The organism is Bartonella raoultii, assembly GCF_019659805.1.
Classification (GTDB): Bacteria; Pseudomonadota; Alphaproteobacteria; order Rhizobiales; family Rhizobiaceae; genus Bartonella; species Bartonella raoultii.
Genome location: NZ_JAIFRO010000008.1, coordinates 1 through 49,033, shown reverse-complemented (window position 1 = coordinate 49,033; position 49,033 = coordinate 1). Strand labels below are relative to the sequence as shown.

The 49,033-nt window shown below is 40.3% G+C and carries 71 protein-coding genes and 2 pseudogenes; 48 read left to right on the top strand and 25 right to left on the bottom strand.

Features of this window, described 5'->3' with window-relative positions:
• Positions 1 to 38: 38 nt before the first annotated feature.
• From K3248_RS07630 to K3248_RS07590, 9 genes are all read right to left on the bottom strand, one after another.
• The gene (locus K3248_RS07630) at positions 39 to 662 is read right to left on the bottom strand and encodes a lambda exonuclease family protein (protein WP_220717777.1); all 624 of its coding nucleotides are present in this window, start codon (positions 660 to 662) and stop codon (positions 39 to 41) included.
• A gap of 1 nt (position 663) precedes the next feature.
• Positions 664 to 1,440, bottom strand: a complete 777-nt coding sequence (locus K3248_RS07625; RefSeq protein ID WP_220717776.1) for an ERF family protein — start codon at positions 1,438 to 1,440, stop codon at positions 664 to 666.
• Positions 1,441 to 1,877: 437 nt separating this feature from the next.
• The gene (locus K3248_RS07620; RefSeq protein WP_220717775.1) at positions 1,878 to 2,543 is read right to left on the bottom strand and encodes a hypothetical protein; all 666 of its coding nucleotides are present in this window, start codon (positions 2,541 to 2,543) and stop codon (positions 1,878 to 1,880) included.
• A gap of 10 nt (positions 2,544 to 2,553) precedes the next feature.
• Positions 2,554 to 2,871, bottom strand: a complete 318-nt coding sequence (locus K3248_RS07615; protein ID WP_220717774.1) for a hypothetical protein — start codon at positions 2,869 to 2,871, stop codon at positions 2,554 to 2,556.
• A 12-nt stretch (positions 2,872 to 2,883) separates the two neighbouring features.
• A complete protein-coding gene (locus tag K3248_RS07610; RefSeq protein ID WP_220717773.1) occupies positions 2,884 to 3,627 on the bottom strand; it encodes a Rha family transcriptional regulator in 744 nt (247 codons plus the stop codon).
• Positions 3,620 to 4,048 (bottom strand): antA/AntB antirepressor family protein, encoded by a 429-nt coding sequence (locus K3248_RS07605; protein WP_220717772.1) that lies wholly within the window; start codon positions 4,046 to 4,048, stop codon positions 3,620 to 3,622. Before K3248_RS07605 ends, K3248_RS07610 begins: the two co-directional genes overlap by 8 nt.
• Positions 4,049 to 4,116: 68 nt before the next feature.
• The gene (locus K3248_RS07600) at positions 4,117 to 4,491 is read right to left on the bottom strand and encodes a hypothetical protein (RefSeq protein ID WP_220717771.1); all 375 of its coding nucleotides are present in this window, start codon (positions 4,489 to 4,491) and stop codon (positions 4,117 to 4,119) included.
• A gap of 408 nt (positions 4,492 to 4,899) precedes the next feature.
• Complete coding sequence (locus K3248_RS07595) at positions 4,900 to 5,955, bottom strand: type I restriction endonuclease (RefSeq protein ID WP_220717770.1); 1,056 nt, start codon at positions 5,953 to 5,955, stop codon at positions 4,900 to 4,902.
• Between the two features lie 19 nt (positions 5,956 to 5,974).
• The gene (locus K3248_RS07590) at positions 5,975 to 6,628 is read right to left on the bottom strand and encodes a LexA family protein (RefSeq protein WP_144755024.1); all 654 of its coding nucleotides are present in this window, start codon (positions 6,626 to 6,628) and stop codon (positions 5,975 to 5,977) included.
• A gap of 93 nt (positions 6,629 to 6,721) precedes the next feature.
• Between K3248_RS07590 and K3248_RS07585 the strand changes: the two genes are divergently transcribed.
• From K3248_RS07585 to K3248_RS07555, 7 genes are all read left to right on the top strand, one after another.
• Positions 6,722 to 6,997, top strand: coding sequence for a helix-turn-helix domain-containing protein (locus tag K3248_RS07585; protein WP_220717769.1), 276 nt, complete (start codon positions 6,722 to 6,724; stop codon positions 6,995 to 6,997).
• Positions 6,998 to 7,013: 16 nt separating this feature from the next.
• A complete protein-coding gene (locus K3248_RS07580; RefSeq protein ID WP_220717768.1) occupies positions 7,014 to 7,451 on the top strand; it encodes a hypothetical protein in 438 nt (145 codons plus the stop codon).
• 81 nt (positions 7,452 to 7,532) lie between these two features.
• Positions 7,533 to 8,009: a crossover junction endodeoxyribonuclease RuvC gene (locus K3248_RS07575; protein WP_220717767.1), complete on the top strand. Its 477-nt coding sequence runs from the start codon at positions 7,533 to 7,535 to the stop codon at positions 8,007 to 8,009.
• A complete protein-coding gene (locus K3248_RS07570) occupies positions 8,002 to 8,322 on the top strand; it encodes a YdaU family protein (RefSeq protein ID WP_220717766.1) in 321 nt (106 codons plus the stop codon). Before K3248_RS07575 ends, K3248_RS07570 begins: the two co-directional genes overlap by 8 nt.
• The gene (locus tag K3248_RS07565) at positions 8,312 to 9,382 is read left to right on the top strand and encodes a DUF1376 domain-containing protein (RefSeq protein WP_220717765.1); all 1,071 of its coding nucleotides are present in this window, start codon (positions 8,312 to 8,314) and stop codon (positions 9,380 to 9,382) included. The genes K3248_RS07570 and K3248_RS07565 overlap by 11 nt, the downstream gene beginning before the upstream one ends.
• Positions 9,324 to 9,818 carry a hypothetical protein gene (locus K3248_RS07560; protein WP_220717764.1) on the top strand — a complete coding sequence of 165 codons (495 nt, stop codon included), beginning with the start codon at positions 9,324 to 9,326 and terminating at the stop codon, positions 9,816 to 9,818. The genes K3248_RS07565 and K3248_RS07560 overlap by 59 nt, the downstream gene beginning before the upstream one ends.
• A 186-nt stretch (positions 9,819 to 10,004) precedes the next feature.
• Positions 10,005 to 10,331, top strand: coding sequence for a hypothetical protein (locus K3248_RS07555; protein ID WP_220717763.1), 327 nt, complete (start codon positions 10,005 to 10,007; stop codon positions 10,329 to 10,331).
• 22 nt (positions 10,332 to 10,353) lie between these two features.
• Here K3248_RS07555 and K3248_RS07550 read toward each other — a convergent pair whose 3' ends face one another.
• A complete protein-coding gene (locus tag K3248_RS07550) occupies positions 10,354 to 10,782 on the bottom strand; it encodes a type II toxin-antitoxin system HicB family antitoxin (protein ID WP_220717762.1) in 429 nt (142 codons plus the stop codon).
• Between the two features lie 65 nt (positions 10,783 to 10,847).
• Positions 10,848 to 11,039 carry a hypothetical protein gene (locus K3248_RS07545; RefSeq protein WP_004859817.1) on the bottom strand — a complete coding sequence of 64 codons (192 nt, stop codon included), beginning with the start codon at positions 11,037 to 11,039 and terminating at the stop codon, positions 10,848 to 10,850.
• 307 nt (positions 11,040 to 11,346) lie between these two features.
• On the opposite strand from K3248_RS07545, the gene ssb reads away from it, so the two are divergent.
• Positions 11,347 to 11,790, top strand: a complete 444-nt coding sequence (ssb, locus tag K3248_RS07540; protein ID WP_220717761.1) for a single-stranded DNA-binding protein — start codon at positions 11,347 to 11,349, stop codon at positions 11,788 to 11,790.
• Between the two features lie 10 nt (positions 11,791 to 11,800).
• Positions 11,801 to 12,343, top strand: coding sequence for a hypothetical protein (locus K3248_RS07535; protein ID WP_220717760.1), 543 nt, complete (start codon positions 11,801 to 11,803; stop codon positions 12,341 to 12,343).
• 3 nt (positions 12,344 to 12,346) lie between these two features.
• On the opposite strand, the gene K3248_RS07530 is transcribed toward K3248_RS07535, so the two are convergent.
• Positions 12,347 to 12,769: a type II toxin-antitoxin system HicB family antitoxin gene (locus K3248_RS07530; protein ID WP_220717759.1), complete on the bottom strand. Its 423-nt coding sequence runs from the start codon at positions 12,767 to 12,769 to the stop codon at positions 12,347 to 12,349.
• Between the two features lie 20 nt (positions 12,770 to 12,789).
• Positions 12,790 to 12,972 carry a type II toxin-antitoxin system HicA family toxin gene (locus tag K3248_RS07525; protein WP_019220217.1) on the bottom strand — a complete coding sequence of 61 codons (183 nt, stop codon included), beginning with the start codon at positions 12,970 to 12,972 and terminating at the stop codon, positions 12,790 to 12,792.
• Positions 12,973 to 13,333: 361 nt separating this feature from the next.
• On the opposite strand from K3248_RS07525, the gene K3248_RS07520 reads away from it, so the two are divergent.
• The 4 genes from K3248_RS07520 (at position 13,334) to K3248_RS07505 (ending at position 15,837) form a co-directional block, all read left to right on the top strand.
• Complete coding sequence (locus tag K3248_RS07520; protein WP_220717758.1) at positions 13,334 to 13,648, top strand: hypothetical protein; 315 nt, start codon at positions 13,334 to 13,336, stop codon at positions 13,646 to 13,648.
• 3 nt (positions 13,649 to 13,651) lie between these two features.
• Positions 13,652 to 14,233, top strand: a complete 582-nt coding sequence (locus K3248_RS07515; RefSeq protein ID WP_220717757.1) for a hypothetical protein — start codon at positions 13,652 to 13,654, stop codon at positions 14,231 to 14,233.
• A 594-nt stretch (positions 14,234 to 14,827) separates the two neighbouring features.
• Positions 14,828 to 15,562, top strand: coding sequence for an antA/AntB antirepressor family protein (locus tag K3248_RS07510; RefSeq protein WP_220717756.1), 735 nt, complete (start codon positions 14,828 to 14,830; stop codon positions 15,560 to 15,562).
• Complete coding sequence (locus K3248_RS07505) at positions 15,559 to 15,837, top strand: hypothetical protein (protein WP_220717755.1); 279 nt, start codon at positions 15,559 to 15,561, stop codon at positions 15,835 to 15,837. The genes K3248_RS07510 and K3248_RS07505 overlap by 4 nt, the downstream gene beginning before the upstream one ends.
• A 45-nt stretch (positions 15,838 to 15,882) precedes the next feature.
• Here K3248_RS07505 and K3248_RS07500 read toward each other — a convergent pair whose 3' ends face one another.
• Positions 15,883 to 16,188, bottom strand: coding sequence for a BrnA antitoxin family protein (locus K3248_RS07500; RefSeq protein ID WP_220717754.1), 306 nt, complete (start codon positions 16,186 to 16,188; stop codon positions 15,883 to 15,885).
• Positions 16,166 to 16,432 (bottom strand): BrnT family toxin, encoded by a 267-nt coding sequence (locus tag K3248_RS07495; RefSeq protein ID WP_220717753.1) that lies wholly within the window; start codon positions 16,430 to 16,432, stop codon positions 16,166 to 16,168. Before K3248_RS07495 ends, K3248_RS07500 begins: the two co-directional genes overlap by 23 nt.
• Positions 16,433 to 16,521: 89 nt before the next feature.
• On the opposite strand from K3248_RS07495, the gene K3248_RS07490 reads away from it, so the two are divergent.
• The 12 genes from K3248_RS07490 (at position 16,522) to K3248_RS07435 (ending at position 26,323) form a co-directional block, all read left to right on the top strand.
• The gene (locus K3248_RS07490; protein ID WP_220717752.1) at positions 16,522 to 17,073 is read left to right on the top strand and encodes a hypothetical protein; all 552 of its coding nucleotides are present in this window, start codon (positions 16,522 to 16,524) and stop codon (positions 17,071 to 17,073) included.
• Between the two features lie 29 nt (positions 17,074 to 17,102).
• Entirely contained in the window at positions 17,103 to 19,031 is a 1,929-nt protein-coding gene (locus tag K3248_RS07485; RefSeq protein ID WP_220717751.1) for a phage terminase large subunit family protein, read from the top strand.
• 3 nt (positions 19,032 to 19,034) lie between these two features.
• Positions 19,035 to 19,283, top strand: a complete 249-nt coding sequence (locus K3248_RS07480; protein ID WP_220717750.1) for a phage head-tail joining protein — start codon at positions 19,035 to 19,037, stop codon at positions 19,281 to 19,283.
• Complete coding sequence (locus K3248_RS07475) at positions 19,283 to 20,827, top strand: phage portal protein (RefSeq protein ID WP_220717749.1); 1,545 nt, start codon at positions 19,283 to 19,285, stop codon at positions 20,825 to 20,827. The genes K3248_RS07480 and K3248_RS07475 overlap by 1 nt, the downstream gene beginning before the upstream one ends.
• Positions 20,817 to 21,881, top strand: a complete 1,065-nt coding sequence (locus tag K3248_RS07470; protein WP_220717748.1) for a S49 family peptidase — start codon at positions 20,817 to 20,819, stop codon at positions 21,879 to 21,881. The genes K3248_RS07475 and K3248_RS07470 overlap by 11 nt, the downstream gene beginning before the upstream one ends.
• Positions 21,767 to 22,144, top strand: a complete 378-nt coding sequence (locus K3248_RS09210; RefSeq protein WP_371875523.1) for a hypothetical protein — start codon at positions 21,767 to 21,769, stop codon at positions 22,142 to 22,144. Before K3248_RS07470 ends, K3248_RS09210 begins: the two co-directional genes overlap by 115 nt.
• A complete protein-coding gene (locus K3248_RS07460; RefSeq protein ID WP_220717747.1) occupies positions 22,141 to 22,512 on the top strand; it encodes a head decoration protein in 372 nt (123 codons plus the stop codon). Before K3248_RS09210 ends, K3248_RS07460 begins: the two co-directional genes overlap by 4 nt.
• Before the next feature lie 12 nt (positions 22,513 to 22,524).
• Positions 22,525 to 23,601: a major capsid protein gene (locus K3248_RS07455; RefSeq protein ID WP_220717746.1), complete on the top strand. Its 1,077-nt coding sequence runs from the start codon at positions 22,525 to 22,527 to the stop codon at positions 23,599 to 23,601.
• 1 nt (position 23,602) lies between these two features.
• A complete protein-coding gene (locus K3248_RS07450) occupies positions 23,603 to 23,953 on the top strand; it encodes a head-tail joining protein (RefSeq protein ID WP_220717745.1) in 351 nt (116 codons plus the stop codon).
• Positions 23,954 to 23,983: 30 nt separating this feature from the next.
• Positions 23,984 to 24,880 (top strand): LbetaH domain-containing protein, encoded by an 897-nt coding sequence (locus K3248_RS07445; RefSeq protein WP_220717744.1) that lies wholly within the window; start codon positions 23,984 to 23,986, stop codon positions 24,878 to 24,880.
• A 421-nt stretch (positions 24,881 to 25,301) separates the two neighbouring features.
• Positions 25,302 to 26,048: an antA/AntB antirepressor family protein gene (locus tag K3248_RS07440; RefSeq protein ID WP_220717743.1), complete on the top strand. Its 747-nt coding sequence runs from the start codon at positions 25,302 to 25,304 to the stop codon at positions 26,046 to 26,048.
• Complete coding sequence (locus tag K3248_RS07435) at positions 26,045 to 26,323, top strand: hypothetical protein (protein WP_220717742.1); 279 nt, start codon at positions 26,045 to 26,047, stop codon at positions 26,321 to 26,323. Before K3248_RS07440 ends, K3248_RS07435 begins: the two co-directional genes overlap by 4 nt.
• A 42-nt stretch (positions 26,324 to 26,365) precedes the next feature.
• On the opposite strand, the gene K3248_RS07430 is transcribed toward K3248_RS07435, so the two are convergent.
• The 4 genes and pseudogenes from K3248_RS07430 to K3248_RS07415 all read right to left on the bottom strand — a co-directional run bounded on the left by K3248_RS07430 (position 26,366) and on the right by K3248_RS07415 (position 27,515).
• Positions 26,366 to 26,662 (bottom strand): HigA family addiction module antitoxin, encoded by a 297-nt coding sequence (locus K3248_RS07430; protein ID WP_220717741.1) that lies wholly within the window; start codon positions 26,660 to 26,662, stop codon positions 26,366 to 26,368.
• A gap of 45 nt (positions 26,663 to 26,707) precedes the next feature.
• Positions 26,708 to 26,914: pseudogene (locus K3248_RS07425) on the bottom strand (toxin-antitoxin system HicB family antitoxin); the annotation flags it as partial.
• A gap of 42 nt (positions 26,915 to 26,956) precedes the next feature.
• Positions 26,957 to 27,229 carry a CopG family antitoxin gene (locus tag K3248_RS07420; protein WP_220717740.1) on the bottom strand — a complete coding sequence of 91 codons (273 nt, stop codon included), beginning with the start codon at positions 27,227 to 27,229 and terminating at the stop codon, positions 26,957 to 26,959.
• Positions 27,216 to 27,515 (bottom strand): BrnT family toxin, encoded by a 300-nt coding sequence (locus tag K3248_RS07415; protein WP_220717739.1) that lies wholly within the window; start codon positions 27,513 to 27,515, stop codon positions 27,216 to 27,218. Before K3248_RS07415 ends, K3248_RS07420 begins: the two co-directional genes overlap by 14 nt.
• A 76-nt stretch (positions 27,516 to 27,591) precedes the next feature.
• Between K3248_RS07415 and K3248_RS07410 the strand changes: the two genes are divergently transcribed.
• Genes K3248_RS07410 through K3248_RS07375 form a run of 8 tightly spaced genes read left to right on the top strand, consistent with a single transcriptional unit; the run spans position 27,592 to position 35,571 of the window.
• Complete coding sequence (locus K3248_RS07410) at positions 27,592 to 28,125, top strand: hypothetical protein (RefSeq protein ID WP_220717738.1); 534 nt, start codon at positions 27,592 to 27,594, stop codon at positions 28,123 to 28,125.
• Positions 28,106 to 28,771, top strand: coding sequence for a phage baseplate assembly protein V (locus tag K3248_RS07405; RefSeq protein WP_220717737.1), 666 nt, complete (start codon positions 28,106 to 28,108; stop codon positions 28,769 to 28,771). The genes K3248_RS07410 and K3248_RS07405 overlap by 20 nt, the downstream gene beginning before the upstream one ends.
• Positions 28,768 to 29,109, top strand: coding sequence for a GPW/gp25 family protein (locus K3248_RS07400; RefSeq protein ID WP_220717736.1), 342 nt, complete (start codon positions 28,768 to 28,770; stop codon positions 29,107 to 29,109). Before K3248_RS07405 ends, K3248_RS07400 begins: the two co-directional genes overlap by 4 nt.
• Complete coding sequence (locus K3248_RS07395) at positions 29,106 to 29,930, top strand: baseplate J/gp47 family protein (protein WP_220717735.1); 825 nt, start codon at positions 29,106 to 29,108, stop codon at positions 29,928 to 29,930. The genes K3248_RS07400 and K3248_RS07395 overlap by 4 nt, the downstream gene beginning before the upstream one ends.
• Complete coding sequence (locus K3248_RS07390; protein WP_220717734.1) at positions 29,930 to 31,036, top strand: phage tail protein; 1,107 nt, start codon at positions 29,930 to 29,932, stop codon at positions 31,034 to 31,036. Before K3248_RS07395 ends, K3248_RS07390 begins: the two co-directional genes overlap by 1 nt.
• 1 nt (position 31,037) lies before the next feature.
• Positions 31,038 to 34,181: a DUF4815 domain-containing protein gene (locus K3248_RS07385; RefSeq protein ID WP_220717733.1), complete on the top strand. Its 3,144-nt coding sequence runs from the start codon at positions 31,038 to 31,040 to the stop codon at positions 34,179 to 34,181.
• Between the two features lie 13 nt (positions 34,182 to 34,194).
• Positions 34,195 to 35,325 carry a Bgr_08870 family protein gene (locus tag K3248_RS07380; RefSeq protein ID WP_220717732.1) on the top strand — a complete coding sequence of 377 codons (1,131 nt, stop codon included), beginning with the start codon at positions 34,195 to 34,197 and terminating at the stop codon, positions 35,323 to 35,325.
• A 9-nt stretch (positions 35,326 to 35,334) separates the two neighbouring features.
• Positions 35,335 to 35,571, top strand: coding sequence for a hypothetical protein (locus K3248_RS07375; RefSeq protein WP_220717731.1), 237 nt, complete (start codon positions 35,335 to 35,337; stop codon positions 35,569 to 35,571).
• 40 nt (positions 35,572 to 35,611) lie between these two features.
• Here the strand turns inward: K3248_RS07375 and K3248_RS07370 are convergent, their stop codons facing one another.
• Positions 35,612 to 35,968 carry a helix-turn-helix domain-containing protein gene (locus K3248_RS07370; RefSeq protein WP_220717730.1) on the bottom strand — a complete coding sequence of 119 codons (357 nt, stop codon included), beginning with the start codon at positions 35,966 to 35,968 and terminating at the stop codon, positions 35,612 to 35,614.
• Between the two features lie 82 nt (positions 35,969 to 36,050).
• Between K3248_RS07370 and K3248_RS07365 the strand changes: the two genes are divergently transcribed.
• Positions 36,051 to 36,380: a HigA family addiction module antitoxin gene (locus tag K3248_RS07365; RefSeq protein ID WP_220717729.1), complete on the top strand. Its 330-nt coding sequence runs from the start codon at positions 36,051 to 36,053 to the stop codon at positions 36,378 to 36,380.
• Positions 36,381 to 36,426: 46 nt separating this feature from the next.
• Here the strand turns inward: K3248_RS07365 and K3248_RS07360 are convergent, their stop codons facing one another.
• Positions 36,427 to 36,945: a Rha family transcriptional regulator gene (locus tag K3248_RS07360; protein WP_220717728.1), complete on the bottom strand. Its 519-nt coding sequence runs from the start codon at positions 36,943 to 36,945 to the stop codon at positions 36,427 to 36,429.
• A 356-nt stretch (positions 36,946 to 37,301) separates the two neighbouring features.
• Here K3248_RS07360 and K3248_RS07355 point away from each other — a divergent pair, with 356 nt between their 5' ends.
• The 10 genes from K3248_RS07355 to K3248_RS07310 all read left to right on the top strand — a co-directional run bounded on the left by K3248_RS07355 (position 37,302) and on the right by K3248_RS07310 (position 44,946).
• Positions 37,302 to 38,537: a phage tail sheath subtilisin-like domain-containing protein gene (locus K3248_RS07355; protein ID WP_220717727.1), complete on the top strand. Its 1,236-nt coding sequence runs from the start codon at positions 37,302 to 37,304 to the stop codon at positions 38,535 to 38,537.
• Positions 38,537 to 39,043, top strand: coding sequence for a phage major tail tube protein (locus K3248_RS07350; RefSeq protein ID WP_220717726.1), 507 nt, complete (start codon positions 38,537 to 38,539; stop codon positions 39,041 to 39,043). Before K3248_RS07355 ends, K3248_RS07350 begins: the two co-directional genes overlap by 1 nt.
• Before the next feature lies 1 nt (position 39,044).
• Entirely contained in the window at positions 39,045 to 39,329 is a 285-nt protein-coding gene (locus K3248_RS07345) for a phage tail assembly protein (protein WP_220717725.1), read from the top strand.
• Positions 39,278 to 39,442 carry a GpE family phage tail protein gene (locus tag K3248_RS09005; protein ID WP_371875522.1) on the top strand — a complete coding sequence of 55 codons (165 nt, stop codon included), beginning with the start codon at positions 39,278 to 39,280 and terminating at the stop codon, positions 39,440 to 39,442. Before K3248_RS07345 ends, K3248_RS09005 begins: the two co-directional genes overlap by 52 nt.
• Positions 39,439 to 41,733 (top strand): phage tail tape measure protein, encoded by a 2,295-nt coding sequence (locus tag K3248_RS07335; RefSeq protein WP_220717724.1) that lies wholly within the window; start codon positions 39,439 to 39,441, stop codon positions 41,731 to 41,733. Before K3248_RS09005 ends, K3248_RS07335 begins: the two co-directional genes overlap by 4 nt.
• 5 nt (positions 41,734 to 41,738) lie before the next feature.
• Positions 41,739 to 42,119, top strand: a complete 381-nt coding sequence (locus K3248_RS07330; protein ID WP_220717723.1) for a phage tail protein — start codon at positions 41,739 to 41,741, stop codon at positions 42,117 to 42,119.
• A complete protein-coding gene (locus K3248_RS07325) occupies positions 42,116 to 42,340 on the top strand; it encodes a tail protein X (RefSeq protein ID WP_220717722.1) in 225 nt (74 codons plus the stop codon). Before K3248_RS07330 ends, K3248_RS07325 begins: the two co-directional genes overlap by 4 nt.
• Complete coding sequence (locus tag K3248_RS07320; protein ID WP_220717721.1) at positions 42,337 to 43,647, top strand: phage late control D family protein; 1,311 nt, start codon at positions 42,337 to 42,339, stop codon at positions 43,645 to 43,647. The genes K3248_RS07325 and K3248_RS07320 overlap by 4 nt, the downstream gene beginning before the upstream one ends.
• Before the next feature lie 304 nt (positions 43,648 to 43,951).
• Entirely contained in the window at positions 43,952 to 44,671 is a 720-nt protein-coding gene (locus tag K3248_RS07315; RefSeq protein ID WP_220717720.1) for a Rha family transcriptional regulator, read from the top strand.
• The gene (locus tag K3248_RS07310; RefSeq protein ID WP_220717719.1) at positions 44,668 to 44,946 is read left to right on the top strand and encodes a hypothetical protein; all 279 of its coding nucleotides are present in this window, start codon (positions 44,668 to 44,670) and stop codon (positions 44,944 to 44,946) included. Before K3248_RS07315 ends, K3248_RS07310 begins: the two co-directional genes overlap by 4 nt.
• Positions 44,947 to 44,999: 53 nt before the next feature.
• On the opposite strand, the gene K3248_RS07305 is transcribed toward K3248_RS07310, so the two are convergent.
• Both K3248_RS07305 and K3248_RS07300 read right to left on the bottom strand, forming a co-directional pair.
• The gene (locus K3248_RS07305) at positions 45,000 to 45,311 is read right to left on the bottom strand and encodes a helix-turn-helix domain-containing transcriptional regulator (RefSeq protein WP_220717718.1); all 312 of its coding nucleotides are present in this window, start codon (positions 45,309 to 45,311) and stop codon (positions 45,000 to 45,002) included.
• 12 nt (positions 45,312 to 45,323) lie between these two features.
• Complete coding sequence (locus K3248_RS07300; protein WP_220717717.1) at positions 45,324 to 45,647, bottom strand: type II toxin-antitoxin system RelE/ParE family toxin; 324 nt, start codon at positions 45,645 to 45,647, stop codon at positions 45,324 to 45,326.
• Positions 45,648 to 45,753: 106 nt separating this feature from the next.
• Between K3248_RS07300 and bgtA the strand changes: the two genes are divergently transcribed.
• From bgtA to K3248_RS07285, 4 genes are read left to right on the top strand one after another with little or no spacing between them, the layout of a single operon-like run.
• Positions 45,754 to 46,416, top strand: a complete 663-nt coding sequence (bgtA, locus tag K3248_RS07295) for a gene transfer agent endolysin BgtA (protein ID WP_220717716.1) — start codon at positions 45,754 to 45,756, stop codon at positions 46,414 to 46,416.
• A complete protein-coding gene (locus K3248_RS07290) occupies positions 46,413 to 46,640 on the top strand; it encodes a hypothetical protein (protein WP_220717715.1) in 228 nt (75 codons plus the stop codon). The genes bgtA and K3248_RS07290 overlap by 4 nt, the downstream gene beginning before the upstream one ends.
• Complete coding sequence (locus tag K3248_RS08815) at positions 46,573 to 46,776, top strand: hypothetical protein (protein ID WP_246588384.1); 204 nt, start codon at positions 46,573 to 46,575, stop codon at positions 46,774 to 46,776. The genes K3248_RS07290 and K3248_RS08815 overlap by 68 nt, the downstream gene beginning before the upstream one ends.
• Positions 46,769 to 46,981: a hypothetical protein gene (locus tag K3248_RS07285; RefSeq protein ID WP_220717714.1), complete on the top strand. Its 213-nt coding sequence runs from the start codon at positions 46,769 to 46,771 to the stop codon at positions 46,979 to 46,981. The genes K3248_RS08815 and K3248_RS07285 overlap by 8 nt, the downstream gene beginning before the upstream one ends.
• A gap of 273 nt (positions 46,982 to 47,254) precedes the next feature.
• Here K3248_RS07285 and K3248_RS07280 read toward each other — a convergent pair whose 3' ends face one another.
• Together K3248_RS07280 and K3248_RS08810 are read right to left on the bottom strand one after the other, a co-directional pair.
• Positions 47,255 to 48,406, bottom strand: a complete 1,152-nt coding sequence (locus tag K3248_RS07280; protein ID WP_220717713.1) for a tyrosine-type recombinase/integrase — start codon at positions 48,404 to 48,406, stop codon at positions 47,255 to 47,257.
• Between the two features lie 340 nt (positions 48,407 to 48,746).
• Positions 48,747 to 48,927 (bottom strand): annotated as a pseudogene (locus tag K3248_RS08810) (helix-turn-helix transcriptional regulator).
• Positions 48,928 to 49,033 lie beyond the last annotated feature (106 nt).

Below are 49,033 nucleotides of genomic sequence, written 5' to 3'. Positions count from 1 at the left end.
GGGTGGGGACGCTGGGAGGAGAAAGCGCCCCCATAACATCAAGCAGCTTGTGTCAAGATTTGTTTCATATCTTGCTCTATTTCCTCCAAGAACATCTGAACCGCTTGATTGATCTGTTTAATTTTTTCTTCATCACGATTGACGCGTTTGATTTTCATGCGCAAGTGAGATGATCTGCCTACAAAATGCGGATCAAAGCTAATGAAATGACACCACTTGCGTCCCGTACAAGCCATCTGGAATTGCATTTGTGCGATATATTCAGACTTAATATTACCATCCATAAAAAAGCGCAGATGGTGAACTGATTGTGGGCATTTTACCTCAACTAAACCGTCTTCACCAACAAAGCCATCAGGGCTAGCACCAGCCATTCCTATTGTCGGATGTTGTATGAAACCACATCTTGTGACATTTGTGTCATAAATGAATTCATATTCTTTTAGTGCATTTTCTTCATGTGCAATCCCCCATTGCATAGCTGGTGTTATATAAGATTGGCTTATTTCTCCTGTTAATCGTTCTGTCATGAGTTTGATTTTATATTCCTCATATTTGCTTGTGGGCAATCCTTTTGCTGTCTTGCTGAGTACGCTGTAAACATTAGATGCAGTAACTTTCCCTAAGCGTGCTTGAAACCATTCGGCTGTTCTTTGTTCCATCTCACACCACCGTTTGCTGTTCTTGTGGCGGTAAAGATTGTTCTGCTTTTGCCATTTGTTTGTTTTGTTTATTTTTCAAAAGATGCAACACTATTTGTGCTTGCCCATCAGACATATTATCAAGTTGTTTGACTTTGACATAATCAAGTATTTTCACTTCTTCTGCATGGGTTTGTTCTATGAGTTTTCTGATTTCATTGATCTGCTGCGGACAAGCACTTTTGACTGGCGGATTTCCATCTGTATCATCATCTTCACTTACAACATTAAGAAGCATTCCTAAGAGATATCTGCGCGCATAGGTAAGTGTGGAACCAACCGCTTGTATGTTTGATTTGCATCCTTTCGTATCATGAGGAAACTTTCCTTCTGTTGAGATTTTATTTCCTGAAGGATGCGTCAAAGTCATTTCTACAATTATGCTCTCTGAACTCTGTTCTTTGATACGAGAAAACAAAGCAAAACGGTGTTTTGCAAGAGTATCCTTTACAGCATCAATATACTGATCAAGCGTAGCATATTGGCTATTTGTATGGGTGTTTGTAGCGTTTTTTTGTATTTTTTGATATTCTATTTGCATATTGGAAAGATCATGGACAAAGTTTTGGTAATTTTGTCGTTCTATTTCTTTTTCCCGCAATGCGATAAGACGCTCTAAACGGTCCATATCGACGTCATTTTCTAAGGCTCTGTTTAAAATGCGTTCCATAGCAGTTTGTTTAACCGCTAAGTGATGTGTTTCTTCAATTTCTGTTAGGTTAGTGTTTTGTTCACTCATCTTGATTTCCTCCATTGGAGCGTAATTCACCCGTGGCGTGAATCACGCATGTGTTAAAAGTTGGTTAGTTTGCTAGAAAGACGGATTTACAGGTTGTATAATCTGATCAATTGGAATGCGTTTTATAAAACAACAATAATCTGAATATAGCGTCAAAATAAAAAAATCATTTGAATTTAGTGGTTGCATTTCAAATCCAGTGCACGTAAACGGTCTAAATTCGTATGAGTATGCAAAACATTGGGATTGTTTTAGCTCCATTTTCTCAACACTATTTTCATTTAAAAAGATATTCATTTTGTCTTTAGGAATTATGGTACTTACATAAGGTTCACCTTTGTCTCCAGAGATAGTTATACAAAGTTCACCTAGGTTGTGGGTATTACTCACAACTAATTGTGAACATAAAGTAGGCTTAATTTCATATCTATACATGATTATCCCTCCTCCATTAAAAGAGGGTCCATTATGGATATTTTTGTATTTCCGGTTATTTCGGCGTCACCAAAAATCCTTGCTTCACCAAAAATCTTCGCATTCCCAAAAACACGAGCCCTGCTACCAACACGTGCATTGCCATAAACCTTAGCATTCTCATAAATCTTGGCGCCGCCAAAAACCTCTGCATTGTCATAGACCTTGGCATCACCAGAAACTTCGGCATTTCTAGAAACATCAAACCTGCTACCAACCTTTGCATTCCCAAAAACCTTTGCATTGTCAAAAATCTTGGCGCCGCCAGAAGCCTCTGCATCATCCAAAACTTCGGCATGGTCATAAACCTTGGTATTACCACAAACATGTGCACCATCAATAACCCATGCTTTCCCATAAACACGTGCATCACCATAAACCTTGGCATGACGACCAACCTTGGCATTGCCATAGACCTTGGCATCGCCAAAAATCTGTGCTTCAGCACCAACATAGGCATTATCACCAACCCAACAGTTGCCTTCATGGCTTAAGTTATCTTCTTTCTCTATAAATCCACCAAGATCACCTTTTTTAACATCTCCAAAGTCTCTTAATGCTTTAATTCTATGAAGTGTTATAATGGCAACTTTGATTGTCTCATCAGTTAATTCGTATTTTTTTTCCATGATTATCGCCCTACCTTAAAATAGCGTCACTTCCATAAAATGCTGTCTCGCCGGCTACTATGGCATTACCACGAACTTTTGCGTTATTATAAACTTCGGCAGCATCATAAACCTTGGCATTTTCAGAGATATATGCATTTTGATAAACACAAGCGTTACCTCCAACCCAGCAATTATCATCATGGCTAAGATTCCATTCACTCTCGACAAAACCTCCAAGGTCGCCTTCTTTGACATCATCAAAATCTTTTAAGGCGCGTATGCGATAAAGCGTTGTTCCATCAACTTTGATTGTTTCATCAGTGAGTTTATATTTCTTTTTTATCATGATAACCTCCTCTTAATGCATGCTTTGTCTTTTAAGCTCTTGAGACAGCAGCCCCATGCCTTTTGTGGTAATTTTTGCGCAAGGAATGACTTTTTCTATTCCACTCGCGGTTTGAAGTGTGATGGTTGGACAATCCATCAGTTGCTTTTGGATTTTGTCTTGATAAGGGAGTAAATTTCCACCTGCTGCACGCCTATAAACCCAACCTTTTTGCTGTAAAAATTGAATGAATTGTTTTGGTTGCATCTCGAGTATTTTCGCAGCTTCAGTAAGACCAAAGAGCCCATCGTGGCGCTGTAAACTTTCAAGTGCCATGGCTTTTGGTGTTAAATCTTCAATAATGCTGTCTTTTTGATCTATTTGACCTTGCAAATAATTCAAAAATCCAATCATAGCTTTTGGACTTGAATAGTCGATTTGTGGTGTTACTGCTTGCTTTTCCAATTCTTGCCAACGGTCTATAATCCTAGCACGTAACGTCATGCTGTAACCTGAAACTAAAATGAGACATTCACGTTTAGGGAGGTTGTAACAAGGGAGTGTACGACCTGTTGAATCTTTGTAAAAACCTACAAATTCACTCAGCCCAAATTTGGGCTCAGTACTTTTAGAGTGCAGCTCTTCAAGCATTTGCTTAATATCACGCATAACGTGTTTATGTTGTTTATTACACAATTCTGCAATTTCACGACTAGACATGGTTTGAACAGTTTGGTTATTAAAATTGCTTTCAGATGTTGTGATAAAATTATGCATGTTTCACTCCATTTTTTGTGACAACATTTTCATTGTGCTTAATTTGCGCTTCTAAATGTCTTAAGAAGTTTTCTAATGTTTCAGGATTTGAATAATCAATTTTTGAATTTGCTTTTTTTTCGCATTTCAGAAAATATTCACGCACTTGTTTACCTTTGAGACCAGGTTCACAAATGGCAATGTGTTTTGCTGTATCTAAAGTGAGAGCATAATCTTTAGAAGGACCACCACGTGAAGGTAATTTTTTGGTAGACGTCACAAAATCGGTATCTTCTCGAAGACCAAATTCTTTAATACAATTTGCTATCCACTTTCTAAACTCGATTTTTACTTCTAAAAAGGTATGTAAATCACGAGCACTAACGGTTTGAACAGTTTGTTGTCTTATTGTAGTACTTTGAATAGCAATAAGCTTTTCCATTATGGACCTCATATTGATAGGAGATTGATAGATTAAAGGGGGCGCTTTTAAATGCGCCCTTAAGAAATTTAAAGCACATCACTAAGACGCAAACGGTGCTGCTCTTCATAAGTACCATAGACTTCATCTTCATATTTTTGCTGTGCTAAATCGTCTAAAAGTCTATTGTAGGTATCACTTTCGCGTATAAAGTAATGAACTTCACTATCCTCATCGAGACGCTCGATATTTTTTTCTACATATGCTTCTGCGATTTCTTCAGAGATATCTTCACAACTATTCTCAGAAGGATTTACGCGAAGGATTTGTATTGCATCATCTGCCTCATCAATAATTTCCTGAACTTGGCTTGCATCAAGTGGTCCTGACTCTGCAATGTGTTGATCATCATCGTAGACAACTAATAAAATTTCATCGGAATTAATAAGAATTGGCTTTTCCATAATTTCCCCTCCCCAACGCCTCTTGGCAATTGTTTGTGTTAATGTAATTTAATCTACACCAGATCGGCTTTTGCTTCTTCGTGATATGTTGTTATAGAGGAATATACCGTAAAGGATTATTATGGTCAAACCATTTTATGCTAAAGTGGTTTTTTTATAAATGAACTTTAATATTTATTACGAATCGGTTTGAGTATTGTAGCGTTCAGTGTAGAGGCATGATACTTTCTAGTATCCCGTAAAAAAATAAATCAGTTAGCTGTATTTGAAATTTATATGCAGGAAAAATTGGGGCAGTGTGCAGACAGAGCCAATCGATGGGTAGATAACGCCGTAGTTTTTTATAAAAACTGCGGACGAACAAAAAAACCCCGCTTCAGCGGGGCATACATAGGTTGTTAGAATATCTTATAAATATTTTTTTGCTGTTTCTCTTATTCTGTCTGCAAAATCATAAATATTATCTAGCGTTTCAATATCGACTTTTTCATCAATATCAGTATCGAAAAGGGCTAGTTGCTTACGTTTTCTGTTAAAGTGCAGTCGAACCAACGGCTTTCTGTTATTATTGTCAATTAAAATAGCGCAGTACGACTTTGCATCTCTGATAACAATACGGTCGGCAGAAATAACTTCGCGCGCAATTGCCTTGACAATCATGAAGCCTTCAACTTCCTCTTCGGTCGTTATTATGGCATGTTCATTACCAATAGATGTAGCAATATTATCTTGCTTGTCGGTTTCAGTTGTTGTTTGTAAAGCGCTAGAAAGCCGACTTTTTACCGCATCAGATATTACTTCGCGAAACGCATTTTTAGTAACACCTGTGAGCATTTCTAAGACATTAGCAGTCAGGCGCCCTTCATAAACATCCGCACAAGCAACACGAACAAAACCTTCGGACGGATTTTCTATTTCTTTTTGGATGTTTTGTTTTATTCCAGATACATATTTGAGTTGCTCAGCTGTCACCAATATATTTTCAATATTAAATGCTGAGCGTTCAAACTTTTTAAGCTCTGTAAGTACCACAGTATTGTATTCTATTACATCAAAAGTAAGGAATGGCCTATTATCGAGCTTGTTTGCAGCATCAAGATCTGTGTAAAAATGAAAAAATCGACCATTTGTCAAAATCGCGAATTTAGCATTCGTTACACTAAAGTATCGATATAATTGACTTAAATGCTTTGAACTCAATTCGCAAGATATCGGTTTGCACTCAAAAAGAATACGTATCTCACCGTCTATACGGATAGCATAGTCAACTTTTTCACCTTTTTTACCAACGGCATCAGCAGTAAACTCGGGAATGACTTCAAGTGGATCGAAAATATCATACCCAAGTGCGCGCAGAAACGGTAAAACGACCGCTGTTTTGACCGCTTCTTCAGTTAACATAGTATCTGAATGATTTTTGACTTTATCAGCTATTATTTTTAAGCTCTCGTCTACTGTCCCCATTCCCGCTTCTCCTTTGTTTTCAGGGTTTTCTTAAAATCCAAAGAACTTTCCCAACTATACGAATCTCCTCTCCATCAGTTGCCCCATTTATTTTGATAGGTTCTTGATGATTGGGTTCAGTACTTTCAGGCCATAGTTCAAATCCACTAATAGTTTGACGTATACGTTTAGCTGTACGCTCAATCATTTGACCATTGAATCGGCTGCGTTCAACTATCACGAGATCGTTAGGTTCCACATTAATGCCGGCTTTTATTATGTCTACGCAAATAAGTTGATCACCATCACGAGCAATTTTGTTAAGGCAGTTGCCCTGGATTTTTAAAGCAAATTGAAAGTGAGCTGGGTATTTCGAGGTGCTGGGTACATATTCTATGTCATCAAATCCAAAATCCATATCTTCGACCGACATCCACGAGCTAGCAGCAACTTTTCCTATCACCGGTATCATTCCAATAGCATTAGATATGGGATGTATTTCCTCGTTTTCTGGGAAAAGAAGATTAAACGGCTTTACACCAAGATGTGGTGCTAACTTTTCCGCCCACTCTTTGGTTAATTTTCGCTCACCTTTTTCAAGCCGTTTTATTTGAGGTTGCGTGGTACCAGCTTTTTCAGCCAATTTCACCTGTGTGAGTCCCAAATCTTTCCTCAATTTTTTAATTATATGCATGCTCTAAACCTACACCAAGACTGCTTATTTAACAAAGTCCATAAAGGTATTTTTTTATTGACTAAAAAGTCTTTTATGGTATTTATTTGAGTTATGGAAAAATTGAAATCATATCTCACACGAAATAAACTATCTCAAGCCGAATTTGGGAAGCAAGTTGGCGTAGCACAGAGTACGATTAACAGGTATTTACGCGGCTTGCGGTTTCCTGAGCCTGAAATTGTCTTAAAGATTGAAAAGACAACCAATGGTATTGTTCGTCCTGTTGACTGGTATGTCGATTTATACCCACGCCCCTCTCTTGAAGAGGTGGGCGTGCCACTTACTACAGCTGATAACAAACACCCACAGCATAATTCACAGGTTTAAAGAAGAAAGATTAGAGATGATAAATGAACCACAGATCTCTATAAGCAAAGTTCAGTTGATCGATCTTGTTAATAAGATTGGACAGGAAGACATATATTATGGTGTCCGTTCGCCTCAAGATGCATGTTTTGAAATAAGCATAAATCCCCCATCAAAAGATTTTATTGTCTGTATGCTGCATAGTATCTTTGCGCGTGATGATAGAAAATATTTTCCATTATTGCCGTATGATGATTTTAATCAATGGTTTTTATCTGTGTTTACGCAAGCTTTTACAACTTGGTTTGATAATTATTTTTCTCAAGAGTTGTCATCTTTTTATCACTTAAATGGGCTGATCTTGTTTGTAGCCTTAGTTGAAAATAAGCTTAATTTCTTAAGGGATGAACTCATCGAAAAAAGAAAAGAAGAAATCAAATTAATAGATAATGCATGCAGTGTATCTTCTAAGTAAGTTAATCCACTTTTTTAAAGTCATGACTATGCGCTTTATCATGGCGTGCAGATAAATAGGCAACAGCCTTAAGGGGGGACTATGATCACTAACACACAAACCATTCTCTGTCTTGATCTAGGCACTAAGACAGGTTGGGCTATTTGTGGTGCAGATCATCACATCATCAGTGGTGTCATGAATTTCCAGCCCCGTCGTTTTGAAGGCGGTGGTATGCGTTACTTACGCTTTAAGCAATGGCTTACTGAAATGAAGATGACTGCAAATGAAATTGATGCCGTGTACTTTGAAGAGGTACGCCGGCATGTGGGGACTGATGCAGCGCATATTTATGGCGGTTTGTTAGCAACCTTAACGACGTGGTGTGAACATCATCAGATACCGTATGAAGGCATTCCAGTTGGTACGATTAAGAAAGTAACAACGGGCAAAGGAAATGCGTCGAAAGAAGAGATGATAAAGGCAATGCGTGCAAAAGGACACGCGCCTAAAGATGACAACGAAGCAGATGCTTTGGCAATTTTATATTTAAAGAAAGAAGGGGGTATGCATGTCTAATGGTATGCCATGGATAAGATTCCATTTGTATGACTGGATAAGTGGTACAGATGGAATGACATTGGAGCAAAGGGGGGCTTATATGACGCTTCTCGTTCGCATGTATGATAAAAAAGCACCAATTAAAACAGACTTTGGAACGCTTGCACGCGCTTGCAATTGTTCGCAGAAAAAATTTGCAACGATTGTCGAATATCTCATAAGGAATGATAAACTTATTGAGACAGATGATGGGTTGTGGAATACGCGTGTTGAAAAAGAATTAAAAGAAGCTGCTTTTACTCAAGAGCAGGAGGGCAACTATGACGAATAAATTGCCTTGGGTACGTAATTTTTATCAAGAATGGATTATGGACTTTGCTGGTACTGATGCAGCAGAGAAAGCTACTTATAGCACTCTCACTGCTTTTATGTATCGAGCAGAGGAACCAATTTATGACGACACTTCTGTTTTAGCACGCGCTGTTGGCTGCTCAGTACAAGCTTTTAAAAAGTCATTAGAAAAACTCATTCGAAAAAAATTAATTCTTCAATTAGAAAACGGAAATTTATGGAGTGCACAAGTCGAAGAAGAATTAAAAAATTGCAATGAGAATTTAAGTAGACTTTCAGAAAAAGCTATAAAAGCCGCAAATACTAGGAGAAATAAGCAGAAAGATAACTCATCAAGAGAACATGATGAAGTCACGACGAATTCATCACGAAGTCATGATGAGAACATGATGACTTCATCACGACAACACATTAACAATAACAATAACAGTTATAATAAAAAAACTAAAACTATCGTTTTAGCAAAAAAAGAAATTAATTCTGAAAATTTAGAAACGAACGATTTGGTTGAAGAGCCAATCGAGGATGATGCTCTCAAAAGCCAATCAGAACAAATCGAAGCGGGTGTAGAAAACCAACCTCCCATTCACGAGCAAGAAAGCGTTCCGAAAAAAGCAAAACAAGCGAAAGCTCATCGAGGCTGTCGTATCCCTGCTGATTTTGAACCAAATTACGATTTTGCACTTGCAGAGGGGTTGCCTCCAGAGCGTATCAAAATCGAGATTGCAAAATTTCGAGATTACTGGCGTTCAAAAGCTGGAGCAAATGCAACCAAAACTGATTGGCAAGCAACATGGCGTAACTGGATAAGAAATTCAAAAAAATACGAAATTAATCAACAAGGTAAAAATTATGGAAATTACACTCAAAAGCAAAAAAGCATTGGGGAACGTATCGCAGACAGCCTCCTTGATATCGAAAATCGAGGATACTTTGAAGCACATTCACGCGATGATACCACCACAGGAGTTCCCATTGGTTTTGAAGGATGGCAGCCAATTAACAAAACAGCAGGAAGCGATTGCTTTAGAGGCTGCTGATCAGTTGCAGGAGCTATTCGCAGTGAAAGCAAGCAAAGAGGATATAGGCAAAGCTATTCGCATGCTGTCATGTGGTTTAAAAATATCGCAACAATCTGATCATGAGGGAATGGCATTAACCTATGGAATGGCTTTAGAAAAAGTTTCAGCATGGTCACTAATGACAGCAGTTAAACGGATTTTATGTGATGAGATAGACGGTTTATCGGATACGTTTTTTCCGAGCACGCGTGAACTTGTGAGGTTATGTCGTGATTTGGAAGATAACCTTTTGAGAAAAGCCAATCTTGTACGCAAAGCTGTTTTGAACAGCCGTGAAAAGGCATTGAAAGCACAAGAAGCAAGCGATGCTTCAAAAGCGCTTAGCATTATTCAAAAGCACAATTTTGAACAGGTTTTAAGTGGGATAGGAGGAATAATAAAAACCATTGATTAGCTAGCAAAATGTTGAAAAGTAGAGATGCTATTTGTATGGATATACGTTTAAATCGATAAAAAGGCACCGTACAAAGCGATTGTTTAATTTTTTGATGTTTGATACGTAAAACTACAAAACGCTTTGTACAGTTAAATTTAAGGTAAATAGACTATAGCGATAAAATGCAAACTGGAATTAAAAGATATGGGGTTTTTTAAACATTTATTCTTAACAAATCGTAAACCGCCCATGCAAAAAAAGTTTGTGGCAACAGCTGTTGGTTATGTTCCATGGGGAGATGGAGCAGCAGAGTATTTTTATAACCTCTACGAATATGAAGATGGTACAAGAGAATGTGAAAAGTTTGATGGTGGTCAGTATTACACCATACCAAAGAATGCGGATTTTAGTACCAAGGCGCAAGTGAAAGCGTGGATATACGGTGGAGAGTTACCTAAAAGCGTTCTCAATTACGAACCGCTCATTGATGAGATCAACAGAAAGATTAAAAAACTATCAGGAGTTGCTTGATGCATCTAAATAGAGGAGAAAATCAAGCTGCATCTTTGATTGTAATAATGACTTGCTTACCAAGAACAGTCAGTGCCTGCTCTAGCGTTTGAAGCTTAGTCGGATAATTGAGATCAAGAATGCGTCTTGCTTCTGTTTCTTTCTTACCCAAACGATTGGCTAATTCTGTTTTTGTAATATTCGCTTCATGGAAAGCTTCTACCACTGCCAACTTAAGGGCATTCCACGCATCCACCGTTACCTCCACAAGATCTTTATACTGCTGTGGTTTAGGGAGAGGCAAACCACGCATTGGATAGCTACGTAATGCTAACCCTAACGCTTCAACAGCATTCTCTAATGCCTCTGCTCTATTTTTCCCAGCTGTTATTGCTTCTGGTACATCTGGAAAAGTTACAACAAAACCACCATCTGGATCAGTTTCAAATTTTGCTTGATAAGTATATTCCATATCTCTAAATCTCCTTGCTATTATGAAAGTGCTTCTGTGAGAGGTATAAAAACATTTAGAAAACTTCACACCCCTAACTGTTTTTTGATTATTTTCACATAGAGTGGGGTTAATTCACCAGATTTTATAACGGTTGTCTTATCTCCAAAAGTTACCAAATAATGCGATCCCTTGCCTGCATCTGGAGCCTCACTGTAATGAATACCTCTTTTTCTGGCTTCTTTACGTAACTCTCTAAGCAGTGCTTCTCTTTTCATTCACCCTCTCCCACTTTGCAATAAAACTAATGTCGCACAAAAAGGTTCGATAGTCAACAATAAATCGTACAAAAAAGTTTGATACAGACTTTGCTAATTTAGATGATGCTTATTGAAAAACCGAAGGCAAAACGAAAAAGCTATACCATTTGTAAGACATGGCTTTTTGCTTAAATAATTTATCAAGCAACATTATAATCTAATACTTTAAAAAACTGTTATTAATTAACTGAAATAATTGAAAAAATAATGAGATTATGATAAGATTTTATGTGTATAAAATGCAAATCAAATGGAACTTACAAACATGTTGAATAAAGTGATTTTAATTGGCTATTTAGGGGCAGATCCCGAAAGCAAAACAATGAATTCTGGTGCCGAAATAGTCAATTTTCGGTTGGCTACTTCTGAGAGCTATACAGATAAAAATACCAATCAAAAAGTAGGAAAAACGGAATGGCATTCCGTGGTGATTTTTAATCCACATTTGGCAAAAATTGCTCTTCAATATTTACACAAAGGTTCAAAAATTTACGTAGAAGGCAAATTACAAACCCGTAAATGGCAAGATAAAAACGGTATTGACCGCTTCACAACAGAGATTGTCTTATCACAATATAAAGGGGTATTGCATTTACTTGATGCAAAGAAAGAGCAATCTCCCCCCTCACCCGTAACTTCTCAAAATTATGCTATCGCCTCTAGTGCTTCCGATTATAGCACATCTCTTAATGACAGCATGCCATTTTGATTGAAACGCTATGGCAAAAAGAAAAAAACGAGCAAAACGTGGTCGCCCACGCATTGAAGGATGTATCAGAGAACCCAATGGGCGTATCTCACGGACAAAAATGCCTCGTGATCCTATCGATAAATTGGCAATAGAAATGCGTGCCAAACGCTTCTGTTTGACCATAGAAGAGGCAAAAAATCCGCTTTCCGGTACTTATGTTGGGCGGCTGTATTTACAAGGCACCCTCAATCAAGATCAATACGATGCTGCACAAAAATATCTTGAAGTGAGAAATAATTACCTCTGTGCAAAAGGGTTGCCTAATGCAATTTATGATGATTTTACTCCTTCATCAAATGAAGAGGCACAACAACGGTGGATTGAAAGAGCAACTCATTGTTATGAAGAAATGAAAGGGGTTATCAAAGAAGCGCAATGTTTTTACCATCAATATAATCTTTATGCCGCATTACAATATCTTGTTATCGAAGATCAATCACTATCATATCTTGTTAGTTCGCTGTATGTTGCTCTTAATGCGCTCCATAAACATTTTACGCAAAACCAATAAGTTTCAAGCGGCATCTTGGATACTAATAGTAACCTCTTTTCCAAGAGTAATAAGAGTGGATTCTAAAGAGTCTAATTTTGTTGCGTGGTTTAAATCCAACAATCGATCAATTTGTATTGGATTGAGTTTTAAAAGACGCGTAAGATCAGCTTTGCGTAAATTCTTTTCAACCATAGCGTTATGTATTGCAATTTTAAAAGTAACCAATGAAGATACTTCAACAAAAGGATAGGCAGCATCACGAGCGCCAAAAGGGACAACTTCTCGGTCTTGGAAACGCCCCATAATAACTGTTAAAAGGGCATTTTTAGCGTGTTCCAGAGCCTCTTTTTCGTCGTTACCATAGGTAATGAATTCTTGAAAGTCTTTAGAAACAACAAGAAGAGTATCATTGTCATCTTTGATAAATTTAAGTGCATATTTCATTTAAATCTCCATATTCAGACTTACTTTAGGTCAAGATCTTTAAGAATCTTTTGAACTAATCCTGTTCCTAATTCTTTCCGCGTACCATGCATAGGTAAAACGGATTTTTTAGAACCACGTTTTACAAGCAAATGGCCACCTTTCCCTGAGGTAAAACTGCAACCATGTTTTGTAAGATATCTTTTTAATTCTTGACTGTTCATAAATATAATATAACATCTAAAATGTTTAAATACAACATAAATGTTGTTAATTGTATAAAATTAAAGATTGGCTTTTAAAATACTAAGTTTTGATCAAAAAATAAAAAAAATACAAAATATAGATTTTTTCTATTGACAATACGTGAAAAATCGTATTTAGTAGCAGTACGGCACTAGTCGTATTGTGTCTAAAATTCAAAAATATTCCCTAAAATTTGATAAAGTATTAAACTCTAAAAATGGTTTAACATACTGTTTTTATTGATAAAACGGGCTAATCTATTGTGCAAATGTCAAAAGCCATTAAATGACATTTATTGACCAATGATGTCATTAATTAATTCCCTCAAAAGGAGCAAAGATGAAAGTAATCATCACTAAGCCAATGTGTGTTCTTGGCGATAATAAAAGCACTATTCGTCTTGAAACCTCAACTCCAAGTAATCCATTTGTGGAGGTTTCCAATCAAGTCTACGCACGCCTCAAACGCGCCAATGCTGCAAAACCTTTTGTTGACGCTAAGACAACAGCAAAACCTGACAAGGCAGTTGAACAAATTAAACAGATAGAACAAGAAGCCGCACAAACATCATCTGAAACAGCAGCCGAGGAAATTCCACTCGAACAGCCAAAAGCATCTAAAGCTTCCAAGTCACCTACCCCCAAAAAGGCTTAGAAGTTGAAGTTAATCATCCATCAAAAGTGGTATCTTCAACAGGTAAAAGATACCTTTACCAATCTTCAAGCACCACGCCTTAATTGGGCTTTGCGTAATGCTATAAATACTTCAGCAAAGCAAGTCGAACGCTTTACTGAAAAGCAAGTTGTTGACATCTCATCAGCCCAATCAAAGCGCGTTAAAAAAGGCGTTTATATTAAAGGAAAGGCTACAGCTAAGTTTCTTGAGACAGATATCATTGGTTCTGGAACACCCTTGCCTCTTAAATTTTTTAAAGCAAAAGAGACAAAACGCGGTGTGACTTATACAATGTTTGGAAAGCAAGAAATCTTACCTCATGGTTTTATTAAGGGGGGACGTTTTCCAAAGCGTGTTGAATTAAAAAAGTTGAACGGTAATGTTTTTCAAAGAGTGGACGGAGATAGATTTCCCATTGCAAAACAAGAAGGACCATCAATTGCTAAAGTTATGTCCAAACCAGAGATTACAAATGCTATTGTAAAAAAAGCTAATGAAAGATTAATCGAAAATATTCAAAGCCAACTTAAACGTCAAGAATACGCCGCCAATAAAAGAGGCTAGATCATGTTCTCAAACTTTATCTCTATATTACATATCCTTATTGGTTTATGCATTCCATGTTCTTATGACAATTTTAAAAATAAATTATCATTTGCACTTTGTTATTTCCATAAAAAAATCAATAAAATCAATGCAAAAGGTACTTCCCAGCGGGTTAGCTTCGTTGCGGGGCGGGCTAGCGCGAACTATCGCTAGCGACAGAATTTTCAAATCAACTGTACATTGTACACATAACATATTGATAAATAACGAATTTAATGTGCATTAATATACACACTATATAATCTATGATTATTTTAAAAAATGTGAAGTCGCCTCTTGACAATATGGCAACAATATGTCTATTGTCGAATCAGGTGCCTAAGAAACACCTTAAAACAACAAGCGGGTTAGTTGCCGAAATAACTAATCTTCCGCGATTTAAAAGCTTTGACTCATTGTGTGCAGCAAGCATATAATGATATCGTCGGGTGTGGTTATGCTATACAATACCCTTTTGGGAAAGGCATAACGACGGGCTTGTTGCCGTGTTTCTTAGCACCCGGCGCTCTCTAAAAGCGTCATTAAGAAACATCTATCAACAAGGAGTTCTTTATGAACACTCTCATAGAAATATCAGAACAAGTCATTGATCAAGAGACTGTTCAAACAGTTAATGCACGTGACTTACACGCGTTTTTGGAAATTACATCAAAGTTTGCAGACTGGATTAAAAATCGCATTAAAGAATGTAACTTTCGGGAAAATATAGACTTTATAGGTTTTTCTAAAAATTTAGAAAAAGGTGGGCGCCCAAGCATAGAATATCACCTCACTTTAGACATGGCTAAGCACCTTTCCATGATTGAGCGTAATGATAAGGGGCATGAAGCACGTCAATACTTTATAAAATGTGAAAAGCTTTTGAAAAAAGTAGCAACACCACAAATCGATTACTCAACGCCTCAAGCATTACTGGGTGTATTGAATCACTTACAAAGTCAAATCGAGCAGAAGGATCATGTTATCGCAGAATTAGCTCCAAAAGCAGAGGCTTTAGACGGTTTAAAACGTTCTGATGGGCTGTTTGGTCTTATTGAAGCAGCAAAGATGCTCGAGATACGACCAAAAGATTTAACCGATTATTTGCGAAAACATGATTGGGTCTATCGACGGGCTCCAGGGGCGCCACTGTTGCCTTATCAAGATAAAATCAAGAAAGGCTTTATGGATTGTCCTGCGATTACCATTCAAAGATCCGATGGAACAGAAAAGGTGCTCCCTTCAACGAAAATTACCTCCAGAGGTTTGGCATGTTTAAGAGAACAAATCCATGGAGGTGTACAATGAAGGTCGATACTAACTTCTTATGCGATTTATGGATAGCATTGTTTCAGTTTTCTAATGATGAAAATATTAACGAAAAAGAGTGTACAGCTCTAGTTGACATCATGAGTCTAGTAGAAAAGGTTTTAGTTTTAAAACTCCAAAATGACGTGCCCAATATTGTTAAAATTCTAGCAGTTCTAACAGATTTTGGTTCTTCAGAACTACCACATCGTATGGATTCTTTGTTGCGTGCTTATGAACCCAATTTTGAGAACCCCATTAAAAAGGTTGCTTAAAGTAAAACACCTCTTCCCCATCTTTATGGTGGGGAGGTGGCAGCTTTAGCAACGGCTTGCTTTTTTTAGGACTTCACTCATACGTGTGCGCCAATCTTTTCCTTGTTTTTTAAAAGAGGCAATAACGCTTGGGTCAAGACGTAGAGTAACTGCTTGTTTTGGAGATTCAACAGGTGGACGCCCGCGTTTACGGCGTTCTTCTGTTACATATTTAAAGAAAGAGGGTGGCAAGACATCTTTCGCTGGTTTGAGGCGTGCAAGTTCTTCATCTGTTAGTGGTGGAGAATCCACAGCGTCATAATCTTCTTTTGTATAGTCACAGCCTACTTCAAAGGTTTTTTTGATAGTCATTGAAAACCTCTCTTTCTTTTTTATTGGCTTGACGGAAACTGATAATGGATATCGCTTCAGTGCCAAGCTTTGCAAAAACAACAACTGTCGTACCATTAGCAAAACGTCCAATAGCCTTCATGCGGTTTGAATGGGTTGCATCAATAAGAGCATGCTCCCAATCAAAGTAAATAACATCAGCAAAATCAAGCTTATGTTTTACAATGTTTACAGCTCTTTTTGGTTCATCCCACACGATCTTCATATATTTTATGTACACGAAAAATATAATCGTGTCAATAATTAAAGTGTACAATAATTCGCATAAATCATTCAAAATGGAGCGACTGCTCAATGAATAAGAAATCTCGAAAAGGTTTATCGCTTCGTGCCTTTGCCAAAAAGATGCGTGTTTCACCCAATGCGGTGGTTTCTCGTTTTAAAACGGGTAAATTTGATAAGGCTCTTTTTGAAGATGGTTCTGTTAATGAAGCGCTTGCAACAGCTATCTGGAATGAGAATCCAACAAAGCGCCCTGCCCCATTTTTAGCACCGGATGGTCAACCACGCACAAAGATCAAACAAGTCTCATCAGAGGGTGCCAATGAATACAAGATTAAGCTGGAGCGAATGCAAGTTGCCCTTGAAAGCGAAAAGATTGCCCTTGAACGCTTACGTGAAACAACCGTTGACCGTGAAGAAGTCAAGAGAGCAGCGCGTGAATTTGGAAGAGCACACCGTGACGCCATGTTGAATTTTCCTCACCGCTTTGGTGCAAGCATTGCCGCACAAGTTGGATGTGATGCCGCAAGCCTAATAGGGGCTATTGATTATTACATACGAAAGGCTTTGCTTGAAGCTGTTCATATTCCGGTTCCTTATCATGATCCTCAACCTCCAGAATGAGAGTGCTAGAGGCAACCAAAGAATGAATAATGGATGAGAATGCTGTTACAGAATTTTTCGCCAATGCTAATGATGCAAGACAACCGGACCCACCATATACGGTTTCCCAATGGGCGGATAAGAATAGATACCTTAGCACCGTAGCAAGTGCTGAACCTGGATTATGGAGAACGAAACGCACCCCCTATTTGCGCGAAATCATGGATAATCTTTCCTCTTACGTGCCTATTGAAACAACCATTGTCATGAAAGGGGCGCAAGTTGGCATGTCAGAGGCAGGACTGAATTTCTGTGGTTATGCTATTCATTATAGTCCAGGACCTGCCCTTTATGTCATGCCCACCGTTGAGACAGCTAAGAAGCTTTCAAAGACGCGGCTTGATCCTATGATTATGGCGAGTCCCGTTTTAAGTGAACGTATAGCCCCTGCTCGTGCGCGTGACAGCGGTAATACGATGTTTTCTAAAGAGTTTGATGGTGGGGCGCTGATGCTTACAGGAGCTAACAGTGCTGCTGGTTTGCGTTCTATGCCTATTCGTTATCTGATTTTGGATGAAGTTGATGGTTATCCTCTCAGTGTCGATAACGAAGGTGATCCAGTGATGATTGCGGAAAAGCGCACATCAACCTTTGTACAACGAAAGATCTTTAAATTGTCCACACCCACCCACCGTGATACAAGCCGTATTGCCAAGGATTTTGTGCTAGGAGACCAACGATATTACAATGTTCCTTGTGATGCATGTGGTGTACTCCAACCTATTGTTTGGTCACAAATTAAATGGCCAAAAGGCGCCCCTGAAAAAGCTGTTTTTGTTTGTGCCCATTGTGGTCATGAGCATGCCGAACACCGAAAAACAGATCTCATGTGTGAAGAAAGAGGCGCATGTTGGGTCCCAACCAGTGAGTCAAGCAGACCCAATTTGCGCTCTTATCATATTTCGGCACTCTATTCCCCTTGGCTTACTTGGGGAAAATGTGCACGCGAATTTTTAAATGCCAAGGATGATCCAGCGCTTCTGCAGCCTTTTGTGAATACCGTTCTTGGAGAGCCATGGGAGGATAGAACCGGTGAGGTTGTTGATCCAGACAGCCTCTATGCAAAACGCGAAGAGTATCCCCTTGCACCAGAACAAGCTGTGGTGTTGACAGCAGGAATTGACGTACAAAATGACCGTTTAGAGCTTGAAGTGGTGGGATGGGGGCGCAGCGAAGAAAGTTGGCATATTGATTATCAAGTTATCCTTGGTGATCCCTCTTCTTTTGAAGTGTGGGAGCAATTGGATGAATATCTTGCAAAACGTTGGCCACATCCAGGCTATAAAGAGGGGATTAGAATAACGGCGGCTTGTATTGATACCGGTGGTGGACACACACAGGCTGTTTATAATTATGTGCGCCCCCGTGAAGGACGGCGCATTTGGGGTATTAAGGGACAGGCTGGTTGGCGAGCGGTATGGCCACGCCGCCCAAGCAAAAACAACAAAGGGCAAATTAACCTCTATATTGTTGGGGTTGATGCGGCGAAAGATATCATTACAGCACGCTTTAAAAAATCGGGTCCCGAAGCAACGGGGGCTGGTGCAACACACTTTCACAAAAGCCTTGATCGAGAATATTTTGACCAACTAACCGCTGAAAGAAAAGTCATTAAATACTTTAAAGGCTTCAAGCGTATCGAATGGCAAAAAAGTGAAAAGGCAAGGAATGAAGCCTTGGACTGTAGGGTCTATGCTTATGCGGCTTTACAAGGTCTGATTTCGGCAGGAATAAACCTTAATCGAGAAGTCGATATCTTAGAAGATCGTCTGGAAAAACTTAAAATTGAGGGCTCTTTAGAGCAGCCAACATCAGAACATGTGCCCTCTCCTTCTCCAAGAAGATCTCAGATAGCACAACCTCAAAGGAAACAATCCAGAACGGTGATGAATCCTTATATGCGAGGGGATTGGAGGTAATTTGTGGATGAAACTTTAGAACCAATGAACAGCAAATTTTCGAGACTGGAAAATTTAAAAAGGCGGCGTGAGCAAATTGAAGAGGCTCTTTATTCAGGAGCACAATCAGTACGCCATGGCGATAAGCAAGTAAGCAACCGCTCTGTTGAGGAACTTCGCAGAGCGCTTGAGATGCTGAATAGGCAAATAGCGGACCTTGAAGGGCGTAAAAGTGCACGCGTATTCTATTTTAATATATCACGAGGCTATTAATGGCTGGTTTTTTCAATAAAATTACGGACTTTTTTACAATTTCTCGTAAACATAATCCCCATTTTGAAGCGGCAAGCAAAAGCCGCCGTATGAGTGGTTTTGACCCCGCAAAAAAACATATCAATAAAGCCATTGAGGAATGCGGTGATACCATTGTTGCCCGTTCAAGGTGGCTTTATGACAATGAAGCTCTTTATGGTTCTGCAACGGAGGAATGGGTCTCTGCCGCGGTGAGTGATGGGATTAAACCTTATCCTCGCATTGAAGGCTTTCAAGAAGAAAAGAAAAAGCTTTTAGACTTATGGTGGCAATGGGTTGATGAAGCGGACTATGATGAAGATGCCAGCTTTTATGGTCTGCAAGCAACCATTGCGCGAGAGGTCTTTTTAACTGGTGAGTGCTTTGTAAGATTGCATTATGTTGACCTTTATGGACGCTCTGGTGTGCCTCTTCAGTTGCAAGTTTATCCTACTGAAATGTTGGACCTTTCCTACAATGGACCGGCTGAGATTGAAGGCAATTACATTCGTATGGGAATTGAATTCGATGCCAGTGGTAAGCGTGTTGCTTATCATTTTTGGAAACATCACCCCTATGATGATTGCCCTTCCAATATAGTCTTTGAGAGTCAAGAGCGCATACGTGTGCCTGCTGAAATGGTCATTCATATCAAAGAGCGCCGTATTGCCGGACAATTGCGCGGTTCTCCAAAAATAACGCGCTCTATGACAAAGATCTTTCAACTTGAATCCTATGATGATGCAGAGCTTGATCGAAAAAGGACAGCTGCTCTTTTTGCAGTGTTTATTACAGGAACTTCTCCCAATGCTGAAAGAATACCTGAAAACCGTAGTGAAGAGGACGCCAAAGAACAAGAATTACCGGTAGCTGCACCTGGTGCTTCACTTTACGTAGGAGAGAATAGAGAGATTAAATTCTCAAATCCTGTTGAGGTTGGGGGCTCTTATGAAGCTTTTCAGTTTCGCAATATTTTAAAAATTTGTTCTGCTCTCAATATGCCTTATGCCGTTGTGACAGGGGATGTTACGCGGGGGAATTTTTCCAATGTGCGAACCTCCATCATTCAATTTAGACGCCATGTCAAACAATGGCGAGAACATATCATTGCCTTTCAATTTAATCGCATTATTTGGGCACGTTTTGTCGAAATGGCAGTGCTTGGCAAGTGCGTAAATTTACCAGGATGGGAAAAAAATTCCTTGCCATGGCTGCAATGTGAAAGCTTTGCCCCACCCCTTGAAATGATTGATCCCATTAAAGACATTTCCGCAGAAAAAGAAGAAATCCGTGCTGGCTTGAAAACACGACGTATGGCGTTGGCTGAACGAGGCTTTGATATTGATAACATTCATGCCGAACTTGAAGAAGAACGCACAGATGCGCGCACGCGGGGTTTATCCTTTGATACCGATTATGCGCTAGCACCCTCTGCTAGCAATCAATTGATTGATGATGAAGATTCAGAGACTTCTGAAACTTATGAAAGTAACCAAGACAGTAAGGCGCAGGCAAATGGCGAATAATCTTGATATGCCGTTTTTGGCATCCCGGCTTTTTGGCGTTCCCCTCATGCTTGCTTCCACAAAGCTTGATATTATTCTCAATGCTCTTGCCCCACGACTTTTTGCAGGAGAAAAGTTTGCCGTGAGAGCATTGTTAGAAAAAGACGGGACTCCTTTAAAACCACCAGAAACTTACGTGGTGAAAAACAATATTGCCATCATACCGGTTCACGGTACGCTTGTACGCCGTGGTGCATGGCTTGGGGCTTTATCGGGTCTAACCTCTTATGAAGGTTTGGGGGCTTCTTTTCGTGAAGCCATTGGGCAGCCTGATGTTCACGCCATATTGCTTGATATTGATAGTAGCGGTGGAGAAGCTGGTGGTGTGTTTGATCTTGTGGAAGAGTTTCAAGCACTCTCAAAAAAATATAACAAACCCATTTGGGCACATGCCAATGAGGTTGCTTGTTCGGCAGCTTATGCCATTGCCTGTTCTGCTTCTCAAATATGGGTTGCTCGTACAGGAGTTGTGGGCTCGATTGGTGTTGTTTGTGCGCACCTTGACCAGTCCCGTGCAGATGAAAAACATGGGCTTAAATGGACCTTTGTTTTTGAAGGTGATCACAAAGTTCATGGTAATTCTCACGAACCACTCGCCGATACAGCACAGATAAAAATACAAGCAGATTGCGCCCTACTCTACGAGATGTTTGTGGATTTGGTTGCGCAAAACAGACCTCTAAATGCGGCTGCAATCCGCGACACCAAAGCAGAAACTTTTATAGGTAACCAAGCCATCACGCTTGGATTAGCAGATGCGCAAGGGACGCTTGCGCAAGCTTTGGAAGCCTTAACAGCTTCCATTCACTCACCCCCAACAGCAACAAAAGAAGGACAAAACACATGGCACGCACACACTATCGCGCCGAAGAAGACGATGATGAAAAGATTATCGACGTCATCCATGAAGACGAAGAAGACGAGAGAAATATCGATGCAGACGATGAAGATTTCGACGACGAAAAGGAAAATGAAGACGAAGAGGAAGACAACGAAGATAAGCAAGAAACCATAAAAGCAGCTCTTGAAAAGGAAAGAAAACGCGCACAGGCACTAACAAACCTTGAAAAGCAAGCAAAGCGCCTAGGGGTTTCTTTTGATGCCGCAAAAGCCATTCAAAGCGGCATGAATGTTGAGAAGGCTAAAAATGTTGTTCTCGCAGCCGCTGTCTCGAAAAGTTCCTCTTTAAAACTCTCAACCACAGCGCCCCATAGTGATGGGACGAGCAAGGCAAAAATTCATACAAAATGGGAAGCAGTTTGGAGGGCAATAAAATGAATAATCAAGTTTTCTATGAAGATGTTCGCAATGGCGCTTATCTTGGACGCTATGACACGGATATGTCCAATGAAGAAGTGGTTTTTGCATCAGGGGCATTTGTTGAAGCCGGCACTGTTATGGGAAAAGTAACAGCAACAGGACAATATGTTCCCCTGAATCTAGCAGCTTCTGATGGCAGTAAAATACCGGCAGGGATTTCTTATGCCACGGTTGATGCAACAGATACAGAGCAACGCGCGGTCATTACAGCGCGCTTGAGTACTGTGAAAGCTTCTGAACTGCTATGGCCAGATGCCATCACAGATGAGCAGAAAAGTGCTGCCATTCAGTCTTTAGAAGACAATAACAAAATACTGTTGCGATAGGAGAATGCGCAAATGGATATGAACTTTTTTAAACACGACGCTTTCTCTGCTGTTACCATGATGAAAGCGATTGAAAACTATGAGTTTCAACCTGGTCTGATTAGCTCTCTTAATCTCTTTGAAGAAGTGGAAACAAGCACCACAGTGGTTGGCATTGAAAGACGTGAAAATACATTGTCCTTGATTCAAACCAGTGAACGGGGTGCCCCTTTGGTTGAAGGAGATAGAGATAGGCGTAATCTAAGGTTTTTCAAAACAACACGGATTGCCAAAAGTGATACGGTGAAATCTGAAGAAATCCAGAACCGGCGTGAATTTGGTACAGAAGATCAACTCGAGACAGCAATGAAATATATTGCTAGAAAACACAAGAAGCTGATTTCTGAAATCGAATTGACATGGGAAAACATGCAGCTTGGCGCTGTTCAAGGTGTTGTGCTTGATGCCGATGGTTCTGTTATTGTCGACTGGTACAAGGAATGGGAAATTACACCCCCAAAGCCGATTGATTTTAAACTCAATGTAGAGACAACAAATGTTGCCGATCATGTTGATCAAGTCATTATGAGAATGATTGAAGCTTCAAAGGGAGCATTTTCTGATCGTTCACGGATTATTGGGCTTTGTGGAAATGAATTCTTTTCCAAATTGAAAAACCATAAAACAATTCGTGAGACCTATCTCAACACAGCGCTTGCACAGACACTCAATAGCGCTGGAGGTGTTGCAACACCAAGTGCCATTGGTTCGGGGAGCTTTGGCAGTTTTGACTTTGCAGGTGTTACTTTCATTAATTACCGGAGTATTCATAACTATAATGTGGGTGCAAAAGCTGGGACAAAACGCGCCATAGGCATTAAGCCTGATGAGTGCCAATTCTTTCCTGCCAATGCGCCTGGTGTATTCCAAAAAACCTTTGCACCAGGAGAAAGTTTGTATTTTGCCAACACCGTTGGAAAACCTCTCTACACCATGCTAATCGTTGATCACGACCGTAATGCATGGATAAAACCGGAGGTCTATAGCTATCCGCTTTACATCTGCACACGCCCTGAAATGCTCTTTAAAGCGGTCAGTGGAGGCAAATAACATGCGATGGCACGGGTTGCTTCATAAAATGATTCAAGATGTACGTAACACCTTTGGGCAACCCGTCATCTACACGCGAAAAGACAATCAACAATCGTTTCGGATTACAGCGATTTACGGCATTAAACATTCAGAATCGGACGCTGGTGGGAGAATCCCCACAACAGTACCTCGAAAAGAACTTGATGTCTGTATCCATGATATCGGCGGCTTCCCCCCAAAGCCTCAAGATAGCGTTGTGGTCATTTCTCCTGAAAACAACAGCCCCTCTTCTCAAGAGAGTTTTGTTGTGATAGATGTACAAGCATCAGAATCTGGTATGTATAAGCTTATTCTGCGAGAGTTAAAATAGAGATATGCTTATAAAGAAATGATCTAGTACATGTTTATATTTAGAAGAAGAAAATACAAATTAACAAATGATACAGTTAAGGTTGGCGAATTTATTCTTTATCGTATTAAAGCTACCAAAGCTTTTGGTACAGTTAAGAAAGGTGATTTAGGTGGATATATTGAACAAGAAAGAAACCTAAGTCCTTACGATGATTGTTGGGTTTTTGATAATGCACAGGTTTACGGAAATGGATATGTTTCTGGAAACGCTACAATTAGCGATGATGCAAAGGTTTATGGTATAGCATCGGTTTCTGGTAATGCACAAATTTTTGGTAAAGCACAAATTTATGACGAGGCCTCAGTTTGGGGAAGCGCTAAAGTTTATGACAGCGCTAAAGTTTTCGGAACAGCATCTGTTTCTGACGATGTAAAAATTTATGATGAAGCATCAGTTTCTGGTGAGGTATGCATTACAAATTCGGCATGTATTTTTGAAAACGCTAAAGTATATGGTGAAGCATTTATTTCCAAAAATGCTAAAATTTTCGGCAATGCAAAGATTTATGGTGAAGCATCTATTTTCGGAGATGCGCACATTTCCGGAAATGCTGAAATTTACGGTGAAACATCTATTTCTGGAAATGCTAAAATTTATGACAATACAAAAATTTATGATGAGGCATCAGTTTGGGGAAATGCTATAATTTGCAATAATGCACAAGTTTTTGATCGTGCAGATATCTCTGACAATGCGCAGATTTTCGATAATGCACGAGTTTATGGTAAAGCATCGGTTGCTAATGAAGCGCAAATTTCTGGTAATGCACGAGTTTATGGCGAGGCATCAATTTTTGACAGTGTGCAAGTTTGTGGAAAAGCGCGAGTTTGCGGAACAGCAGAAATTTACGATAATGAAATTATTTCAACTGGGGTGAGAGACTAAAAACAAAAAAACAAACGATTGTGGATTCAAACCTATCACTGGCTTGTTTGATTTTATTGGAAAAGAAAGGATCTTCGGATCACAATTAAAGAATTTAATCGATTACTTGTGTAAAAACGATTTTTAGAAAAATGTGATATGACTGCTTGACATTGTGACAGGAGTATGAATAATCGAATCAGGTGCCTAAGAAACACCTTAAAACCACAAGCGGATAGATTGCCGAAACAATCTCTTTTCCGCACATTAAAGACTTTGACTCATTATATGCCGTAGCATATAAGAGTTTTGTCGGGCGTAGTTACACCATAAAATACCCTTACGGGGAAAGTGTAACGACGGGCTTGTGGCCGTGTTTCTTAGCGCCCGGCACTCTTTTTAGAGTGTCATTAAGAAGCATCTAACCCACAAGGAGTTTAAAATGACTCTCATTAAAATATCAGAACAAGCAATTGGACAAGAGATTGTTCAAACTGTTAGCGCACGCGAATTGCACGCATTCTTAGAGGTAAAACGGGATTTTTCCAATTGGATTAAAGACCGTATCAATAAATATGATTTTAAAGAAGAGAGAGATTATATTTTAACGCTCGCCAAAATTGGCGAACGTCAAAATGTGGTATTAAAAGAATATCATCTCACGTTAAGCGTAGCCAAAGAACTTTCTATGGTGGAGAACAACAAGAAAGGCAGAGAAGCTCGTTTATATTTCATTGAATGTGAAAAACGTGCAAAGCAAGTAGCAACACCACAAATAAATCTTGCTAATGCTTTGGAAAATCCGCTTACAATTAAACAACTCCTTTTAGAGAGTATCAATCAATTAGAAGATTTGAGAAATGAGGTGAGTACACTCAAGCCAAAAGCAGAAGCTCTGGATGGCTTAAAGCGCTCTGATGGGCTGTTCGGTCTTATTGAAGCAGCAAAGATGTTAGAGGTACGACCAAAAGATTTGACCAATTATTTGCGAAAACATGATTGGGTCTATCGACGTTCTCCAGGTGGTCCATTGTTACCCTATCAGGACAAGATCAAAAAACAACTCATGGATTGCCCTGCGATTACCATTCAAAGACCCGATGGTACAGAAAAGGTACTGCCTTCAACAAAAATCACCTCTAGAGGATTGGCATGTTTAAGAGAACAAATCCATGGAGGTGTACAATGAATACCAGTATAGACTTTTTATGCGATTTGTGGATGGCATTGTATCAGTTTTCTGATCGTGATGATATTGAAGACAAGGCTTTTAATACTCTTATTGAGACTATGGATGCGATAGAAAAAGCTTTAATATTAAAGCTTCAAGATGAAACCCCAAATGCACTCAAAATTTTGGCAATGATTACAAATTTTGGAACTTTAAGACCACCTCCGATTATAGAATCTTTGTTGCGTGCTTACGAACCCAATTTAGACAACCCCATTAAAAAGGTTGCTTAAGGTAAAATATTCCCCCTCCTCGTTCTCAAAATGGGGAGGTGGTTAAGCCCTACATTCAAATTTATTGATTTTGGCAAATTCGTCTGCTTTTTCAGTTTGCAATATACTAACGTCATAAGCAGCTTGCATGTTAAGCCAAAATTCAGCAGTAGTATCAAAAAAATAGGCTAATCTTAGTGCGGTATCGGGAGGCACTGGACTATTTTCAGCAACAATACGTTCTATTCTCGTGCGTGGAACATTTAATGCTTTTGCAAGAGCATAAGGAGAGAGGGCATATTCTTTTAAATATTTCTCTCGTAAAATTTCTCCAGGATGAATAGCAATATAATTTTTCATCTCAAGCCTCCTATAGATCAATGATAATCTACAACTTTAACTTCATTTGCCATGCGACAAAGGTATTGGGACTTGTTCTTCATTATGTTGCATATCCCCAACGACTTCTGAAACAAGGTCCATAATACCTTTTAAAGCTTTCTCTGCTTGAACATCTAGCCATGAAAGGGAAGGAAACTCTGCACACAAACCAACATATTCTTCATCTTCTGGTGACCAAAAAACACGATAGGTATAATGATTATTGTTCATGTTTTAACTCTATCTTTTCTATTGTCCTCTATAAAGGATATACTAACCACGATGACTTTTTCGTAAATCTCGTTCAATGAGATGCCTAACATAGCGTGTGTAAGGAATAGATTGTTTTTTCGCTTTTTCCTTTAAAGCTTTCATAAGCGCTTGAGGCAAGCGAATATTGATAGAAGCTTCTTTAGGTAAGAATTCGAAATGAACGGGCTTAAAACCCGTTAAGTCATAATCTGTAAGATCGGCAGTATCAACAAAGTTTTCTGCTTCTTCATCTGTCTTGAAAACAGGTATTTGTTTTAATTTAGAGGTTTTCATAAAAATCAATCTCCTTTTGGTGCATATAACGAGCGCTAATAGGACGCACAAACAATTCGTTTTTTATTGTTCGTAAGGTAAAAACTAAAAAAATATATCTTTTGTTATAGCTTCTTCCAATGGCTCTGAAACGCTCTTCTTTAACGTTTGGATCATTCTTTATGACGAGATTTCCAAGCTCGGTGAATAAATACTCAATTTCTTTTTTAGAAACTCCATGTTTGGCACATTTGGGCCAGTTACCTTCATCCCAGTTTATGCCATGAATTTTGATATTTATTGTCATAACGAATGTATATCAAAATGTATCCACAAATACAATAAAAATAATGAAAAATCAATTTGTTCGAATAGGAGGCTTTATGCATCCGCGCGAAACGATAAGAGAAACATTTGTTACGTTGATAAAAGCAGCAAAAACGACTGCTGGTGATAATGTTTTCAATATGCGTGACTTCAATTTATTTATTGAAGCAATGCCGGCCATTAATATCTCAACGCAAAACGAAACAATCGAAGATGGGCATGATTTTGGCTTAAGGCGGCGCGTTTTAACAGTAGATGTTGAATGTTATAGCACACAAGAAAATGGAGCATCCTTCGTCGACCAATTGGCATGGCAAGTTGAAGAGATTTTCCATGCCAATCCCAATCTTAACAACACCGTTGAGACATGCCGCTTGCAAAATATTGCTTTTGCCTTTGGCGATAACGGGGCGCTAGCGCTCCATGGTGCAATTTTAACCTTTGAAGTCACTTACGTGACCAATATCCCTGATCAAGGAGAAAGTATAAAATTTATGACACCTTTCATAGGTTTTACTCCCGAAACAGGTGTGAGAAATGAAGACAAATACGTAACAATTGAGGAACTCCATGTTAGAGCGACGCGATAAAGAGATTACCGATTTAAAAAGACGCGTGGCCAATATGGTGGTGGTTGGAAAAATTAGCCATGTTGACCATAAAAATGCACGCTATCGGGTAAAGAGTGGCAATCTTGTCAGTGATTGGATTCCAGATACACAAGCCCGCGCCGGTAAAACCTGTTCTTATGAAGGGCGTGACGTTGGAGAACAAGTCATTGTTGTCTCTTCCTCTGGTGATTTATCACAAGGGATAATTGTTGGTTCACTTCACACCGATGCGAACCAAGCCGCCGATAAAGGCAATATCCATAAAACGCTTTATCCAGATGGCACTACAGTTGAATATGATGATAAACAAAACAGCTATACCCTTAATCTCACATCAGGAGGAAAGTTTAGTCTCACGATTTCTGATGGTGTATCGATAAAAGGTGATAGCAAGAAATTAGAGCTGCAAGCACCAGAAGGCATCAAAATTACCACACAAGGTGATCTGAATTTAAACGCAGAAAAAGCCATTGCCATAAAAGCAGGCAATGGGATTTCACTCCATGCGGATGATGGCATTGCTCTTCATTCCAGTGACTTAAAGCATAACGGAACCAACATTGGAAATAGCCACGTTCATGGAGGTGTTACCCCTGGTGGTTCTATGACAGGAGGTCCAAATTGAACAGTGGAATGGACCGTATGACAGGAAAGCCGCTCTCTGGTATTGATCATTTGCGCCAATCAATTCTTGATATTTTAACAACACGCATTGGCACACGGGTGATGCGACGTGATTATGGTTCACGTGTTGCGGAACTCATTGATGCACCAGCCAATAATACGCTTACCGTTGCCCTTTATGCCGCCGTTGCTGAAGCTTTAGACAAGTGGGAACCGCGTTTTAAGCTCCAAAAGATTGATTATAAAATGCTTGAGGCTGGAAAAATCTCCTTGTCCTTTGCAGGCATTTATTTGCCATCAGGCAAGCCCATTACCATGGAAGGAATATTGATACAATGAAGAACCTTGCCAATCCCGAAATCATCTCTGAACTTTCCTTTGAAGAAATCCGCGCAGCAAATATTGAACATTTAAAAGAACTCTTGCCTAGCTATATTTTTTTAGAAAGTGATCCCGCTTTAAAAATTATTGAGGCTTTTAGCTATCGAGAACTGCTTTTAAGACAACGCATTAACGAAGCAGCACGCAACAATATTCTTGATTTTGCAAAAGAGGAGGCTCTTGATGCTTTGGGAAATTGGCATGGTGTTCAACGAATGGACGGTGAGAGTGATGACAGATATCGTGAACGCATAAGACTTCATACGCGTAGTGGAAAAGGCAGTGGAACAGAGCCTTATTACAAATTTATTGCTTTATCCGCAGATAGCCGCGTAAAGGATGCCATTATTTACCGGAAGGGGAAAAACCCAACCATTCATGTTGCACTTTTTGGCAACAATGAAGAAGAAACAGCAAGCCAAGACCTGTTAGACAAAGTCTCACAAGCCCTTCACGATAAGAATGTCATCATGACTAATGATACTATTCTTGTGCACGCGGCTGTTGCAAAAGTTGTGGACTTAACAGCTGATGTTTGGCTGTTACCAGAAACAGCACTTACGGTTTTAACCCAAATGGAGGCCCATTTACGCACCGCTTGGAAACAAGAACAAGCCCTTGGGCGCGAATTAAGCCTTTCGTGGTGGATTTCCAAACTGATGATCTCTGGTGTGCAAAAAGTCATTGCCGTTGAACCTACAACGGATAATGCTGTTTCCGATGAGGAAGTATTATCCATTGGCAAGGTTACCTTAAACTTTAAAGGGCGGGCACGTTAATGCTTTCCTCCCTCCTCCCCACACATGCAACGGAATTTGAAAAGCGCCTTGCTGATGTGTGTGATTTTCATCAAGATGTTGATGCTTCTGTTTTGGGAATTTCGCGCTCTAAACTGATCACACGCCCTCCTCGCTTCTTACCGTGGTTGATTGAAGAATACGGACTTGGAGAGCTTACCCCTTATGTTCCAAACCTTTATGATCTTCTTGACCAGGGACTTGAATGGCAGCGGATACGCGGCTCTGTAGCCGCCGTTGATATGGGTCTTCAATGGCTTGGACTTTCTACACAATTCACCCCCGCGTGGTCAGAGCGTGCATGGTGGAATTCCTTTCAACTTGAATTTGACCGGTTGCCTGAACAGAATTCTCTTGAGGCAATTGAAGCCATTGTCAACCTTTCCAAAAGTTTGCGCTCTGATTTTCGCCGTGGCGTCACTGGTTATGATGTGGGGGCTATGGAAGCCAATATGTCAAGGCTTGATGACAGTATGCTGGATTTTGAGAGCGGCGTACGCTTAACAGCTGGAAGCACACTGTTTTCCTTTGGGCGCACAACAGAAATCAACCATGTTCTCACAAAAGAAGAAGGCATATTGATTGGCAACTGGATTGATGATGGTGACGAAGAGTTAAGCTGGGATACAATTGATTATTCGTGGGATTTGGCAAATTTTCCATGGTGTTCGGTTAAAAAATATGAACGCGATATATTGATGGCAGAGTGGTTCAAAAACCGCGTACTTTATTTGGCGCTAAGAGATACTGATAACGCTCTGATTGGGTTTCGCAGATGCTATGCTGTAGCGCCTGTCGAACAAGATTTAGATGGCATCTATAACCATTCAGGTGAAAGATTTAAGCCCTCGAAAACTAGCACCATGCTGTTTCTTGCAGCACGCACTGATTTTAAGGATGTTGAAGACAAACAAGCCGCCTCTGTTTCCCTCCTCGTTCATGGCACCGTTACAGAACAGACACCTCCTGGCAAACTTTGGTGTGACGAGGGTGAACTAAAGGGTGGTGTAGAGATCCTTAAAACACCAATCAACATTCCTTTGCGTGCAGATGTTCGCGAACAATTCAAGATTTTATTGAGGTTTTAATATGAAACATGAAAGTGGTTTGCCTTTTGCAATTGATAGATCTGTTGGCAAAGAGGAACAACAAAGCGTTGTGTTTTATGGACAGCGCCCTTTTCTTCAAAGTGCTGAACTCAATGAGGTTCAAACCATTATCAAAGGACGCCATAACCGTTTGGGTCGTCTTGTTGCCAAAGAAGGAGACCGCGTTGAACGCGCGGATGCTCTTGTCAATAAAGATAAGCAAACGGTGACTCTCACAGAAGGCAAGATTTATATTGCAGGTGATATTTTTCCCGTCTCTGATGCTGTCTTAGAGAATATTTCCATGGTTGGACGCATGGAAATCGGTGTAAAACTGCAAAAAAAATGGCTAACCTATGAGGATGATCCAGAGCTTTTGGGACAAGTTCCGGGGTCTTTGGCAGAAGGCGAACCAGGTGCTGCACGTGAGGTGGCAAAACTTGTCTGGGCCCTCAAAGATGATGAGCAAGAAGGCACATTTTTTCCGGTCTATATTTTGCAAGATGGTGTTCTCATTGATCAAAAATCCCCCTCTCTGCTTGAACCCGCCATGCAAGCCATTGCGACGTATGACCGCGCCCATGGGCATTATATCGTGAATGGTTGCCGTGTCACAGCTTTGGGTCAAGAGGGACAAAAGCAAGTGTTCAGTATCCAAGAAGGAGAAGCCAATATCAATGGCTTTAAACGCAAACGCTTAGCGGCTTTGCGCTATGAAGAGCGCGAGGATTTTTCGACAAGCGCTGTTCCTAGCGAAACCCATATTTTTACACCAAAAAACCAAGAAAAAAACTTTACCTTTAAAACTTATTATGCACCCATTGCTGCTGTTCATTCCATTTTGCTCACAAAAGAAAGAACTGTTCATGTCACCCGCGGTGCGGTTGCTTCAGGACGTGATGGCGTTCCCGATAAAAGTATCACTGCTTTTATCAAAATTGTGCAAGGAGGTAAGGAATTTAAAGAAGGCATAGATTTTAAAAAAACCGGAGACACCATTGATTGGGCACCGGTGGGAGATGAACCTTTACCGGGAAGCAGCTATACGGTGACTTACCGTTACCGTGCAAGCATACAAGCAGATAAAGTGACAGCACAAGAAATTACTGTCTCAGATGGCGCTGAGAATGGTGATATCATTGTGAGTTACACATACAAATTGCCTCGCATTGACCGTATCGGACTGAATACAGGAGGCGATGTCGTTTATATCAAAGGTGTTTCGGCAGACCAACCTATGGCACCAAGTGTTCCTGATGATGTACTTTCTCTTGCCACGATTACCAACAGTTGGCTTAAACCTCCCCTTGTTGTCAATGATGGAACGCGCGTTGCGCCTTATGATGAGATGTGGCGCTATTTTCAACGGGTGCTCTCCCTTGACCGCTTGATGCAATTAGAGCGCATTAAAAGCAATGTTGACTCTAAAGAGCCCGTTGCCAAAAAAGGTATGTTTGTTGATCCTTTTCTGGATGACTCTTATAGAGACGAAGGTTTTGAACAAACAGGGGCTATTGGCAACGGTATTTTACAGCTTGCCATTGATCCAACATTTTACACGGCTCCTCTCACAACGCCTGTCACGCTTGACTGGAAAAATGAAATCATCATTGCACAAGAATTGGCAACCGCTTGCACAAAAATCAATCCTTATCAAAATTTTGCACCTCTCCCCGGTACGATAACGCTTAGACCGGCAACAGATTTTTGGCATGAACATTACACACGTTGGCTTTCAAGCGTTACCAATCAACTCAATATGGGCTGGAACCGCGGAAAAACACTCCGTAATACAGAAGTCAGTGATGATTTCATCAGTGCACGTCACAAACAAATTGATTTTTTAAGACAAATTATTCTTTACTTTAAAATTGAAGGTTTTGCCAAAGGTGAAATCTTAGAAAGCCTGACCTTTGATGGTGTGAATGTCTTGCCGCAAAACAGCCTTGTTGCCAATAACGATGGCGTCCTTGAAGGAAGCTTTAGAATTCCTCCCAATATTACCGCTGGTACAAAAAACGTTGTAGCAAAAGGAAAAGGTGGAACAACAGCAACAGGACTTTTTACGGGTCAAGGTTTCCTTGATGTGAAAGTGATGCGGCGTACCACAACGGTGAAAATATGGACAGCTTTTGATCCGCAAGCACAAGTTTTTACTCCTGATGAAACACGGCAAATAACGGGTGTTGATTTTCATCTTTGTAAAATAGGCAATCAAAACCATGATCTGATGATTGATTTGGTCACCACTGAAAACGGTTATCCAACCGCCGATATTCAAGCACAAACCTCCTATTCTATGAAGGGGGCCAAAACGGGCTGGGCTGGGGCACGCTATGCTGTGCCCTTGTTAGTTCCCAATGACCGCCTCACCGCCTTTGTCATTAAAACCGACGATGCCCATCATTCCCTCTCACTCGCAAAGCTTGGAGATTTTGATAAGAAAAAACAAAGATACGTCTCAAGCCATCCTTATGTCACAGGTCCCCGTTTTTCCTCTGTTAATGCGCAGAGCTGGACAGCACACCAAGATGAGGCTTTGGCATTTCGGGTGTTGGCCGCCCGCTATAAACAAACACAAAAAACCGTAGATTTAGGGGAATTTAATCTTGTGGACTGTTCTGATTTGCAGGTGCGTGCAGCCGTTGAGTTGCCTTCAAGCGATTGTTCTGTCCTCTTTGAAATTGAACGCAACAACGGTACCATTTACCAACTTTTGCCGTTTCAATTGCTAAGCTTAACCGAATATATCAATGAAAAAGTCAAGCTTCGCGCCATTCTTAAAGGCACGCAAAAACTCTCCCCCGTCTTATTTGCTCCTGTGCAATTGATTGCAGGAAAGATTCATAAAACAGCAACTTATATCACAAGAGCTTTTGCCTTTGGGGAAAAGGCAAGGTTGACCAGCTATATCAAAACATTTTTGCCTGGTGGTTCTTGCTTCACACTTGAGATGCAACTGGATGATGGTCCGTTTATGCCTTTGACGCTAGAGGAAACAGAACAACTGAGCGAGCCTCTTTGGGATGAGAGAAAGTTCATCAGTGGAGACAAAACGGCAAAACAAGCGCGCCTTAAATTCACCCTTACCGGTGGACCCGCGACACGGTCCATGGTGCGTGATTTTGGTGCCGGCATATTGTGAACGGAGAAAATAGATGGAAAAAACACAAAAATTGCAGATGGAACTGCCTAAAGAAGGACGTTTTATCAGTTCTGAGTTCCCAATTTTGCGTGAAAACTTGGGTAAAATTGATCAAGCGATTGCCCATATTGAAGAAAAAGCAAATGAAAAGGCGCCTTTACAACACACGCATACAATAAGCGATATCAACGGTCTTGAAACAGTTCTCAAAAGCAAGATGTCCGCCGATAAAACTTTTACTTTTGCTGATTTAAGCGATATCGAGGGCGTAAATGATGCGGCGAACAATTATGTTCTCTATAAAGCAAGCAACAATCATTTTACTTTTGGCAGCGCTATTTCTCTACTCGGCAAACATCAACATAAAACTGATGACATTGTAGGACTTGAAAACTTTTTGATGACTTTATTCAACAAAAAGCCCGTTGAAATCCTTATGACAGAAAGTGGCGCTATTCCATTTCCTGAAGGCGTTAACGATGACACAGAAGTAGAAATATGGGCGTGGGGCGGCGGCGGCGGCGGCGGCGGTGATGGTGGTAGCGATAAAAACGGCGGCGGCGGCGGTGGTGGCGGTCAACACGCGCGTGTTAAAATTAAAGTGTCTGATCTGAAAAAATCGCAAACAGTTCAAATTGGTCGTGGTGGCAAAGGCGGGAGAGGAAACGGAAGTTGGGGCGGGAATACGTTTATTGAAGGTATTATCCTTGCAGGTGGTGGTGGCTATGGTGGTGGCAATGATAACACTCCTGATGGCTATGCTTATGCCCATGGCAATCGTGGCAATGGAGGAAGGGGAGGAGATGGAGGTGTCGGTGGCGGCACTTGGAAAAACAATAAAAAAGATGATCCCCAAAATGAGAGTGTCACTTTTTCTGGTGGCAATGGTGGTTATGGCGGTGGCTATAAAGATGATGACAATGGCGTTCATGGTGGAAACAGTATTTATGGCGGCGGCGGCGGTGGCGGCGGTGGCAAAAAGAACGGCACTAACGGTTATGGCGGCAATAACGGTGGCGGTAATGGTGGCAAATACGGTGCCAACGGCGGTGGCGGTGGCGGCGGATATTTCCGTGGAAAGAATGGAGGAAAACTTGGTGGTGATGGTGGAAATGGTGCAATCTTGTTAAGATTTTTTCTTTAGGAGGTTTTCATGGAATATGCAGTTGTTGAAAATGGTGTGGTCACAAATATTATTGTCGCCGCAAAAGATTATATTCACGCCTTTGATGGTGAGGCGATCCCCTCAAGTGAAGCACAAATCGGCTGGACTTATAAAGATGGAGTGTTTTCTCCTCCCGTGGTGAATGAAAACAAAAAACAATCCGCATCTCCACAACCAGCAGAAAAAAACGCAATCATAGAGCCACCTATAGGGGTCTTTAAATGACCTTTGAAGACCTTTTTTTAAAAAGTAAATGATTCAAAATCTAGGATATTAGGCTTTCTAGTGGAATATTAAACTGTTGGTGCAAGTTTTTAATCATACGCAGTGTTAATTTTCTTTTACCACTCAGTATTTCATAAACGCGATTTAAATGTCCAATTGCCGGAACGAGGTCTTTGGCGGTTAAGTTCATTTGTTCCATTCTAAATTTAATCGCTTCAATTGGATGAGGAGGAGAAACAGGATAGTGCTCTGCTTCATATGCTTCAATCAACAAAACAAGAACCTCCATTAGATCAAATTCTGGTGTATTTTCTTGAGGTTGATTATCAAACAGTGCAGATACAATTTCCAAGGCTTCTTGATAATCTTTTTCAGTGCGAATGGGCTTGATGTTCATTTCTTAAATTTCTTTAAATTACATGGTATTGATATTATATTGATTGTAATAGTTTTAAAATTAATTGCAAAGAAGACTATCCATGACCACACGTAATCCTAACCGTTGCCCTACTCATCCAGGAGAGCTTTTAGCAGATATTATTCCAGAAACTGGTAAAACAAATTCAGAAATCGCACAAATGCTCGGTATATCACACCAACATCTTTGTGATATTCTAAAGGCAAAAAAGCCTATCTCCCCTTCTCTTTCGGCTTGTCTTGGAAAGATGTTTGGGAATGGCGTAGGCATATGGTTACGTATGCAAGCCAATTATGATGCTTGGCATGCAGAGCGTGATATTGATGTCTCTTCTATTCCAACACTAACAGCTAACGAAATGAATGCGCAAATGGGACATAGCCATTCATGATCTTCTCCCCACCCTAAAGATGAGGAGATGAACCGTACTTTGAAAGTTAAGCAGCTTTTACAACGGATCTTTCTAAGACTTTCTTGGCTTCTTCAACAAGCGTTTTATAATGTTTGCTCTCTTCTACTAACGTAAAGGCTTTAACAAGATGCATGTGAAGAGGTCCATAAATGTAGACAGCCTTTTCGGTTGGAGACATCTCATCCCAGTTGCTTGGAAAAGCAAACCGTGTATCGCGGTCATTATCGATCAATTGGTTTTTTAAATCATAGAAAGCTTTAACAAGAGCTTTTTTAAACGCACGCACCGTATCATTGTTACGCATATAGGTCATGAGTAAGGTCGCTTGTGCTTCATTAAGGATAGCAATTACTCTCTTTTGTCTCCCGCCTTTGGTTCCAAAGGGTGGCATTTCAAATGCGACCCTTCCAAATTCTTCAAAGTCTTCAATATTTTGACGTATAAGCTGTATAACTGTTTTATGCGTATTCCCTACACCCTCAGCAATTTTTAAAGAGGTAGTGACAACGATACCATCATTATTGATTGTTACTAAATTGTTCATGATGAACTCCTTGTTGCTAGACGTTTTTGATTGACACACTCAAAAGAATGCCGGGCGCTCAAAAACACGGCAACAAGCCCGTCGTTATGCCTTCCCCTAAAAAAGGGTATTGTATAACATAACCACACCCGGCAAACATTATTATATGCGTACAGCATACAATGAGTCAAAGCTTTTAGTTTGCAGAAGATCAGTTATTTCGGCAACCAATCCGCTTGTTGTTTTAAGGTGTTTTTGAAGCACCTTTGTATGAATCTAACGGTTTTAAATCTTTTGTCAAGTCGTTCTCAAGAACAGCTTTTACCTCTCATTTTTTCATCTTCATTTCATTCACCACTATTTTAAAGGAGCATAAAATGGCAACAGGTTTTCTACACGGTGTTGAAGTCGTCGAGGTTGATGACGGCACACGCCCTCTTCGTGCAGTTCAGTCTGGCGTTATCGGAATTATCGGCACAGCACCCGATGCCGATGAACAAGCCTTTCCTCTTAACACACCCGTTTTGGTCGCAGGCTCTCTTTCACAAGCCGCAAAATTGGATACAACAGGCAAACAACGTGGTACTTTACCCAATGCTCTTGATCTTATTTTCAAGCAAGTGGGAGCTATTGTCGTCGTTATCCGTGTAAAAGAAGGTGACAATGAAAACGCAACACTCAGCAATATTCTAGGTGGTGTGAACGAACATGGCGCCTATGAAGGTGTTCATGCTTTCATTGGAGCACAATCTGTTGTGGGACAAACACCACGTATTCTGATTGCGCCAGGCTTTACCCATCAACGCCCAACCAGTGTGACCATTGAAGGGGATGAAACGAGTGATAGCGCCAAAACTGAGATCAGTACAACCTCTAACCCCGTTGCGGCAGAACTGATTGGCATTGCAGAACGTTTGCGCGCCATTGTGGTGCTTGATGCCCCCAACACAACAGATGAAGCAGCCGTTAGCGCAGCAAAGGATTTTGATTCAAAACGCGCCATTCTCATTGATCCATTTGTAAAGGTCAATCGCAATGGCAAGATCTTAGAAGAGCCAGCAAGTGCAGCGGTTGCTGGGATTATTGCCAAAAATGATTTTGCCAATGGCTTTTGGCATTCCCCTTCAAACAAAGTGATCAATGGAATTGTAGGAACTGCACGCCCCATTGATTTTTCCATTGGTGATCGTGCAAGCCGCGCTAATCTTCTCAATGAACAAAACATCACAACCATTATTCGTGAAAACGGCTATCGCCTTTGGGGTAATCGCACGCTTTCAAGCGATACAAAATTTGCCTTTTTATCCGTGGTACGCACTGCAGATATGATTAACGATGCCATTTTACGCGGACATCTATGGGCAATCGACCGCAATATTAAAAAGACCTATCTGAATGATGTGAGTGAAAGCGTTAATGCTTATTTGCGTGATTTAAAAGCACAAGGCGCTATTCTTGGGGGACGCTGTACACCAGATCTAGAGCTTAACACAGCAAGTGCTATTGAAGATGGCAGAGTCTATTTCAATGTGGAATTCACACCAACAACACCTGCAGAACACATCACCTTCCGTTCACAAATCATCAATGATTACCTAGAGGAGATCTTTTAATGACTGTACCCGTTTTACCAAGAGTTCTGAAATATTTTAACATTTTTGTTGATGGTATTCCCTATCAGGCAAAGTGTGAAAGCATCACCCTCCCAAACTTGAACTTGGTCGTTGAAAGTTATCGTGGCGGTGGCATGGATAGCGCTATTGAGATTGATCTTGGTCTTGAAACACTCACGCTTACCATGACCATTTCTGATTGCTCTCCAGAATTAATGGCATTGTTGGGACGCACGGATGTCGACATCTCACTGCGCAGTTCAATGCAAGCCCAAGGGACGCCCGCAGAAGGGGTTATCATTACCATGAGAGGACTGTGCAAAGGCTTTGAAATGGCAGAATGGCAACCGGGAAGCAAGGCAACTTCTACAGCAACATTCACATTGCAATATTTCAAATATGTTCAGAAAGACGTTGAAATCGTTGAGATAGACGTCCTCAATATGGTGAGAAAATTCAATGGTGTCAATCAACTCGCAGACCATAGAGAAAACATAGGATTATAAAATGACTATACAACAAACTGTTACACATCAATTGCTTATTCCTATCACATTTGAAGGAAAAGAGCATAGCGAAATCACCTTAAAGCGCCCCAAAACAAAAGATTTGCAAGCCATAGACAAAAAAGAAGGCATAGAGCAAACAATCGCTATGATCGCACGTCTTTCTGGATGGCCGCATGAGGCGATTAGTGAACTCGATATCAATGACCTTTCAAACATTGGAGAGATTTTGGAATCTTTTATCAAACGGCGGGACACCTCGACTGGGAAACCGCCGCTAAACTGATCGCCGATATTGCTATTGTGTTCCATTGGTCCCTTTCAGAGATGATGGAAATGGAACCGCAAGAACTCATATTCTGGCGAAAACAAGCAGCAGAAAGGTATAAGACAAAATGAGTAAAACCGATAAAGTTGCTGATGCAAAAGTGAAGTTGTCTCTTGAAGACAAACTCACCGCACCTTTAAAACGTGTACAAAAAAAATTCGATACACTGTCAAAAAAATTATCCTATAGTTTAAGTATTCCACGCTTTTCTGCTGCTGTAAAAAACATGACAAAAAGCCTTCATGGCGTTCAAAGTGCTCTTGGTGTAGCTGCAAGTCGTGCTTCAATCTTTACCGGTGTCTTAGGGCTTGCTGGGGGTGGTCTTGTAGCAAGTATAACCGCCGTTACCATGAAAACCATGCATATGGGCGATAGTCTTCACCATGCATCACGCCATTTAGGAATGAGTGTCACAGCTCTTCAATTATGGGGTGATGCAGCCGATAATTCAGGATATTCTGCCGAACTCTTTCAACAATCCTTGGCAACCTTAAATAGGCGTTCTGCACAAGCATATGCCGGACAAAAAAGAGGCATGATGGGATTTGAAGCGCTCGGCATTTCTGTCAAAAACGCTTCTGGAAAACTCAAATCAAATTCTCTCTTACTAGAAGAAATTACCGAAAAAATGAGTAAGATGAAAAACCAAGCACAAAGGCAGCATATTGCTGCTCTGCTGTTTGGGGGAGATGGCAAGGAAATGGCATCCATGCTTTCACAAGGCATGGCGCCCATTAAAGAACTCTTTGCAAAGGCAAGAAAAGGAAAATGGTTGATAGGCGCAGATGTTGCACAGTATGCAGCAGATTTAAGTGACAAGCTTGGTGCCTTTAAGAAAAAAATAGGAGGGGTTGCAAGCTTTATTGGCACACGCTTTATGCCCGTGATCAATGATATGATTGATGCGTTTTCAAAGTTGATTGATGAAAACCGTGACCTCATTCAAACAACTGTTGCGAACTGGGCTAAAACCTTAAAACAAACTTTCAAGGATTTGCTTGATCCTACCTCTGATTTAAGAAAAGGTATCAGTGATCTCACAGCGAGAATTAAAGGCTGGTTCCAATGGCTAGAGCCATTGATTGGTGAAATAACCCTTTTCAAGGTAGGTCTTGTTGCCCTTGGTTCCTTCATTTTTGGTCCACTTATTGCAGCATTAGCAGCGGTTGGTGTCGCATTTGTTACCCTTGGCTATACTATTATGGCCACACCTATCGGTTGGATATTGGGGGGCATTGTAGCGCTTGTTGCACTCTATAAAAATTGGGATAAAATCAATGGCTGGGTAGCTACGTCCTTAGCCGTAGTAAGTGTAGTTTGCATCAGGCTTGCTGTCGCTCTTGCGGGACGGCTATCTCCAGTCTTAACTACAGTTGGTTCTAAAATTGCTGGTCTTGTTGTAAATCTTGGAAAGTCGCTATTTTCCGCATTAATCGCGGCAGATAAAGCTTTTATGAAATTTGTTACAACTCTTGCAAAATCACTGCTTTCCGCACTCATCTCAGCTGCTTCTGCAGTTGCCAGTCTTGCTTTTACTCTTGTAGGTTCACTCATTTCGGCAATAACCGCCGTTGGTTCTGCTTTTATATCACTTGGTATCACAATCATGACCACACCTATTGGTTGGATAATGGCTGGCATTGCAGCCCTTGTAGGTGCTGGATATCTCCTCTACAAAAACTGGGATACGGTCATGAATTTCTTACGCAATTTGTGGAATTCTTTTGCCAACTTATGCAGTAACATTTTCAACAACCTCTTTACGCTCTTTAAAAACTTTTCACCTCTCTCTTGGATTGCCCAAAAAATCAATGCATTGATTGAATGGTTGTTTGGAGTCAATCTCATAGATGCAGGCGCCCATCTGATTGGAGGGCTTTGGGAGGGCATTAAAAGCAAATGGAATGCTCTCTCTGATTGGTTTAGCAACCAGATAAATAAATTAACCAGTTGGATGCCAAACTGGATGAAAGAAAAGTTAGGATTTAGTGCGACAATCAATAAAACTTCAACCCAAACCATTAAAACCTTGACCGATGAAGCTCAAGCCCCTGGCAAAAGAATTCTTGAGACAGCCATTATCCCTAATGCCCCCTCTGGAAAAGGCAAGAGCAGTTCCAATACAGGCATAGTTGAAACAGGACAAATGCAAGCGACAAATGTAAAGGTTGAATCTTTCAAAGTTCCAGAGCCCATTATGGTGCATAAGCCAGTGGAAGTAGATGCCCGCGTGATGATTTCAAATTTAAATATTTCCGTCCCCAATGGTTTAAAAGACGAAATCCGCACCGCCGTCAATCAAGCCCTTGAACACTATGCCAAACAACAGCGTTTGGCGATAGCTTCTAGCCTTTCGGATTAAACATCATGATGTTAGCTTTGGGTGGTTTTATCTTTTCTATTGAAACAGCAGCCTATCAAGCCCTCGATATGGCCTATGACATCCCATGGGTCGAGCAAGGGCGATTGGGACGCAAGGCTGCTCTTCAACTGCCAGCTGTTGCCAATGCGGAATTTTCTCTCACCGGCGTGATCTATCCAGACTTTAAAGGCGGTTATAGACAACTCGAGTATTTACGACAAATGGCACACAATGGTCCTCACATTCTTGTGACGGGTCAGGGCAAGATTTTGGGTAAGTTTGTCATCCTTTCTGTCAAAGAAAAGCAAAGCTTCTTTCACCAAAATGGTAGCCCAAAAAAACAAGAATTTACCGTCAGTTTGAGAGAATATGGTGAAGAGTTATGAGTGATCTTTACGTAACCAAAGAAGGCGATATGGTTGATGCCATTTGCTGGAAATATTATGCCAAGGGACAACAAGCTCTTGCTGTTGAACACGTTTATGCAGCGAATTTTGGTCTTGCGGACTATGGACCCGTCTTAAAAGCAGGCATCACAATCCTCTTGCCAACCCTCCCCTATCCTAAAGCCACACCCGTGATCAGAATTTGGGGCAGTCAATCATGAAACCTTTTTGCACAGTGATGGCAAATGGCGAAGACATTACAAGAACTCTCATGGACTATGTCTTATCGATTGAAATTACCGATGAAGCAGAAGACAAAAGTGACCGCATCACCATAGAACTTGATGACCGCGCCCGTGAGTGTGATAACGGCTTTCTTGATATTCCTCTCATAGGAACAGTCATTTCTGTCACTCTTGGCTATGAAGGCGGTAAAAACCGCGATATGGGCGCCTATCTGATTGATGAAATCTCTGTAAGCAGTCCACCACAAACCTTAAGTGTTACAGGGCGCGCTGCCTCCATGAATACATCTTATCGAACACCCAAAAGTCAATCTTATCATCAACAAACCCTTGGCAACATTATTCAAGAAATAGCACAGCGCAATGGCTATACAGCAAAAATCGAGCCCAATCTTGCCAAAATTGTCGTGCGTCACATTGATCAAACAGCAGAAAGCGATATGGCTTTTGCCACACGCCTTGCAGAAGAATATGACGCCGTCGCAAAACCCGTTGATGGCAAATTGGTGCTTGCCAAACGGGGTGAAGGCAAAGCTATCACTGGTGAAACACTACCCGTCATTGTCATCCATGAAAAACAATGCACCTCTTGGGATTTTAAATACAGTGCACGCGATGAAGCAGGTCGCGCCAATGGCTTAGCAACAGATGCGGGAGATGACCAAAAAGCCGCCGCTGATGCAAGGGAACCAGAGGAAATTGAGGAAGGCGAAGATGTTATTCATATGGATAAAAATGATGTCCCCAATTTACCTAAAACAAAGACAACAGCAGACACACCCGAAAAAAAAGAGCAAGAAGAAGAGAAAAAAGGCGGTGTCCTTGCAAACTATCATGATATCCGCACCGGTGAGAAAAAGGAAGTCAAGGTTGGTAAAGAACCTTTTCATGAACTCAAATACACCTACCATAACCAATCAGAAGCGGTTGCGGCTATTGCTGCTTATCGCAACAAATCATCACGTGGAAAATCTTCTTTCTCATGTGATATCGGTGGTGATCCCTTTGTACAAGCAGAAGCAAAGCTTATTCAAGAGCCCCCTTTTCGCCCCTATATTCCAGCAGAATGGCGCATCAAAAGCGTCAAACACAAGCTTGATAAGACGGGGGGCTATACAACAAAAATAGACTGCGAACTTTTTGATAAAGCCCAAGAAAATGCCGCAAAAAACGTAGCCAATACCACACCAGATAAAGATGATACCCTTGATCCAAACGCTTCCCCCAATGCATGTGACGAAGGAGACGGCGTTATCCATATGGATAAAGAAGATATCAATTAGCAAAATTATTAAAAAACTATATAAAATTGCTTGACATTATTTATGTAATCTGTATTTTCGAATCAGGTGCCTAAGAAACACCTTAAATGCATAGCGGATGAATTGCCGAAACAGTTTATTTTCCGCACATTAAAGGCTTTGACTCATTGTATGTTACACGCATATAATGATCTCGTCGGGTGTAGTTGCGCTATACAATACCCTTATGGGAAAAGCGTGACGACGGACTATGCACCGTGTTTCTTAGCACCCGGCACTCCTTTTTGAGTGTCATTAAGAAACGTCTAACTGCATAGGAGTTTACATGAACACTCTTACAAAAATTACAGCAAATGTTGCTAACAACGCAGCTGTACAAACTATGTCTAGCATTGAAATTGCAGAGTTATGTAGTAAGAAGCATAAAAATGTTATGCGCGATATTAAGCAAATATTTAGCGAGCTCAAATTTGAGCCGGCTAAATTTTTAAGTAGTTATATTGATGAACAAGGAAAAACACGCCCTTGTTATAACCTTCCCAAGCGTGAATGTTTAATTCTTGTCTCTGGTTACAGCACTGTCTTACGAGCAAAAATAATTGACCGTTGGCAAGAATTGGAAAAGCAAGTGGCTACTCCACAAGTTGATTACTCTAAACCCGAAGCCTTACTTGGCGTCTTAAATCACTTACAAAGCCAAATCGAGCAAAAAGATCATGTGATTGCAGAATTAGCTCCCAAGGCAGAGGCTTTGGAGGGCTTAAAACGCTCTGATGGTTTGTTTGGTCTTATTGAAGCTGCAAAGATGTTAGAGGTACAACCAAAGGATTTAAGCGATTACTTGCGCAAACACGATTGGGTCTATCGACGTGCTCCAGGTGGTCCATTGTTACCCTATCAGGACAAGATCAAAAAACAACTCATGGATTGCCCTGCGATTACCATTCAAAGACCCGATGGTACAGAAAAGGTACTGCCTTCAACAAAAATCACCTCTAGAGGATTGGCATGTTTAAGAGAACAAATCCATGGAGGTGTACAATGAATACCAGTATAGACTTTTTATGCGATTTGTGGATGGCATTGTATCAGTTTTCTGATCGTGATGATATTGAAGACAAGGCTTTTAATACTCTTATTGAGACTATGGATGCGATAGAAAAAGCTTTAATTTTAAAGCTTCAAGATGAAACCCCCAATGCACTCAAAATTTTAGCAATGATTACAAATTTCGGAACTTTAAGACCACCTCCGATTATAGAGTCTTTGTTGAAAGCTTACGAGCCAAATTTAGAAAGCCCCATTAAAAAGGTTGCTTAAAGTAAAACATTCCCCTTCCCCATCTTTTAAGGTGGGGAAATAGCAAACTCAGATTAAACGTGTGGAACAGATCGTTCAAGAGGTTGTACAGCCAAGCGAAATCCCATAGTACGCAGTACAGCATTCAAGCTACGAAACTCTGGATTACCTTTTTCTGAAAGTGTCCGGTAAAGCTGTGTTGGATTCAAGTTGGCTGCTTTAGCGACAGCTTGAACACCACCATAAGCTTTTGCCATTTGACGAAGTGTTATAAGCAATTCCCCCTGGTCACCATCTGCTAAAATGGCATCAAGGGTAGCTGCTGCCAACTCAAGGTCATCACGGAATATTTCTGCCATTGCATCATCATGGTTACGGTCTTTCATTCTTGCACTCCTTTAATCTTCACGGTTTTGCCAATCACGCCAGCAAGCACATGCGCGAGTGATATCAGTGTCTTGTGTTTTTTTAGTACCACCGCATAAGAGCAATAATACGGTCTTGCCAGACTGGGCATAATAAACGCGGTAACCAGGACCAATATTCATACGCAATTCATAGACACCATCACGAAGCGGTTTGAAATCGCCAAAGTTTCCTTGCTCTAAACGATTAAGACGGCGAATAATTGCAGCTTTAGCCTGCACATCACGCAGCTTTCGCAGCCAATCATTTATCAAGTCTTTGCCATCAGAGGTAAGGTAGTGACGTATTTCAAACATAATCTATATTCGTTTATAAACGAATATTTGTCAAGATAGAAAGAAATTTATTTTTAGATTTTCACTCAGCCTCACCTTGTGTGGGGCTTTTTTTATGGAGAACTTTATGCGAAAAATATCACAAGAAGGGCTTGCTCTCATCAAACAATGGGAAGGCTTGCGCTTAAACGCTTATAAAGACACCATCGGTGTGTGGACTATTGGTTATGGACATACCAGCGCCGCAGGAAAACCTTTTGTTCACAAGGGCATGACAATTACTGAAAAACAAGCCGAAGAACTTCTTTGTAAAGACTTAAGACAATTTGAAAACACTGTTGCAAAAGCCGTTACAGTCTCTTTAAATTCTTGGCAATTCGCAGCCTTAGTATCCTTTTGTTATAATGTCGGAACAACAGCTTTTTGCAACTCAACCCTGTTAAAAAAACTCAATACTGGTGATTATGAAGCAGTACCGGCCGAATTACAAAAATGGACCAAAGCGGGTGGTAAACGCTTGCAAGGTCTTGTCCACCGACGTGCAGCAGAAGCAGGATTATGGGCAAAAGGCGCTTATGTTTCCTCCAACTATCAAACCGTAGAAACAAAGGATTCAACAGCTCTCTTTAAAGCAGAAGCATTGGCCCCCATTATTGGCTCTTTTTCTGGACTTGGCGGCTTACTAGCAGGCAATGGTCCAGTGCAATGGGCTCTTGCCAGCATTATGGTTCTAGCGGCCGGTGTTGGTCTTTTCTTTGTTGCCAAACGCTTTCAGGAGCACCGACTATGATCTTATGGATGAAAAAAAATCTGCTGTTAACAGGTGCAGTTTTTGCCGCTTTTTTTATGGCTTTAGCCAAAGCTTTTACCCTTGGCAAAAAAGCAGAACAGCAAAAGCAAACAGAAAAAACGCTAAAGGCAGCAACAAAACGTCTGGAGGTGGAAAATGAAGTTAATCAAAAAAGCGATTCTGATGTGCGCGCTGCTCTCTCTCGTTGGCTGCGGGGCAAATAAGTATGTCTCTTGTGTTGGTTGGTTACCCATTTATTTAAACAAAAGAGATGTTAACGTCATCAGTTCAAGCTTAGCAAGAGATATCTTAAAACATAACACCCTAGGTGAACGTTTGTGTGGATGGAAATATGGCTAGAAGAAAAACAAGAGACGATATAGAGCTTACAGAAGCAGAAAAAGAAATCCTTCAAGAAATCATCATGACCTACAAAAGTGTAAAGGTGATGTCGCGTTATACGAAATGGATTGTACTGATTATACTCTTATTAGCGCTTGATTTTTCACGGATCCTAGATGCCATAGAGAGTATTTTTACACAAAAACCAAATATCCGATTCTAAATACGTCCTGAGACGTGCTAAATTTTTTAGCCAATAGATTTTCTATTTTGCACGTCCCATGGAGGCGATTAATAATATTTTCACACATTTTACAGTGTTTTTTTAAAAAATTTTGCACATCATATTTCCCCTCAAAATAGCTAAAAAATACGCAAAAAGATTTGTTAAAACTTTAGATTATTTTTCACAACAGAACTTAGTAACATTCAAAAAATATTAGATAAAGTTAGTGAAAAAAAAAGAGGCGCTCTGTAGAGGCAATTGTAAAAAAATCTATTCTGTTATAAATGCAGCCCACTGTTCCAAGAGAGCATGGCGTTGTTCTAAAAAATCTGTCCGCATATAAGCTTTTGTCACCGAACTCCCAACGGAATGCGCAAGAACAGTTTCGGCAATTTCAAAGGGTGTTGACGTTGTCTCTGCTATCCAATCACGAAGACTAGATCTGAAACCATGGGGGCGATAAGTCAAACCACAAACTGTCATATATTTTGACATGCTTGCATCAGAAATTGGCTTGCCTGTAAGACCAGCAAATAAAAAACCATTCTTTTCAAAGGGGAGGGATTTTTCAATCACTTTCAAAGCTTCATCACTCAATGGCACGCGAAAATCTGAAACTTTTCCTACAATACCTTTCATATTTTCTTTTGGTATTGTCCATATATTTTTATCTATTTGTTCAAGACGCAAATAGCGCAATGGATGTGACCGTACTCCAGTCAAAATCAGAAGCTTCAGTGCTAAATTTGAAAGAATCTTATCATCTAAATTCTGATAAAAAGCCGGTACTTCTTGCCATGGCATAGCAGGAATATTTGTTGATGTAGCACGGGGCTTTCCTAAAAGGGCGCGCGCTTTTATACAGGCTTGTAGATCAACATCTAAACCAAGAGCTGCAGCATATTTCAAGCAAATATTAATACGATTAAGTGCTTTACGCGCTGTATCTGCTTTTTCATGCCAAAGAGGTGCCAAAACATTGCGAATGATATTCGCTGTTAATTGTTCTATAGGCAAATTTCCTATGTGTGGAATAACATGTAATTCTAGTGGAGAAAACCAACGCCCATTTTTGCCTTCATTCTTTAACTCAGCTTTTTTACTTTCAAAAGCTGCCTGCGCAATTTCTTTAAACATATTGCTTTGCTGTTTTAAGACAGTTTGTTCTCGAAAGATAATAGGATCATTGCCTTCTTTAAGAATATCGCTATAATATCTTGCAAGTTCTCGTGCTTCTTTTAAAGAAAGCCTTGTGACAGGACCAAGCCCCATTTCACGGCGCTTATTGTGGTGTGTATAGCGAAAAAACCAAGAGCGGGTATTGTCTTTTCGAACATTCAACCACAGTCCTGCCCCATCACAATATTTGCCTTGAGGAAATGCTTTTACAAACGCTGCTGATAATTTATGAATCGCCCTCACTTAATTTACCTTCTTGTCCACCTTCTCGTCCACCTTTTGGGATTCACCTTTGCAGGCATTGCCCGCCCACCTTTTTTGGTCCACCTTTTAGACCACCTTAAATTTTTGATTTGAGATTTTTTCTTTAATTCTTAATTTTTTTATTGGAACATAAAAAACTATACACATCAATACGCTATTACACATATTTATATACTTTGAATCTTGTTGATAATCCCCAGTCTGCCGGCATGCGGCACCATTTCTTGTATTTAAGTTATTAAAATACATATGTTTTTTCTTGAACAAGCTTTTTTTAGACTACTTTTCAGTTCACCTATTGTAATTTATACAATTTTACCTAACTTGTTGTTATTTGCTCTATATGTTTCTCTGAAGTCAATGCTAAAGAGCTTTTTTCTTCACTTCACTGCTCTACATAATTTATACGACTCTGGAAATATCTCTTGAAATACCCAGTTACGAATTGTTGTTGTGGATATACTAAAAAGTTGCATACATTCATCTGTTGATACTATAATTTTATTCTTAACATATTAACCCGTTTTTCTTTCTTCTTCATGAGTTGAATAATACATTTGGCTATTTTATTGACTTCCTATTTTGTTTTTTTATTGTGTTCTATTA

Excerpts from the sequence above, each read along its gene's own strand:
- K3248_RS07615 (WP_220717774.1), bottom strand. The coding sequence starts at position 2,871 with ATGATAAAAAAGAAATATAAACTCACTGATGAAACAATCAAAGTTGAT.
- ssb (WP_220717761.1), top strand. The coding sequence starts at position 11,347 with ATGTTGAATAAAGTGATTTTAATTGGCTATTTAGGGGCAGATCCCGAA.
- K3248_RS07330 (WP_220717723.1), top strand. The coding sequence starts at position 41,739 with ATGATGTTAGCTTTGGGTGGTTTTATCTTTTCTATTGAAACAGCAGCC.
- K3248_RS07350 (WP_220717726.1), top strand. The coding sequence starts at position 38,537 with ATGACTGTACCCGTTTTACCAAGAGTTCTGAAATATTTTAACATTTTT.
- K3248_RS07440 (WP_220717743.1), top strand. The coding sequence starts at position 25,302 with ATGACTCTCATTAAAATATCAGAACAAGCAATTGGACAAGAGATTGTT.
- K3248_RS07530 (WP_220717759.1), bottom strand. The coding sequence starts at position 12,769 with ATGAAATATGCACTTAAATTTATCAAAGATGACAATGATACTCTTCTT.
- K3248_RS07525 (WP_019220217.1), bottom strand. The coding sequence starts at position 12,972 with ATGAACAGTCAAGAATTAAAAAGATATCTTACAAAACATGGTTGCAGT.
- bgtA (WP_220717716.1), top strand. The coding sequence starts at position 45,754 with ATGCGAAAAATATCACAAGAAGGGCTTGCTCTCATCAAACAATGGGAA.
- K3248_RS07285 (WP_220717714.1), top strand. The coding sequence starts at position 46,769 with ATGGCTAGAAGAAAAACAAGAGACGATATAGAGCTTACAGAAGCAGAA.
- K3248_RS07390 (WP_220717734.1), top strand. The coding sequence starts at position 29,930 with ATGCTTTCCTCCCTCCTCCCCACACATGCAACGGAATTTGAAAAGCGC.
- K3248_RS07490 (WP_220717752.1), top strand. The coding sequence starts at position 16,522 with ATGAATAAGAAATCTCGAAAAGGTTTATCGCTTCGTGCCTTTGCCAAA.
- K3248_RS07455 (WP_220717746.1), top strand. The coding sequence starts at position 22,525 with ATGGATATGAACTTTTTTAAACACGACGCTTTCTCTGCTGTTACCATG.
- K3248_RS07495 (WP_220717753.1), bottom strand. The coding sequence starts at position 16,432 with ATGAAGATCGTGTGGGATGAACCAAAAAGAGCTGTAAACATTGTAAAA.
- K3248_RS07485 (WP_220717751.1), top strand. The coding sequence starts at position 17,103 with ATGGATGAGAATGCTGTTACAGAATTTTTCGCCAATGCTAATGATGCA.
- K3248_RS07595 (WP_220717770.1), bottom strand. The coding sequence starts at position 5,955 with ATGGGGACAGTAGACGAGAGCTTAAAAATAATAGCTGATAAAGTCAAA.
- K3248_RS07535 (WP_220717760.1), top strand. The coding sequence starts at position 11,801 with ATGGCAAAAAGAAAAAAACGAGCAAAACGTGGTCGCCCACGCATTGAA.
- K3248_RS07460 (WP_220717747.1), top strand. The coding sequence starts at position 22,141 with ATGAATAATCAAGTTTTCTATGAAGATGTTCGCAATGGCGCTTATCTT.
- K3248_RS07375 (WP_220717731.1), top strand. The coding sequence starts at position 35,335 with ATGGAATATGCAGTTGTTGAAAATGGTGTGGTCACAAATATTATTGTC.
- K3248_RS07380 (WP_220717732.1), top strand. The coding sequence starts at position 34,195 with ATGGAAAAAACACAAAAATTGCAGATGGAACTGCCTAAAGAAGGACGT.
- K3248_RS07360 (WP_220717728.1), bottom strand. The coding sequence starts at position 36,945 with ATGAACAATTTAGTAACAATCAATAATGATGGTATCGTTGTCACTACC.
- K3248_RS07510 (WP_220717756.1), top strand. The coding sequence starts at position 14,828 with ATGAACACTCTCATAGAAATATCAGAACAAGTCATTGATCAAGAGACT.
- K3248_RS07365 (WP_220717729.1), top strand. The coding sequence starts at position 36,051 with ATGACCACACGTAATCCTAACCGTTGCCCTACTCATCCAGGAGAGCTT.
- K3248_RS07475 (WP_220717749.1), top strand. The coding sequence starts at position 19,283 with ATGGCTGGTTTTTTCAATAAAATTACGGACTTTTTTACAATTTCTCGT.
- K3248_RS07395 (WP_220717735.1), top strand. The coding sequence starts at position 29,106 with ATGAAGAACCTTGCCAATCCCGAAATCATCTCTGAACTTTCCTTTGAA.
- K3248_RS07600 (WP_220717771.1), bottom strand. The coding sequence starts at position 4,491 with ATGGAAAAGCCAATTCTTATTAATTCCGATGAAATTTTATTAGTTGTC.
- K3248_RS07335 (WP_220717724.1), top strand. The coding sequence starts at position 39,439 with ATGAGTAAAACCGATAAAGTTGCTGATGCAAAAGTGAAGTTGTCTCTT.
- K3248_RS07385 (WP_220717733.1), top strand. The coding sequence starts at position 31,038 with ATGAAACATGAAAGTGGTTTGCCTTTTGCAATTGATAGATCTGTTGGC.
- K3248_RS07565 (WP_220717765.1), top strand. The coding sequence starts at position 8,312 with ATGACGAATAAATTGCCTTGGGTACGTAATTTTTATCAAGAATGGATT.
- K3248_RS07315 (WP_220717720.1), top strand. The coding sequence starts at position 43,952 with ATGAACACTCTTACAAAAATTACAGCAAATGTTGCTAACAACGCAGCT.
- K3248_RS08815 (WP_246588384.1), top strand. The coding sequence starts at position 46,573 with ATGAAGTTAATCAAAAAAGCGATTCTGATGTGCGCGCTGCTCTCTCTC.
- K3248_RS07505 (WP_220717755.1), top strand. The coding sequence starts at position 15,559 with ATGAAGGTCGATACTAACTTCTTATGCGATTTATGGATAGCATTGTTT.
- K3248_RS07370 (WP_220717730.1), bottom strand. The coding sequence starts at position 35,968 with ATGAACATCAAGCCCATTCGCACTGAAAAAGATTATCAAGAAGCCTTG.
- K3248_RS07545 (WP_004859817.1), bottom strand. The coding sequence starts at position 11,039 with ATGAAAAGAGAAGCACTGCTTAGAGAGTTACGTAAAGAAGCCAGAAAA.
- K3248_RS07585 (WP_220717769.1), top strand. The coding sequence starts at position 6,722 with ATGGAAAAATTGAAATCATATCTCACACGAAATAAACTATCTCAAGCC.
- K3248_RS07305 (WP_220717718.1), bottom strand. The coding sequence starts at position 45,311 with ATGAAAGACCGTAACCATGATGATGCAATGGCAGAAATATTCCGTGAT.
- K3248_RS07625 (WP_220717776.1), bottom strand. The coding sequence starts at position 1,440 with ATGAGTGAACAAAACACTAACCTAACAGAAATTGAAGAAACACATCAC.
- K3248_RS07630 (WP_220717777.1), bottom strand. The coding sequence starts at position 662 with ATGGAACAAAGAACAGCCGAATGGTTTCAAGCACGCTTAGGGAAAGTT.
- K3248_RS07320 (WP_220717721.1), top strand. The coding sequence starts at position 42,337 with ATGAAACCTTTTTGCACAGTGATGGCAAATGGCGAAGACATTACAAGA.
- K3248_RS07450 (WP_220717745.1), top strand. The coding sequence starts at position 23,603 with ATGCGATGGCACGGGTTGCTTCATAAAATGATTCAAGATGTACGTAAC.
- K3248_RS07435 (WP_220717742.1), top strand. The coding sequence starts at position 26,045 with ATGAATACCAGTATAGACTTTTTATGCGATTTGTGGATGGCATTGTAT.
- K3248_RS07520 (WP_220717758.1), top strand. The coding sequence starts at position 13,334 with ATGAAAGTAATCATCACTAAGCCAATGTGTGTTCTTGGCGATAATAAA.
- K3248_RS07620 (WP_220717775.1), bottom strand. The coding sequence starts at position 2,543 with ATGGAAAAAAAATACGAATTAACTGATGAGACAATCAAAGTTGCCATT.
- K3248_RS07430 (WP_220717741.1), bottom strand. The coding sequence starts at position 26,662 with ATGAAAAATTATATTGCTATTCATCCTGGAGAAATTTTACGAGAGAAA.
- K3248_RS07550 (WP_220717762.1), bottom strand. The coding sequence starts at position 10,782 with ATGGAATATACTTATCAAGCAAAATTTGAAACTGATCCAGATGGTGGT.
- K3248_RS07355 (WP_220717727.1), top strand. The coding sequence starts at position 37,302 with ATGGCAACAGGTTTTCTACACGGTGTTGAAGTCGTCGAGGTTGATGAC.
- K3248_RS07290 (WP_220717715.1), top strand. The coding sequence starts at position 46,413 with ATGATCTTATGGATGAAAAAAAATCTGCTGTTAACAGGTGCAGTTTTT.
- K3248_RS07345 (WP_220717725.1), top strand. The coding sequence starts at position 39,045 with ATGACTATACAACAAACTGTTACACATCAATTGCTTATTCCTATCACA.
- K3248_RS07470 (WP_220717748.1), top strand. The coding sequence starts at position 20,817 with ATGGCGAATAATCTTGATATGCCGTTTTTGGCATCCCGGCTTTTTGGC.
- K3248_RS07445 (WP_220717744.1), top strand. The coding sequence starts at position 23,984 with ATGTTTATATTTAGAAGAAGAAAATACAAATTAACAAATGATACAGTT.
- K3248_RS07555 (WP_220717763.1), top strand. The coding sequence starts at position 10,005 with ATGGGGTTTTTTAAACATTTATTCTTAACAAATCGTAAACCGCCCATG.
- K3248_RS07415 (WP_220717739.1), bottom strand. The coding sequence starts at position 27,515 with ATGACAATAAATATCAAAATTCATGGCATAAACTGGGATGAAGGTAAC.
- K3248_RS07500 (WP_220717754.1), bottom strand. The coding sequence starts at position 16,188 with ATGACTATCAAAAAAACCTTTGAAGTAGGCTGTGACTATACAAAAGAA.
- K3248_RS07410 (WP_220717738.1), top strand. The coding sequence starts at position 27,592 with ATGCATCCGCGCGAAACGATAAGAGAAACATTTGTTACGTTGATAAAA.
- K3248_RS07570 (WP_220717766.1), top strand. The coding sequence starts at position 8,002 with ATGTCTAATGGTATGCCATGGATAAGATTCCATTTGTATGACTGGATA.
- K3248_RS07590 (WP_144755024.1), bottom strand. The coding sequence starts at position 6,628 with ATGCATATAATTAAAAAATTGAGGAAAGATTTGGGACTCACACAGGTG.
- K3248_RS07575 (WP_220717767.1), top strand. The coding sequence starts at position 7,533 with ATGATCACTAACACACAAACCATTCTCTGTCTTGATCTAGGCACTAAG.
- K3248_RS07420 (WP_220717740.1), bottom strand. The coding sequence starts at position 27,229 with ATGAAAACCTCTAAATTAAAACAAATACCTGTTTTCAAGACAGATGAA.
- K3248_RS07580 (WP_220717768.1), top strand. The coding sequence starts at position 7,014 with ATGATAAATGAACCACAGATCTCTATAAGCAAAGTTCAGTTGATCGAT.
- K3248_RS07310 (WP_220717719.1), top strand. The coding sequence starts at position 44,668 with ATGAATACCAGTATAGACTTTTTATGCGATTTGTGGATGGCATTGTAT.
- K3248_RS07325 (WP_220717722.1), top strand. The coding sequence starts at position 42,116 with ATGAGTGATCTTTACGTAACCAAAGAAGGCGATATGGTTGATGCCATT.
- K3248_RS07610 (WP_220717773.1), bottom strand. The coding sequence starts at position 3,627 with ATGCATAATTTTATCACAACATCTGAAAGCAATTTTAATAACCAAACT.
- K3248_RS07300 (WP_220717717.1), bottom strand. The coding sequence starts at position 45,647 with ATGTTTGAAATACGTCACTACCTTACCTCTGATGGCAAAGACTTGATA.
- K3248_RS07405 (WP_220717737.1), top strand. The coding sequence starts at position 28,106 with ATGTTAGAGCGACGCGATAAAGAGATTACCGATTTAAAAAGACGCGTG.
- K3248_RS07605 (WP_220717772.1), bottom strand. The coding sequence starts at position 4,048 with ATGGAAAAGCTTATTGCTATTCAAAGTACTACAATAAGACAACAAACT.